Source organism: Photobacterium makurazakiensis (genome assembly GCF_050336715.1).
Taxonomy (GTDB): domain Bacteria; phylum Pseudomonadota; class Gammaproteobacteria; order Enterobacterales; family Vibrionaceae; genus Photobacterium; species Photobacterium makurazakiensis.
The window spans coordinates 1-57,671 of record NZ_JAKJSJ010000011.1 but is presented as its reverse complement, the minus strand read 5'-3'; the positions used below and the strand labels follow the sequence as shown (position 1 = coordinate 57,671).

The window sequence follows — 57,671 nt, the reverse complement described above, 5'->3', positions numbered from 1 at the left end:
AATACAACACCGTTATTGTCTGGTGCGAGACCTTTGGACAGTTTATTACATCGGCGCAATATCAGTAGAGTAAATTGGCTTATAAAACAATACCAACACAAGCTGATTGCTGCTTTTGTCGCCGGTAAAAGAATGCCATTCTTATTATCTGTGTTTCATATCACGTAAATGCACTTTGTGAAGTTGTTTATCTTGGGTTTGCGGTTGTTTTGTAGATAATAAAACCATGTTATTGCTAATTACATGGTGGATTAAACTGTTATGGAACTATTATTCTCAGCTTTATTTATGTCTACGCTTATCGGTTTCAGTTTATGGGGATGGGTACAAGCAATACGTGTTGTGTTCCGTTTTTGAGTAAATCAGGCACAACCTTATATAGATTAACGTTGTGTGACATTATCTTGAGTGAATAGGCAGCCTAATGTGCTGCCTTTTGCTATTTTGGGCGTATCAGCATTTGTGGCTACAGTTATTTGGCAATGGTGCTATTTTTCAAGAAAAAGGCGCTGGCTTGTGTCAAAATGCACCGTCTCAATCAATAAGTCTGTAAAGCAATGAACTATCAAGCTGCTATTTTCGATATGGATGGCTTGCTTCTCGATACTGAACGCGTATGTATGCGTATCTTCAAAGAAGCTTGCGAAGTGCAAAACCTCCCTTTTTATGAAGATGTTTACCTGTCTATCATAGGTCGTAACGCTGCGGGCATTGAAGCCATTTTCCGTAAAGCCTACGGGGATGATTTAGATCGCTTGCATAATGAATGGCGTACCGGTTACAACGCGGTAGTGCAGCATCAAGCTATCCCTGTGAAAGAGGGGGTGGTTGAGCTATTAGAGTGGTTGAAAGAGCAAGGCTTGCCTGTTGCTGTTGCAACATCGACAGCAAAAGAAGTCGCCAAGAAAAAGTTAGAGTTGGCAGGGCTGACTAAATACATTGATAACCTGACCACCGGTTGTGAAGTTAGCCAAGGCAAGCCAGATCCTGAAATTTACTTGCTGGCTGCCAGCCGTCTTAATGTTGATCCGAAGAAGTGTTTGGCATTTGAAGACTCTAATAATGGCGTTCGTTCATCGGTTGCTGCGAACATGATCTCTTTCCAGATCCCTGATTTGGTTGAGCCTTGTGAAGAAGTACGTCAGCTTGGCCATAAGATTGCCCCTTCGCTGCATCATGTGCTCGCTGAGTTGAAAGCCGTTTAATGGCGATGATGATGCCTCTCGTTGAGGCATCATTCGTTAGTAACTAGCCACAATTTTTATCCCGCCATTTCTACCAGACAAACTGGCGCACCAATATTGCACTGATGCTCGGTCGGAGTAATCTCACCTGTTTCCTTGTTTCTGCGAAAGCTAGTGATGTTGTCTGAATGTTGGTTAGCCACGATCAGCCACTGCCCGTCGGCAGACAAGGTAAAGTCTCTTGGAAAAGCACCACCGCAATCGTACGCGGCAAGCCTGACTGGTTGTGCACCTGATACGTCAAACATACTTATCTTGTTTTGTGCTCGGCAAGACACATATAAAAATGTCTCATCAGGGCAGAGGCGAATGGCTGATGCGGCTTCTCCCTTTTCAGAATCACTCAATAAATCACACTGGTGCGTCACATGCCATTTATCTTCACGTTTAGATAGAACAATTAAAGTTTCAGATAGCTCGCACACCACGTATGCAAGCGTTTCGCTTTGGTTGAAGACTAAGTGACGAGGACCAGAGCCTGCAGGCATGACGATGCTTTGTACTAAGTTGAAGCTATTTTCAGCTGTTTTGGAACCATGACTATAAAGATGAATTTGATCCGAACCGAGATCAACAATTGCCAATTGGTTAGAGTGCTTGAGAAAGGTGACTTGATGGGCGTGAGGGGCTTGCTGGCGATCTTTGTTCGGCCCATTTCCTTCTACGTATAACTCAGAGATAGCTTGTAAAGGCTTGCCCGCTTCATCGAGTTGATACACGCTAACGTTACCAGAGCCGTAATTGGCAATAGCAAGATAAGGCGCTTTGATAGCGATATGGCAAGGGTAATCTCCTGCTATCGGTAGCGCACAGCATTTATTGTATGAGATGAACTGAAGTGCTGCGCCTTCTTCTTTTGCGACTTCGCTAAAGGTGTATAGCCCTTGCTCTGTCGAAGTAAGGTAAGACGGATTGCGTAAAGTAACAGCATCGTCTAAGCGTTTTAGTTCACCTGTGTCTGGATTAAGAGAGACGAGTGCGACGCCCGAACTAGTACTCGGTGCATCAGTGTAGGTGCCAACATAAAAATGTGGGTGGCCATTAGCTGTCATGAATAACCTTGAAAGATGAGGAATATTTGCCATTACCATGCCGTTTGTCAATTCAGGCGGCAATCCTTATTAGTAATCAATTGGTTAAAGTGTGAAGCAGTTGCCGAAGTTAGAGGGTTGAAACTGGGCATCAGTTGGTCATTGCCCGTTCACTGTGTTGAAGAAGGCAATTTTGTACAAAATTTGCAAAGGCGGATAAGCTAGACTGGCATCACAAGGAATAGTGAGTAAGCAATGTCAGAACAAACTAAACAATTCAAAGAAGATGTGAGCTTTACGGTTGCCGATGAGCTAGGTGGGCTTGAGGTGTTGCAGGCTAAATATAAGCAGCAGAATTTCTCGCGCCATAGTCATGAGGGTTACACCATTGGTGTGATTGAAAAGGGTGCGCAGCGTTTTTATCGTACCGGAGGTAATCATGTTGCGCCTAAAGATCATATTATTTTGGTTAATGCCGATGAGGTACATACCGGTCATGCGGCAACGGAAGGTGGCTGGGAATATAAGGCAATGTACCCGTTACCAGAGCAGTTTGCGGCAATGACCGATGGGATAGGTGCACATTCTTCGATCCCATATTTCCCCGAGCCAGTCGTACATGACCCTGAAGTCGCACAGCAGCTACGATTGGTCTTTTCTACCTTGGAAAATTCAGATAATCGTTTGTTACGTGAAACATTGATCTACGGTGCACTTGTTAAGTTAATGGCAAAGCACAGCAGAAGCCGTAATGACTTTGAACCACACACAAGAAGCCAGAAGCAAGTATTGTTGGTGAAGACCTTCCTCGATGACTTTCCTCAGTCAGATGTTTCTCTTGAAGAGTTAGCCACCTTGGCAGGTTATAGCCCCTATTACTTGGTACGTGCGTTTCAAAAGGAATTCGGATGCCCACCTCATGCCTACCAAATCCAAAGCCGCTTGCGGTATGCCAAAAGGTTACTTCGTGCTGGGCACAATATTTCAGGTGCTGCGCAAGAAGCCGGTTTTCATGATCAGAGCCATTTTCATCGGCACTTTAAACGGGCAATGGGGATCACGCCAAGGCAATACACCCAATCGCTTGTCTAGTGCTTTATTGGGCAATTTTGTACAAGTATTTGTGAGGCCGTTATGGCGATATAACGTCATGATGACGCAAGAAGATAAATTATGGATACAACATTAGTGAATAACACCGAACTGGCTACTCCCGCGAGGTTATTTGGCCAAGGTGCCTTGGCAATGCTGCCGCTTAGTGTGGCTGTGATCCCGTGGGGGTTACTTGCTGGTTCTTTTGCCATAGATGCTGGGCTGAACCCTCTGGAGAGTCAGGCTATGTCAGCCATCTTATTTGCAGGTTCGGCACAGCTGGTGGCTACAGGCATGTTTAAAGCGGGAACCGGGCTTGTCTCTATGCTGCTAGCAACCTTTTTCATTACTTCTAGGCACTTGCTTTATAGTGTCTCAATGCGAGAGAAAATCAGCCCGATGCCATTGCGTTGGCGATTGGGGTTAGGTTTTTTGTTGACTGATGAGCTGTTTGCGATTTGTGGTCAGCAGTCAAAAAAGCAATTTAATCGTTGGTATGCGCTCGGTGCGGGGTTAAGTTTCTATCTTGCTTGGAATGCCGCGACCTTGCTCGGAATTGTAGCGGGCAGCTATATTCCTACGTTGAATGAACTGGGATTGGAGTTTGCTGTTGCGGCGACTTTCATTGCTCTGGTGATTCCACATGTTGTTAGTTTTCCTGTTGTTGCTGCTGTAATGGTTGCGATGGGGTTGTCTATTTCCCTGAATTTCTTCGATATTGACGGGTCATTGATGATAGCTAGTTTGGGCGGCATGTTGGCGGGTTATTTTTCTGAGAAATGGCAAGGAGAACAGGGATGATCATATTCTCTATATTGGCGATGACAGCATTGGTGTTTTTAAGCCGTTATCTATTCTTGGAGCCTCGTCTGCCATTGAAAGTTAACCCTGAATTACAGCGTTTATTGAAATACTCCAGTCCAGCGGTACTGACAGCTATCTGGGTGCCCATCGTGTTTATGCCTGAAGGGGGAGGCTTGTGGCTAGCACTGGATAATCCGTATTTATGGTCGGCAGGCTTAGCGGCATTACTGGCTTGGAAAACCAAGAATGTGCTGCTGACCACTGTCGTTAGCATGGTAGTATTTTTGATGTTGAATTTGGTGATATTTATTTAGCCCTACGCACGGCTTGTCCAATAGACACTTTATTTTAAGCAACCAAACTTTTCAGTTGAAAGGACGCGTTCATTGGCAATATCACTGCAACATAAGGAGGTTTATCCGTATTAACCTCTCGTTTAGCGATTGGAGGGTAAAGTTATAGATAGCCTCGATTAACGGGTTAGCAATTGATGGAGATGTAATGGATATTAAAGCAGTATTGTTCGATATGGACGGGCTGATTTTCGACACAGAAGGCTTATACAAACTGAGCTGGCAGTATGCCGCCAATGAGCAGGATTTGGTGTTAACCAATGCTGATTATCAGTCTTTCATTGGTGTTCAAGATGCCGAGTGTGAGCGCCGCATCGTCAGTAAATTTGGTGACGCACTTGATATCGAGCGGTTCATACAAGTACGTGACGCGATGTTTAAAGCAGAGCAAGAGAACGGCATCGCTTATAAAGCGGGCTTTGACATGCTATTCCTCCATTTGAAGCAACTACAGCTAAAGTGTGCGTTAGTAACATCGTCGGGTTTGGCTCAAGTTAAGCACCACTTTGCCGGATCAGACTATCTAGCTCAGTTTGATGTGGTGATCACGTCTGAAGATGTGAGTAACGGTAAACCAGCCCCAGATTGTTATCAAATGGCGAGTGAGCAACTTGGCATCGAGCCGGATAACTGCTTGGTGTTAGAAGACTCTAATAATGGTATGCGTGCAGGTTTAGATGCTGGTTGCCACGCAATTATGATTCCTGACTTATTATTGCCAGCTGATGATGTTGCCGAGCGTGCAACGGCTATATTGACTGGGTTATCTGATGTAAAAGCTTATCTCTAAATAACGCTTGTGCTATCAATCGTAGAGTAAAATAACAGCCCGCAAAGCGAGTATTGAACGATATAGTACTAGAGGGCTGTTGTTCTTGATGATATACGGACGTTACTTTGGTTCGTTAGGTAAAAAAGTTGTTTGCAGCTTTTCCCATGTTTGCTTATCTGGCGCTAAAAGCAGATTGCCATGGCTTAAGGTTGGCTTATATTCTTGCCCATCTAATAAAGCCGAATACCCGCCTGCTTCTTGGTGAACAAGCTGACCTGCGGCGTGATCCCACGGTTTAAGAGATGATGTGAGCACAAAGGAAAAGCCACTAGTCGCCAGTAAACGATACTCAAAACACGAACAGCCTAAGGCCATAATACGCTCGAAGTGAACGGTTTGGCTGGCAACGTGTTGTCGGTGGCTGTGCTCAAACATCGACAAAGATAAACACCCAGTCATTTTATCGAATTCTGTTTCTGCATTTATAGTGAGCCGTTGGCTGAAACCGTCTGGCCGTTGATAATAAGCTCCCTTACCACGCTCTGCTTGTACCCAGTCATCGGCTATTGGGTCGTAAAGCAGGCCGAACTGAGTTTCACCGTTAATCACTACCGCGAGAATGACCCCAAAGACCGGTAGGTGATTGGCGAAATTCCAGGTTCCGTCCACTGGGTCAATAATCACCGCCAGCTCGGCAGAGTTTAGTTTTTCAAGAAGCTGTGGATTTTCGGAAACCGCCTCTTCACCAATAATCAGTGCATCAGGAAGAAGTTCGCGCACTTTTTCTCTGATTCTTGCTTCAGCATTTTGATCGGCAATGGTAACTAAATCACTGTGAAAGTCTTTAGCTGCAATGGCATTCGTATCGAGGTTACGAAAGTGAGGGGTAATTTCTGCTTGTGCGACATCGTGAACAATCTGGATCAGTTCGTTAAGAATAGCGTTGTTAAGCATAGGCCTTCCTTGTTTACAAAAAAGAAAAGGAAGCAATGCTTCCTTTTCTTGAGTAATGGTTACAATTTCGAATTACTGCATTAATACGTTACGAGTGAATTGTTTTTTCAGCTCAGCTGCATAATCAGCATTGAAAGGTTCTGTCGCCAGAGCACGCATTTCCGTTGGGATAAGCGCATTGCTTGAATCAGCTTCTGGATGCTGGGGTGCAATACCAAATGTTTTATTCAATGCAGCCTGTGTATCGGCAGACGTTAACCAGTTTATAAATACCAGTGACGCTGCTTTTTTCTGGCCATTGCTTGGTACTGTTACGAAGTTACCGCCACCGGACATACCAAATTCAGGGATGTAGAACTTAATACGGTCAGTGATTGCACCTTGCTGCTGTAGTGCGGCTAAGTGGTCTTCCCATGCGGGTGCTATCGTAATTTCACCATCGTTGATGCGTGTCAGGCTGTCGGCGTTAGATGCGGTGATCAGCATGTCTTCTTTGTTGTTCTGGAACCAATCCCAAGCGGTGCTCCAACTCCTGATGATTTTACGGTCAACCTTTTCGCCTTGCTCTGCGTCGCCTGACACATGACGAATGGTAGATTCGATAAAGCGCAGACCTGCACCGCCGCCGTTAGGATCGTTTACCCCGAAGGCCATTGGGTTGTTACTGATAAAGGCTTCCATTTCCTCAAAGCTCTGAGGCAATGTTTTTTCGTCGATACGAGTAGGGTCATACGCTAAACCAGTTTGGTTTCCCCAGAAAGTAACCGCGTAGCCTTCAGATTCAACCCCTTCAGCACGGGTAGTCAATTGACTGAACTCTGGTAGCTTTTCTAGTGGAAGTAACGTTGTTTCTTTATTGATAACGTCAATACTTGTTGGCCCGATAGCCAAAACATCAATACTGCCCTTATCACGGCGACTTTCAGCCATTAGCTTATTACGGTTACCGTCGTGAGTACCTTCAGGGATACGTACTTTGATCCCTGTGTCTTGCTCGAAATCTTTAACAAATTCGCGCCACTGAGGCTGAAGGTACCAAACAGCAAAGGTGATGTTACCTTCTTTTTTAGCTTGTGCTTCTATTTCTCCCCAGCTCATATCATTGACGTCATACGCCAATGCTGAAAATGAGGCGGTTGCCAGTACAGTCAGTGTTGTCCCTAAAGCTGCTTTTTTAAATGACATCAGTATTTCCTCTACACTAGAAATTAAGCTTTACCTGTGGATTGAGACAGGTAGTTACCTTTTAACAACCGCTCGATGATCAACATCAGGATCACATTTGGGATCACGAGAATCAGTGAAACCACGGCAGCATCAGGTCGAATGAATGAGTATCCTAAGAACGAATACAAAATGGTTGGGATCGTAATGAAGTCAGGTGCACCCAGTACGTAAGCCATATTGAATTCTTCAATACTGATCACCAGACAGAAAATGAATGATGCGAGTAGGCTAGGTTTGAGCATGGGTAAAAAGGCATGCTTGAACAGGCCAATTTTACCGGTTCCCATATCGGCACAAGCATCAATTAAGTCTTGTGGGATGGCTTTAAAGCCTGCTGACAATATTCGAATTGCATAAGGTAGAGCCAGTACAGTATGAGCCAGTACAATGTTGAGGTACGGGTTAGTCATACCTAGTTCTAATAGCATCGAGCTGAAGAACACCGCAAGGATCATTGAAGGCATAACCATTGGCAGCAGCGACACCATCTCAGCAATTTTCTTACCACGGAAGGTTAAGCGACCAAAGGCATAGGCCGTTGGCATTGCCAGCGTTAGCGTCAGTAATGCAACTGCGGGCGCAACCATGTAGCTGTTGGCGAGCGCTTCAGGTAGTGAGGTGGTTTGCCACACCTGTACCCAGCGACCAAAGGAGAGTACCTGTGGGAACATGTCCGGGTAGCTCCAAGGGTGCTCTGGGTCAACCAGTGACCATAGAATCGCCATCCCGAAAGGCAATGCCAGCCAAAGAATATTGACGATGAAGAAAAAGCTAATTGAAATAATGGCAATTTTTTTACCATTAGCTGTTATCGGGGTCATGCGACGGCCTCCTGCAACAGTGGTTTTTTCTTAGTAGCAAATGGCTGAGTCAGCAATGTAATAGCCACGGCACTCAATGCTGCAAGTATCATGATGATGATGGCAATAACAGCTGCGTTTTCCCATTCGTAGTACTGAGTTGCTGTAATGTTCATCAGCATTGAAAGTGAGTAACTGCTACGCGAACCTGCTACAGATGCAAAAGAGAAATCCCCCAAAGCACCAATGAAAATCAGGATGGATGATGCCTGCATTGCAGGAATGGTCAGCGGGAAGATCACCTGACAGAAGCGTTTCCAGCGTGACGCGCCTAGATCTTGCGAGGCATGAAGAATATCGGTACGAATGCTCGCAATAGAGCCCGTTAACAGGATCAGGGCAAACGGTAAGTTTTTCCAAATCTGCAATATGATGATGCTCCAGCCGAACTTGTCATTTGCCATTCTAAGCGGCTCATCAATGATGCCTAGAGAGAGCAGTGCCTCATTGAAGATGCCATGGTAGGCAATCACATTCATCAGCAAGAATGCCGCAACCAGACCTGGAACGAACATCGGAGCACGCAAGGTGGCAACAATGGCACTTCTTGCAGGAAGCGTTTGTTGTAGCCAAATAGAAATGGGGTAGGCTAAGCATATTGCGCCTAATGTACCCAAGAATGAAGTGCGTACTGAGTACTCGACCGAACGCCATAAAATAGGATCGGTCAGCATGGTTCGCCAATACTCAAGTGTTGCTGATGTTTCGCCTGTAAAGCTATACATGCCAAAACTTTGTGCTACCACAACATAGAGGGCACTGCCCATCAATAGCACGATTGCACCTAGTCCGGGGATCAGAAGTAGGTAGGGCTTCATGCAGTTACCTCTTCCAAGAATCGGATAGCACTTCGTTTCAGGCATGCATGAATGCGGTCACCCACTTGAATCGGGTCGCGCCCACTTAGTTGTAGTCGAATTTCTTGGCCTGGGTTATTGCCAACCATACCAAACACTTCAAGGGTATTACCCTGAAAAGCCATTGACTTCACATCAACCGCAAAGCTGTTGTCAGTATCTGCGTCGCACAGCTCTGCATCTTCAGGGCGCCAGCTGACATAGATCTGATCACCTTGAGGTGCTTCAGCTGATTCAACGGTCATTTCACCCAAGCTACAGCTGACACGGTAGGTATTGGTTTCGTTACTCGGTTCAATATAGGCTTGATGGATATTTGCCGCACCGATGAAATCAGCGACAAAGCGATTACGTGGACGGTAGTAAATATCTTGCGGCGAACCGATTTGCTCAATGCTCCCGGCATTGAGAACGACGATTTTGTCACTCATGGCTAAGGCTTCTGCCTGATCATGGGTAACATATATCGATGTTAGGTTGTGTTGCTTTTGCAGTGCTTTTATTTCAAAGCGCACGGTCTCGCGCATTTTGGCATCAAGGTTAGAAAGAGGCTCATCAAATAAGATCAGATCTGGACGCGTTACCATGGCACGAGCTAATGCGACACGCTGCTGTTGTCCACCAGACAGTTGCCCTGGCATTTTATCTTTCTGATCCATTAGGCCGATTTGTGATAACGCATTATGCAAGCGGTTATCTTGTTCAGTTCGGCTAACCTTCTTTTGCACCATGCCAAAGCAGATATTATGCGACACACTTAAATGTGGAAAAAGCGCATAAGACTGAAAACACATTGCCGTATTGCGCTTTTCGGCAGGGACATTGTTAACTGTCTCTCCCCCAATCGCGATGTTTCCACCATCTGGTTGCTGGAAGCCACCGATCATTTTCAGCAAGGTGGTTTTACCGCAGCCACTAGGGCCTAGTAATGTCACGAATTCCCCAGTTTTCACTGAGAAAGAAATATCTTTAGATGCGTAGAAGTTACCGAATTTTTTCGTAACTCCTTGAAGTTCAAGCATTGTCATTAATAACCTTTCCTTGAAAGCTTAACTTTTATGGGAGGATAGTAATTGTTCGATGTTTCAGAAAAAAGTCAGTAACGTTAAAAACGTGACAGAGGTATGTGTTTTTAGATTAAGTTGTTGTTTTATAAGTGATGTGTGTTTTTTGCTGTAATTTTGTAATGTGTTTATCATGTGTCTTGACATTCTACTGATGAAGAGATTAATCTTTAATAAGCTTTTTGATAAAGATTAATAGGATTGTAATCATGCCATTTGATTTTGATGTTGGCAGTAAAGGTAAAGTTCTGATCAACAGCCATCGCGGCTCGTGCCTTCACTACCCAGAAAACACCATGCCAGCATTTAATGCTGCCTTAGACGCTGGAACAAGCTGCATCGAAATTGATGTAGCAATGACCAAAGATAATCACATTGTTGTTACTCATGATCCAAGCGTGGCAAGAACATCAGACGGTCAAGGCTATGTCGAGCAAATGACACTTGAAGAGCTACTTGCTCTGGATTTTGGTGGTTGGTTTTCGCCAGCGTTTAGTGGCACCAAAGTGCCTGTTTTCGTTGATGTATTAAATTGGGCCATTGAAAATAATGCTGGTTTAGTTGTTGAAGCAAAACAACGTCTTCGCCATCAGGAATTTGCGGTGCAAATGGTAGAAATTTTACGCTCGGTACCGAATGCTGTTGACCACATTCAATTACTGGGCTTTGACCATGTGCTGGTTAATCGAGTGAAAGACCTGATGCCAGAAGTTAACTTGCAGGTGGTAACATTAGCGCGTTATAACGATCAGCTAAAAGCAGTAACAGACTCTCGTGCTAGCTGTGTGTGTTGTGAATATCCACATGTGAGTGTTGATGACTTAAGGGCTTATAAGCAAGCGGGCTTAACCACACGCTTATATTTACCAACTAAGGATATCGATACGACATTGTGGTTTAACGAACACTATGGCTACGATGTTCATAGCGAAATTATCGGCTGGATGCAGGAAGGGCTAATCGATATGATTAGCCATGATGATATCGAGATGCTGAAGCGCTTGGTTGAAGAGGCAGGCTTAGAAGCAATCTAAGTTAAATTCTACTAGTGAATATTAGGTGGGGTATGGGATAATCCGCCTCGCCTAACTGCCTAATAAATGAGTTAAAAATATGCTTTCTCCGATTAAGCCTCTCCAGCTAGAGCTGTCTCCAGGGCAGAAAAAAGTTCTAAGCATTGTCCGTAATCATGCGCCAGTTTCCCGAGCTAAAATCACTGAATTATCGGGTTTACGCAGCGGGAGTGTCACCAGTATCTGTAAAGAATTACTGTCTATGCAGCTTATTAGTGAAGGCGAACGGATCAAAGTTGGCAGAGGGCAGCCTATTATACCTTTGCAGCTGAGCCCTTACGCGGCGTTCTCTTTTGGTGTTGCGTTTCATATAAATAAGATTGAAGTTGCACTGGCTAACTTTTGTGGCCACCTTGTTGATACCGTAAGCTTCGACTATCAAGAATCAGCACCTGTTGAAGATGTAATGGAAGCCATCCAATCGGCGATCTTAAAGTTGATTGATAAACACCGTATCCAACAGTCCCGTATTTTGGGGCTGGGTGTATCGATGCCTGGCCCACACTTAGGAAGCGGGGGATTCATTCACACCATTCCTTGGCTATCTCATTGGCGAGAAGTGGATGTAGCGCAATTATTTGGCAGCGTTTTTGAATGGCCAGTCTGGATCGATAATGACTGTAATGTTTCAGCTGTTGGCGAATACTTTTCTGGTTTATGGCCAGAGGTCGCGAATATGCTATTGATAGAAATTGGCCATGGCATTGGTGGCGGTGTCATCATTGATGGTAAGTTATTTCGTGGCCGGAACAAAAATGCAGGTGAGATAGGTACGTATTTCTCAGTACAAGAGCCTGACGTTCGCCGCCCTTCATTACGTGAACTTATGACGTTATTGGCCGATGATGGTCATCCTATTGATGATATCAATGACATACCCTCAATCGAGCATCCCGTTGTCTCAATGTGGCTAGATGATGCAGCAACGCAGCTACGACCGTTGGTTTTACTAACACTTGGTTGGTTTGATCCAGACTGTATCGTGTTTGGTGGCTCAGCGCCGGAACACATCAGTTTAGAGCTTATAAGACGAATAGGTTTAGATAGGCAATGGCCTCAATTTGGGATGGATTATGACATGGCAGCTATTGCACCATCTCGTGTTGGCTCACAACTTTCATCACTTGGTGCTTGTATGTATCCCGTTTTCCAGACGCTAGAAATCGCATAGCTACGTACATAGTTACGTGCATAGTTAGATGAATCGTTACATACATAGTTGAGCGAGTTCGAACATCACTGTAATACACCTTACTCCAGCTTGCAGCCAGAATGGGGTGTATAAATTCCGCGTCGATAACTAGCGGCTTTAAAATCTATTTAACCTAGCTGTAAGTATTATAAATTTTAATTAAATCAATATTACCTTTATTCTTGCTCGCGTTCAGAGAGTCGGGATGGTTAGAGATAAAATACTTCATAGTATGCTCATTACACGCTTGATGAGTGTATTCCCCCCTCTCGTTAACTTCTTCTGTTGAGATTTATAACATGGAAAAGAATGCTATCGAGAAGTATACAAGATTACCTCTTATCCCCTTGGCAATTGCTTCGATTATCGTTGGAGTATGGTATCTGTATCGGGTGATTGTGGTTGGTAATGTTAGCCTGCTTGGTGACGAGTTGGACCCAGATTCTTACTTTGGGGACACAGAGCAGTGGTTTTAATTCCTTTTATGCGTAGGCCTGCGAGAGGGATCAATTTTTTACGGAATAACCTCTGTAATGTGTGATCGCAAATACATGCCTTTACTTTTCGCTCTGGCACTATAGTTGAATATAAACAGTCAACTAGCGAGGCCGTGATGCGACAAATTGGTGATGATATTTGGGTACATGAAGACACCATGAAAATGGTTGGGACTAAGCTTGGATTAAGAATGACCATCGTCCGCTTGTCGGATGGCGGTGTTTGGATACACTCACCAACGGCGATTTCTGCCGATCTGCGAAAGATGATTGATGATATTGGCCCTGTTACCGCTATTGTGGCTGCGAACGATCATCACAGTAAGTGGCTACAAGAGTGGTGTGAGGCGTATCCTGAGGCTGATGCTTATGTTAGCGCGGGGATACCAAGAAAAGTACCGCTATCAATTTACCATATACTACAGCAAGGGCTAGAGAATGCTTGGCCCGAAGATTTTGTATGGAAAACCATGCCAGCTGTTCCTATGTTTAATGAAACTGTTTTTCTGCATAAAAAATCCAGCTCTTTGATTGTGACAGACTTTATTCAAAACTATCCTGAAGCTACGCCACAAGGCTTTGCCGGTTTGATAAAAAATTATGTATTTGAGCCAATCGGTTTTAAAGGGCAGTGCGTGGCACCACCATTTCGGTTAGGAATGACGAGGAAAAATAAACCTGCATTTAGTGAGTTTGTTCGAGATCTGCAAACATGGGACTTTTCGCAAATTGTTGTCACTCATGGCGACATTATTACAGAGAATGCACCGGCAGTTTTTAAAGACTTATCTGCACGCTTTTTAGATTAAAAGCCTTACTGTTAGACGTGTTGCTGTGATAGTGAGCACTTGTTTTTTATTTTTAATTTATGCCTTTACAGTTAACCGTTAACCCCGTATTATTCGCCGCACAACGGAGAGATGGCTGAGTGGCCGAAAGCACCTGACTTGAAATCAGGCGAGGGGCGACCCTCCTAGGGTTCAAATCCCTATCTCTCCGCCACATTCAGAAAGCCTCGACAGAAATGTCGAGGCTTTCGTCGTTTTAGTGGCAGCGAAAGGGATTTGAAAATCCTGCTATACCAAAACCGCTCCGCCACATTAGAAGAAGCCGTTGATTTATCAGCGGCTTTTTTGCATCTGTTATTTAGGGTTCAAATCCGTAATACCCTCGTAGCACTCCGCCACATTCAGAAAGCCCAGACTGCGCGTCCCGGCAGAAATGCTGGGCTTTCGTCGTTTTAGTGGCAGCGAAAGGGATTTGAAAATCCTGCCATACCAAAATCGCTCCGCCACATTCAAAAAAACCGCTACTCTGTTAGCGGTTTTTTACGTCTAGGGTATATAAAACCCAAGCTCCAGCCGAGCGAAGCGAGACAACGTTGCTAGCCGAAGGCGTTTTGAAGTAACGGCCCGTAGGGCGGAGTACATCCGTAATACCCTCGTAGCAGCTGTAGTTGAAAGCACTTAGGCAGGTTTTCTTACCGTGCTGGGTATGAACGTTAAGGAATGGGGGATACAGAAAAGCCGACACAGGTCGGCTTTTGGGGATATCCAGCATTTATCAAATTACAGTCGCATTTTGCTTTACGCTAGATACAAAAAAGGCCGCCTAGGCGACCTTTTATCGATTTAATTCTTAATTAAGAATTAAAGAGCAACAACGTTTGCTGCTTGAAGACCTTTTTGGCCTTGTTCTACTTCGAAAGACACTTTCTGGCCTTCAGCAAGAGTTTTGAAGCCTTCAGAAGCGATAGCACGGAAGTGAACGAATACGTCAGCGCCGCCGTTGTCTTGAGAAATGAAACCGAAACCTTTCTCTTCGTTAAACCACTTTACGATACCAGTGTTTGATGCAGACATGTTATGCCCCTTTTTAATTCATTTAAAAGATAGTGTTGCACTGAATGCTGAATTATTAAATTTTACGATAAAGCTAAGGGAAACACTGATTACATAAACTGTATATCTAAGGTTTTACTTATTACTTGATGCTTCATTAATAACTCTGTGTGTCAGAGCGAGGGAGATAGTACCCTAAAAAAATTATATGTAAAGGCTATTATTTAAAATTTATCAAAAAGACATGAAAAAATTTGAGCGTGCCACACTTATAGGCATAAGGTTCAGTATGGTGGTTTAACTGTGACAGTGAGGGTGTGATGAAAAGAAGGCGATTTTTGGAGGTGTTTTCATTAGCTTTTATGGTGCCGTCGTGGGCAGAAGCGCGTATGAGGTTAACGCCAAGTGATGCCGAAGGGCCTTTCTATCCGGTTGAGGATATTCCCCTTCGGCCTGACCTTGTCTTAGAACCTTCAAGAATAAACGGTGATCCTTTATTGCTTGAGGGAAGAGTTGTGAATCAGCAAGGACAGCCACAAGTCAATGTGAAAGTGGAAATTTGGCAATGTGATGGTGCAGGGCTATATCATCACCCCAGACAAGAAAATACGAATCAGCATGATCCTCATTTTGCTGGGAATGGTGCTATTTTGACTGATGAAAAGGGGTATTATCAGTTCTATACCCTTTACCCTGTCCCATACGGCGCTAGGCCTCCTCATATTCATGTCAAAGTTTGGCAAGGAAATGACGAACGGTTAACCACCCAACTTTATTTACAGGGCCAGACTGGTAATGAGTGGTGGGGTAAAAATCGTAAGTTACTGCAAATCGCGCCGAGTAAGGCTCAGAACGACGTATGGGCAGCCAATTTTGATTTTGTTGTTTAGGCAAGATCAATTTATTTAGGTAGAGCCTTAGAGCTCAGAATACATCGGCTTCAAAGCGTGCTACTCGTGCTTCCGTGATTGAGCAATTGGTTTGCTGCATAAGTTCAGCAAGTGTGATGCTTGGGTTTTGAATAACCAGTGTTTTGAGCTGTTCTTCGAGTGTTTCTCGTGGTTCTAGTTTGCTGTGATATATCGACAGCTGTTCTTCAATTTTACGGTTGAGATAGTACATGGATTCAGCATCGGCTGCTTTCAACTTCTCGATGAGTTTTATCAAAGTAACCGCATCGCCCACCACTTGCCAGTTTCTAGAACGACGAACCCTTTTCAGCTCGCAGCCACATTCCAAAGCAATGTCCTTTGCTTTTTTTACGCTTTCTCCACCAATGCGGTGAATTAACGATGGTAGGGCAATAGTTAAGGTATTTTCTATCATGCAATGAATTTTGCACGTTATCGATTGAAAATACCAATATTTCGCCTCAAAGCAAGCAGCTAGGTTTTTAGTTGTTTGATCACGCTTTCTTTCGAACCATCGGCAATAAGCCTGCCGTTATCCAACACGATAAGGCGATCGACGACATCCAGCATGCTGGATTTATGGCTGAATAGTACTACTGTATGGTGTTTATCGAGCGAGGCGAGATAGCGTTTGATATGTTGTTCTGATTGGTTATCCATGTTGCTGGTTGGCTCGTCGAGTATCAGTATCTTTGGTTGTTGAAGCAATGCACGCGCCATTGCAATGGCCTGTTTTTGTCCACCAGATAGTCGTTGCCCGCTTTCTCCGACCTGCCTTTCTATTCCTTCTGGTTCATGTTGAGTGAACAAGCTGATACCTGATAGTTTACAGGCTCGCTGGATCTCTTGAGCCGTTGCTTGTGAGCTCCCTAGCGTGATATTTTCACGAATTGTACCGAAAAACAGGGTGATATCTTGTGGCACGCAGCCAATCTGGCGACGAATATCTGCAGGGTTAAGCTGATGAATATCGTTATTGTCGAGCCTTATTGCTCCTTCCGTCGGTGAATAAAGCCCTGTGATCAGGCGCATTAAGGTCGATTTCCCTGAACCTATTTTTCCGATCACCGCGACTTTTTCACCAGCCTGAATAGAGAATGTAATGTTGTTGAGTGCCTTTCTTTCGCCGGCACCATTAGGCTCTGTGTTTGGGTAGCTGAAGCCTAGGTTTTCGGTGCTGATAACGCCAGACAAGGCAGATGTATTCAAGTAGTGCTTGTGATTGTCTATTTCATTGGGGGTAGACATGATTTGGTCAATAATTGTCATGGCTGATTTAGCTTGGTGGTATCGGGTTGAGAGCTGTGAGAGCTGAACCATAGGGGCAATCGCGCGGCTGGTAAGCATAGATGTTGCGATTAGCCCCCCAACAGATAGATCACCCGCGGCAATTAAATAGACACCAACGACGATCACCGCAACCGACACGCTTTGTTGGGTACTGTTTGCGATATTGTTCACTGAATCTGTTAAGCGGCGTGACTTGATCCCCCAGTTCGCAATATGAGCAACGGCTTGTTCCCACTTAAATTGGAACTGCCCTTGAGCGTTGAAGAGCTTGAGAGTCTCTAGGCCAGTTAGGCTTTCGATTAAATTGGCATGCTTTTGTGAAACCAATTTAGATCCTTCTTCAACGCTGGTTTGTAGCGGACGTTGAATTAACCAGCAGTAGAGGATCAAAATACAGACGGCGACAAGCGGTACGATAACCAAAGGGCCTGCTATCAACCAGATGATCAATAAGAAAAAGAAGGCAAAAGGTAGGTCTATGAGTGAGGCGATGGTTGTTGACGTGAAAAATTCCCGAATGGACTCAAATTCTTGTAAATGGCGGGCAAAAGCGCCTACCGATGGGGGGCGGGATGACATTTTCATACCTACTGCTTTGGCGTAAATAGCAGACGAAATCATCAGATCTGATTTTCTACCTGCAATATCGATGAAGTAGCTGCGGAGTATTTTAAGCAGTAAATCGAAGCCGACAATAATTGCCATACCGCTGACTAATACCCACAGTGAATCAAAAGCTTGATTAGGTACAATTTTGTCATAAACCAAGCGGGTAAAAAGTGGTAATGCAATGGCGAAGAGGTTGATTAAAACCGAAGCAATAAACACATCACGGTAGATAGACTTAGATTGCCAAATCGTGCTCCAAAACCAGTGTTTCTGGGATGACGATAAAAATTCAGGGCTGCGTTCATCGTATTTAAAGTGTTTTTTGAGCAAGAATACTTTATTGATAAATTGCTGTTCAAGATCGGAAAAAGAGAGCCACTGCGTAATGTATTTGTCTGTTTTACCGACCGTACTAGTAGCAGGAATACCAATTGCAATTTGTGCTTGCTGCTCCACAGGGTTGATGTCGAGTACGACGCAAGCTTGATTATTCTCAAGTAGGGCAACGGCTGGTAGCAATAAAGGAGAGAGCTGTGATATTGGGAGTTCTTCTTCGATAGCAGAAAGTCCCGCATTGTTTGCGGCACGAGAGAAAAAATGTGGCGTTAATTGACCATTTTTAAGGGGTAACCCCGCGATTAAGCTTTCTGCAGAGCAGGGCTGCTCATAATGCCGGCATACAAAGGTGAGGGCGGCGAGTAAGGAATTATTCATCGTTGCGCTCCCTAGGGGATTTTCTGTCTTGTCCTCCATGATTTTTTCGGTCTTCAACTGCAAACCCTTGGAAGCCCTGTACACCAAGCTGGTCTAGGCTTTCTAATTGCTGGCGTGTTTCGACCCGCGTTGCTATCGATATGATGTCGAGGTTGGCTGCCGCACGGGTAATGGCTTTGAGTGCATCTGTTTTAATATCTTCATCAAGTTGGCTGGTATAGGTGAAATCGAGTTTGATATAGCGAGGGCGGAAGTGTTGTAAATAACTAGAGTTGAAATGTGTACCACAACTATCAATACCGAAAGAAAAAGAATGGGTTGTAATAATGTTGCATAGCAATTTCACGTGCTCGGGGAAATGGATAAAAACGGCTTCGGGTAGTTCGAAGATCAGCTGTTGGCTTAGCGTTGGAGATTGTTGTAATTTCCGGTTAAGCCAGTGAACAAATCCCCCGTTAGTCACTGTGGTTGGGGCAAGGTTTACCGCGAGCACGTGGTGCTTGTTTTGGAGCGAGATCATTGCATGCTCTAGAATATATTTGTCGATTTCAACGGTATTGTCTAAGGCTTCAAGTGGGGGAAAGAACTGACTGGCTGAAAAGGTTTTACCTTGATATTGAATCGCGGTAAACAGTTCTCGATGCAGCTCATTTCCCTCTTTGTTAATAGCGCGCTGGTGGGTAAATATCAGCTGATTTTCTTTAAGCGCATGATGAATAAGCTCTAACCATTGCTGTTTTCCCCATGACGTAAGTGATGGCGCTGCTTGGTTATCGTCAATGATGGCAACTTTGTTTGTTTTCTGTTTTGCCATTGCTCGAACGTTGTCACACTGGGCAAGTAATTGTGAGAGGGAGATTTCATTTCCCGGCTTATCCTTATTTTTAAGAATAATGCCGATCTCTACCTCATGATCGGCTTGGAGTGCTCTTTGATTAGCAAACGTACTTTGTATGATCTCCATCAGCTCATGGCGAAGGCTATTGGCCATATTACTTAACGTGTTTTTCGATTGGTCATTGGTAATAAATAGAAATTCACTGTGGCTTAAACGCCCAATATGTCGACTTGGGGTGATAAATGACGCCAGTTTAGTACCAACGGCCTTGGCGAGTAACGTTGAGGCTGCATAGTTATTGGTCTGCCGTAACTGGCTAAAGGCTGGTATGGAGATAATCATTAACCCATGCTGGCTTTGGAGAGTATCGGTTGTTAGCCATTCTTCCAATTGCAGCTGTAACAAACGACGATTGCCTAGGCCAGAATCTGGATCTTGATAGGCACGTTTACGTAATAGATCGGCTTCATTGGCTTGTTGGCTGAAGTGTTGTTTGAGCTTCAGTGACATCTGATTAAATGCGATTACCATGTCTTTCAGCTCGCGAGTATTAGGCTCTGCAAGTGGTTCACCGAAGTCATTTTTGGCAATATCTTTTGCTTTTTGTTGTACCACTTCTAATGGTCGTTTAACTAAACGGTCGAGGATGAACTTCAGTAGTACCATGCCAAACAACATGCATGTACCAAATGTCCACATTAACTGTTTAGCGTTCTGCCATAACTTGCTGTAAGCAATCGAGGAATGGCTGGTGACGGTGATTTTGGCCAGTTGAAGCCAGCCACTAGTAATGGTATTGGTTTGGGTCGCGCTAGGAATTGTGACCCATTGTTGGAACCAATGCGGCACAGTGGTGGGGGCGACTGGGTATTGGCGCTCGATTCGGGTTTTGGGCTCGAAGACTTCAAGGGTGACTTTTTGATAAAAGCTGCCATCGAAAATGGCATTTATCACTGATTCGATAATTACTGGGTCGCTTGCTTTGAGGTAAGGGGAAAGTGCTAGCCCGACGGCATTCATGGCATTACGCATTTCAACGGATTGTTGCTCAACGAGGAAGCTACGGGTAGTCTTGATTTGGCTGTAGAAAATCCCCGTAAGTAGCAGACTAAAAAGTAACAACATCCAGACAAATAAGCGGTGATAGATAGTCATACGGGGTCATCCACATTATTCGTCGAAATTGACAATAGGTTGAGCCAGCTGCTGGCTGCTGAATCGACGACGAAGATCATTCCATTGTTTTATTTGGCCGGCATCGCCAGCCAGTTCACCTTTTCCTTGTAATTTGATCAGCCATAATTTACTTCCGTTAAAGCTAAAAATAGGGTGGAGATCTTGTCGTTGGCTAGCATCAACAATTTCTGGTGTAAGGTTGTCGAGCAGCAGAGGGATCGATGAAGGAGTAGGGTAATAAGCCAGTACCATGTGAAATTGATTTAATTCGATGGCTTTCACATAGATCAGGCGCAGTTTTTCATCATCCATCCCGAGCTCACGCAACGAGAAATATTTGGCGATACTGAATTCTTCGCAATCACCCGCACCAACGCCGAGAAACTCTAAGGGCGTTGCCCAGTAATCATCTTTGCCCCAGATATCGATATCATCTAAAAAGCGTAACTGGTTAAAAAAGTCATTCACCTGTTCCAGTAATAGCCGCTCATCACTGTGGCGAATATCAGCCAGTAGTTGACGCCATGCAGTGACACGTAATCCTGCACGTTCACCGTAGGATGCGCGAATAAGCGCAATACTATCTAGTTCGGATTGAGTCAGGGCATTTACCTTGGCTGATGTTGACAGCAGCGTGAGTAAGCATAGCATTACGGAAAATCCTCTCATCATTCAACCAGTACTAATCTGTGCGAAGTGAAAAGATAGTCCATTCTTCAAGCACATTTCCTCGCTCTCCCCTTACCCTCGCAGTGACTCTACGGCTGAGGGTGTTTGTTTGCTCTACCGTGCTGGCTGCCACAGGCTCGCTATCGCCAAAGCCGAGGGTTTTGATCCGAGCGGGATCAACGCCGAAACTGATCAGTTGCTGTCGTACTACTTTTGCCCGTCGTTGTGACAAGCCAATATTGTAAGCAGCAGCTCCCACTGGGCTGGCGTAACCTTTGAGTTCAATTCGAGCTTCAGGGTATTGAGCTAAAAATTGCGCCATCTTTTTTATTTGGGGCAGGAACGAGGCTGGGATCACCGTAGAGTCGTTTGCGAATAAGATATGTAAATCGTTAGATTCACTACGCTCAACATACGTAGGGCAGCCGTCATTATCGACAATTGCGGAAAGGGGAGTATTCGGGCATTTGTCTCGTGCGTTTATCACGCCATCGTTATCGTCATCGAGTAGATCCCACGATTGTTCGGCAACAGGGGGGGCATCAGCATCGGTTGTGCAGGCATTAAGCAGCGTTAGTAAGGCCGCAGTTAAAATGACTGCAATGTATTTGGGTGCGTGAATGTTCATTATTTGCCTCCTACCTTACCGATGAGGTCCATTGAGTCGGCACATCAACCCGCATCTCTTCTAATAGCAGGCCAGTGGCATTCAAGACGCGATACTTAGCCAATATGCCCGCGTAGTGAGCGTCGAGGTAGGCTTTTCTGGCTTCAAAGAGTTCATTTTCAGTGTTCAAAACATCCAGTAATGTGCGTTTTCCAATTTTGAATTGCTTTTCGTAAGCAATGACGGTTCTGGCAGACGCATCAACATGCTGCTGTAAAAACTGGGTTTGTTTGAGAGCTAATTCCATCCCACTCCATGCCAGACGAGTGCTTTCTTCTAACAGGCGATAAGCCCGATCCCTGACATCTTTTGACTGACTGACTTGATAGGCGGCCTGGCGGCTCTTGGCTAAATCTGAGCCACCGTTATACAGGTTATATTGCACTCTTATCCCTGCCTTGAACTCATCGGTATGGCCGGGTGTACCATCTAGATCTTCTCCCCATTCTTGCGATGCCTCAAGAGTAAAGGTTGGATAGAAATCACCTTTGGCTTGCTTGTATTGGTAGTGGGCTGCATCAATATCGTTGCTTGCAGTAAACAGTACTGGGTTGTTTTCTTTCGATTGGGTTAATGCATATTCCAGCGATCCCGGTATGTAGTTCTGATCGACTTCAGGCTTTATCAAATCCAAAGGCATACTTCCCACTTCGCGGTAAAACTCGGTGGTTTTATCCTGTAGGTTACTTTCAGCCGCGATAAGGTTAGAGCGTGAGCGGGCGAGGCGACCTTCAATTTGGGCAAGATCAGCGGTTGAGCCAATACCGGCATCGGTGCGTTTTTTGATGTCGGTGAAAATGCGTTGGTGAACCTGATAGTTATTCTGTGACAGTGACAATACTTCTTGGGCTTCTAGGGTATCGAGGTAAATTTCCGTTACTCGTAGTGCTTTATCTTGGGCATCGGTTAATAGTTGGTAGCGCTGTGCTTCTGATTCCGCTTTGTTGCGTTGGATATCGTGATAGGTGATAGAGCCATCCCAGATGAGTTGACGTAAACTTATTTTTGCGTCGAGAGGCTCATAGTCGCCGGTGTTATTCGTTGTGTTATCGTAGTCTTCATACCCAGCTCCGGCACTGACATCGACGGAAGGGAGGTAATCCCCCGTTGCAGCACGTGTTGCCTGATCTCTGCTCATGAACTCATTATATGCTCGCTTTATTTCTGGATTGGTAGCCAGCGTTTCTGATACCGCTTGTTCTAATGACTGGGCCAGAAGGTTCAAGCTGGTCAACCCTAAGCTTAAACAGGCGGACATTAGTATCCTCATTGGTTTTTTTGGCAGTTGTCTACAGCGCATATGACTACTCCCTCAGTGCCGTGTGGCGTGCTTTCAGCACGGGGTTAAGTAAATATTGAAGTACGGTTCGCTGCCCCGTAATGATGTCGGCAGCGGCAGTCATTCCGGGGATTATCGGTAATTGGCCGCCGTCGCGATCAAGTACATGGCTGCTATTGGTGCGGATCCGTATTTGGTAATAACTATCACCTTGCTCATCGGTCACGGTATCGGCGCTGATGTGTTCGAGAGTGCCATCTAGCCCGCCGTAAACAGTAAAATCATAAGCGGTAAACTTGAGCTTGGCTTTCAGGCCGGGACGGAGGAACCCAATGTCTTTCGGGGCAATTTTGGCTTCTACCAATAAGCTGTCTTCGGTGGGGACGATCTCCACTAAATCCATACCTGGCTGGATCACCCCGCCAACCGTATTAATATGGATTTTATGAACCGTRCCATTCACAGGAGAGGTAACTATCGTTCGTGCAACTTTATCTTTTAGACCGATATGTGATTGATTTAGTGTATCGAGTTTATCTGATGTTTGATTGAGCTCAGATTGCATATCAGTTCGAAATTTCAATGCGATATCGAGTCGCTTTAAGGTTGCTTCGCCTAACTCGGCTCTGATCACCGGTAAGCTCAATTCAGTAGAGGTGGCTTCTCTACGGGTGTCATTCACCTGCCGTTGTAATTTTAATAACTCGACTTTTGGGACAACCCCTTCATCAGCCAACGGTTTAGTAATACGATATTCTTGGCTGGCAAGGGATAGGCTACGTTTTTGGTTAGCTAGCCTTGCTTTCGCTTCATCCAATTCCCTGTTTTTCTGCTGTATTTGCTGGCTAATTACCGACAACTGATTGGATAGATTCGCGAGGGTATCTCGGTATTCACTGCGCTGGCGATGAACAAGTTCAGGGTGCTGCTCAGAAAAGAGGGCTGAAAATGTTAACCTGTCGGTCGCTATTGTGACGGCTTGCTTACCTGTTTTTACGCTATCGAGTAGGGCATTTAGACGAATAGCATCGGCTTCGAGGCCAGCTAAATCAATAGCCTTTTCATCAAAGTCAGAGCGAAAACGGGTATCATCAATCAAGATCAAAGGTTGTTGAGAGCTGACTTGCTCTCCCTCGGTGATCAAAATCTGTTTAACGATGCCACCTTCAAGGTTCTGCACGATTTGTAATTGCAGTGAAGGTATCACCCTTCCTTGTCCTCGGGTTACTTGTTCTAGCTGGGCGTTAGCAGCCCAAAAAAGAGCAATCGCAAGAAAAACGATGACTAGCCAAAGCAAGATGCTCGCACTTTTAGGGGCCTTCAGCAGCAAGGCTGAGCTACTATCATCGATATAGTCGATATGCTTTTGATTTATCTTGTTCTTTGCGTTCATCATGCCTCTTAATAAAAGACACGTCAGCCAAGTAAGTTCCGTATAGTTATGGTAACGCTAACGGTGATTAACCAGAAAATAGACCTTGAGCATAGGGCAAGAACGAAGCGGTTCACGTTGCGAGAGTGGGAATTCTAAAAGCTGAGATTAGTTCATGGTTTTTGAATACTGGCTCGATATTGAGACTACACTTCTCTCATCCCTAGAGTGTAGTAAGTGCTATGGTTGATTCGTCTCGCTTGTCTTCAGATTCACCTCAAACCACAACTCATATTCAGGTTGAAAATAGTGTGGTTTATGTTGCTCAACCTGATGGTGCGGTTCAGGCTGTCACCTCTAGCTATTCTGTTCCTAACTCATCGACCTCATCAAACTCGCCAACATTGATTTTTGCTGATTCATCGGCTCGTTACGTTGTGATGAAAAACGGTGAGCCAGTGCTGGTTGACTGGCCTTGTCCAACCTGTGTGTTAATTGCGCCAGAGCTGGGGGAGGGAGAGGACCTCTCCGACAACAGTATTTTTGTTAATCCGATAAATACATTACCAGTTAGTGCAACTGGCGGTGGGTTATCTGCTGAAGATTTTGAATCGCTACAAGCATTGATTCTAGCGGGAGGCGATCCAACAGAGTTACTTGATGCGCCTGCGGCAGGGAATGCTGGGTTTGCAAGTGATGATAGTGCCAATAGTGGGTTTGTCGTGGTCGATTATAACGGCGACAGTACGCTCGCAGACGCTGGTTTTGAGACCGAATTTACGCCCGACGAAGCTGCGATTGTTGATGATATTGCCCCTGTTTTTGCCGCTTCCGGTGGCGAAAACGGTGCAATGCAGCTTACCGAAGGGGATCTTTCCCCCAATACATACCCTTCTGTGTCATCAACAACGGTACTGGTTGCGGCAGGCTCGCTGCCGCTTGATGCTTCATCGTTTAGCTTTGACCTACAGACTCTTTCGGTATTACTGGCTGAACTAAGTCGTGAAGTCACCTCGAGCGGTCAAACGGTCGATTTTCGGTTTGATGCTGCAATTAAGACCATCATTGGCGAGATAGCAGCAGGACAAGCCAACAGCGGAGAGGCCGTTGTTAGTATTGAAATTGATGCAATTGAGCAGGGTAGGGATGTTTCCGTCACAGTGTCGACGACGTTATCACGTCCGGTTGATCACCTTCCGAACGGGGATACCTCGGGTTTGGTGACCAATAGCAATGATAATTTATCGGTACAGTTAGCAATTCAGGGGGCAGACTTAGCCGGAAATTCGCTGACGGTTCCGGTTCAAGTCAGCACCAGTATGCTCGACGGGGTTGACCCACAATTTGGAACTGATCCGGGCACTATTATCGACGAAGCCGATTCATTGGGTGTGGATGTCGATGGCGCTATCCCGCTTGATTTAGGCAGTGATGAGATTAGTACGATTACCATTGATCCCAATCAGCCGGATCTTGAGGGGATCACCAGTAATGGGTTTGAGACCCAAGTATTAGCCGCTGGCAATCAATTGTTGCTGGTGGATTCACGTGGTGAAACGGTACTGTCGTTGGTGGTTGAAACCGATGGTAGCTATGTCGCGAATTTAATGTTGCCGCTCGATCAGCTCACACGTGCGGAGTTGGCACTAACTATTGCTGTGACGGCCACTGATTTTGATGGTGATATTGCCCCTGGCAATGCGTTATTGATCACGATTGATGGTAACAGCCCGCCAGGAGGCGAAGAAGGTGCGATTACTTTTACCGAGCCTGATTTCATTCCAAATGAATACCCGATTAATGGTAGTGATGCGTTTGACTTACAACCGGGTGTCGATAGGCTCGACCCAGATAGCGTTCGTATTGATGAGCTGGAAATCGATACTTTAATTGCAGAGCTAAATGATGAAATCAGTTCAGGTAATCAACCGTTAGTGTTTAGCTATGACCCTGCAACAGGCGTGTTAAGTGGTGCATTGGTGGATGGGAATATCGCCTTACAGCTAACGATTTCTGCGGTACAAAGCGCTGATGGACTCGGGCTAACCCTGACTTCCACACTAGAGCAATTGCTGCCGCTCGATCATCTGCAATCAGGTAATAACAGTGGCCGAGTTACCGTCAACGGCGAGCAAATTGTCATTACTGTGCCAATTCAAGCCAATGATACCGATGGCGATTTTCTTGATGCGCCTGCGATACTCACGCTGACAATCAATGATGGTGAATTTCCTGCATTTGGCCTTGATGACGGCGCAACGGTAATAGATCCAGACCAAGGTGCAGAGTCCGTCGTTATCGAAAGCCAGATAGCCCTTGATGTTGGTAGTGACGACATTAATAGCTTAGTGATCATTAATAACGCCGACTTGGCGAATGTGATTAATGGTTTTAGCTCTAACGGAGAGCCTGTTACCTATCAAGTGAGCCAAAACCAGCTCAGTATTTTTGCCAGTGCGAGCTTTGACAGCACGAGCCAAGAAATTCTTTCCGTAACCATTGAGACTGATGGCAGTTATCAGGTCGTCATGAGTGACGCTTTTGATCAGCCAGTCGATAGTAATCAAATTTTATTACCGATTGACGTTCTGGTGACGGACGATGATGGTGACAGCGACCAAAGCCAAATCACAGTTTCCTTGTTAGATGGTACTGATCCAGCGGGTGGCGAAACCGCACAAACCAGCTTTACCGAGCCGGATTTAGAACCAAATGAATACCCAGCTTCGACCACGGCATCCATAACGTTAGCTGCAGGGGCAGACAGGCTAGTGGTTGATAGCGTTACTATAGATCCCGCTCAGTTAGAGGCAGTTATCGATGATTTTCAGTCACTGCTGACCTCGGCTAGGGAAGCGATAACCTTTAGCTTTGATGAAAATACAGGGGTGCTTGAAGGGCGTTTACCTGATGATACCTTGGCTGTGTCACTGGCTCTATCGGCAGTACAAGCTAGCGATGATCGTGGGATTGCAGGTGAGGTAACTGTTACCCAGTTTGTGCCGCTTGACCATCTTGAGGCGAGCCAAAGCTCACCTTATATTACGACTTCTGGTACTGAAATTACGCTTAGCTTGCCACTCATGGCGACGGATACCGATGGTGATGATCTCGTGACGCCAGCCATTGTCACGACCACGATAATCGACGGCGAGTTTCCGGCGCTAGAACAAGGTGCAGGACTTAGTGTTAATGAGACTGACGATAACAGCCAGCCAGTGACGAGCACGATTGGTATCGACAAAGGGAGCGATGATATTCGCAACTTGCTGTTTACCGATAGCCAGCCCGAGGTACCTTTCACCAGCGATGGCAGCACATTGGCTTGGGTGGTGGAGGGGGATCCGCTTGGCTCGCAAGTATCGCTGCAAGATGAATTGGGCAACACCATACTCGCCGTAAGCATAACGAACGATGGTGAGTTTACCGCGACCTTAACTGGCACCATCGATCATTTTGATGATGATACAGCCACCTTACCGCTCAATGTGGTGATAACCGATAACGATAATGACCAAACCAACGGTCAGATAAGCATAGATGTAACCGATGGCGATGATCCGGAAGGGGGCGGTGAGATCAATGTCAGTTTCACCGAGCCTGATCTTGTGCCCAATGAATACCCTGCCACCAGTACCTTGAGTATTACCGTACCTGCAGGATCTGATCGTCTAGTGCCAGAAACCGTTCAGATAGACCCAAGTGCCTTAGCTGCGATTTTGGCCGAGCTTGGTTCGGAGCTTTCCTCTGGCGGTGAGCCACTCACCTTTAGCTACGATGTTGTCACAGGTTTGCTCGAAGGCCGGCTAGATGATGGTAGTCCGGAAGGCTTGTTAGTGCTGAGTGTGGCGGTGAGTGCCCAACAAGTTGTAGGCAGTAATGATGCCCAAGTGACCCTAACGGTTACTCAGTTTGCTCCGCTGGATCATGATCTCAATGGCAATAGCGAAGGTTTCGTTTTTGTCGATGGCGATACAATTTCAATTGCGTTACCCATTCAGCTTGAAGATGTGGATGGCGATAGCTTGGTTTTCCCGATCACGGGTACTGCCATTATTGATGATGGGGATATTCCGTTATTGGGTGAAGACAGCGGTGTCGCGGTAAATGAAAGCGCCGACCTGAATACCCCAGCCACTGGCAATATCGAGGTTGATGTTGGCAGTGATGATGTAGCGTTTATCCATTTTACTGATGAGCAACCTAGTTTGGCGGGCTTATTCAGTGATGGTGAGCTAGTTAGTTTTGAAATCGTTGATGGTAATACGTTAAATGCGTTTATTGAGCAGGGCAACCAACAAGTGCCTGTCTTGTCTGTTGTTATTCAACCAGATGGCAGCTACCAAGTTTTGCTCAGCAACAACCTGGATCACCTCGACGGTGATGTGATTTCTCTGCCATTGGATATTGTGATCAGCGACGATGATGGTGATACCAGTATAGGGGTGATCACTGTTGCTGTTGAAGATGGGGATGATCCGTCATTTGGTGATGACAGTGGTATCGTCTTGGACGAAGGTGAAGATGGCATAGCTTCCGGAGACGGTAACATTGAGGTTATAACGGGTAGTGACGACATTATTAGCTTAGTTTTTGAGGCTAACCAACCCAGTTTAGCGGGCCTGACAAGTAATGGTTTTGCTACCACAACACAGGTTAATGGTAATCAGGTAACCGTCACATTAGCGAGCGATCCCGATAGTGTCGTATTAAATATCGAAATTGGACTTGACGGAAGTTACATTGTAACTCAATTGCAGCCACTAGACCAATTTGACCCGCCAGATAACAACAACCTTACCTTAGCTATCCGTGCCGAAGACCGTGATGGTGACATTAGTGAACAGGGCACTATTAATGTCACCATTCTAGATGGTGTTGATCCCGAAGGGGGAAATACTGCCGAATTAGGTTTTACCGAAGGTGATCTCACGCCAGATGATCCAGTGTTGGGTTATCCAGTATCAGATTCTGCTTCTGTTACTGTTGTTGCCGGTGTTGATCGGCTCGATCCTGCAACGGTCACTCTGGATCCAGCCCAGCTCGATTCTTTGATCAATGAGTTGCAAGCTGAGGTGACAGCCAGCGGAATTGCTGTGGTTGCCACTTGGTTTGCAGATACCAATACATTGACCCTGACCGCAGGTGGTGAAACGGTGCTTACCGCAGTCTTGGAGGCCGTGCAAAATACTGACGGTGAACAAGTCGATATTACCGTCACCGTGACCCAGTTTTTACCTTTAGATCATAACGGTACCGATGCCACCAGCTTGGTTCGTCAGCAAGACGATACCATTGAAATTGACTGGCCAATCCAGCTTCAAGATACCGATGGTGATAGCCTAACTACGCCTGTGTTGGTGACTTCCACCATTACCGACGGGGTTGATCCTGTAATTGATGACATTCCGGCGTTAACCGTATTGGAAAGTGATATCGATGAGGGTGGGGATTTTCACCCCGGTTCGAATCCCGACGGTGATGGTGAAACCGATGGTAGTGAAGTTGGTATCGATGTCGGATCCGATAGCATTGAAACCTTCTTGGTCGATGTCGATGCGTTTAACCAAGCCAATACAGGAATACTCACTACTGGCGGTGAACAGGTTGTATTGGTTAATACCGCTAATAATCGCTACGAAGGGCAGGTAAATGGTGTTGCGGTATTCGTTCTGACTTTTGTTCCGAATCAAAACTACTCCTTTGAGTTACTGGGCGCACTGGATCATCAGCAACCCGATAACGACGATGAGCTACAGCTGGAATTTATTGTTAGCGCCCAAGATTTTGATGGTGATGTCAGCAATCCGGAAAGCCTAGTGGTAACTGTGATTGATGATATTCCACAGACGTCCGATGCCGCGTTTTCTCCTGTTGAGGAAGGCAGTACAACCGAGACCCTTGATGTGCTCACTGTGCCCGAGGAAGGGGCGGATGATGCAGTCGTAACTGCAGTCATTATCAATGGGGAAAGATTGGAATTAACAGGTACCCCAAACCCTGATGGATTTTTCATTTTCCCTATAGAGCAAGATAGTCTGGCGTTGGGGGATTTGTTTATTTCGCCTGAAGGGCAGGTATTTTTTGTGTCTACTATTGTACCTAGTCCAGATCCAGAAATTACCACTGCCGTCGATTTTGAGGTGACTGATGGTGATGACGACATTAGTGTCAGTACCCTGACGATCACCATTACCGATGAAGCACCGACGTTGATCATCGATCAAGCCGAGGGTGTTGAAGATCAAGCGCGCAATCCTGATGAAACCTTGAATGATCCTGCTCTGGGGATCCCAGTATCGATGACCATTGATGTTGGTGATGAAGATAGGGGCGAGCAAATTGGTGAGGTTTTCATTCAACTGCCTGCTGAGCCGCACGGGGAATTTTATCTTGATGGGGTGTTGCTGATTCCTGATGGCAATCAGATACTCATTCCTGTAACGGCTTTTACTGATCCTGACGGCGACGGGGTATATCAATTACAGGGTGTCACCTTCGTTTCTGACATTGATTATTCAACCCTTGATGAGCCCAACGATCTGCTTGATTTCACAGTAACGGCGCAAGTGGTTACCGATGATGGTGCAAACCATCCATTGCAAACCGGCACTTTGTCGATTGATGTGTTGGGGGTTGCAGATGCGCCAAGTTTTGCCGATACCACTGTGACCTTCTACGGTGATGGCTTGGAAGATAGCGATAACATCAGCTTGACTGAATCATTCCAAGCAATGCTCGAAGATCTTGATGGCTCCGAGGTACTGACCTACTTCATCACGATAACCCAAGGTGAAGGGCAAATTATTGGCGATGGTATTACTGAAACTGAGCCGGGCTCAGGCATATTCGAAGTGCCAGTCGGTTCGATAGATTCTATCGAGCTCGATCCTGCACCTAACTTTAGCGGTGATATCAGGCTAAATTTGACCGCTCAAAGTCGAGAGAGAGGTAATTTTGTTCCTGAGTTTGAAACCGCAGAAACCACCGTCGAGCTATTGGTGAATGTGTTGCCAGTGGCTGATGATGCCCAGTTAAAAGTACGTCGGGTAGATTTATTGGAAGATGAAGCGATAGCACTTGCTCCTTTGATTGATTTAATCGAATTGGATGACACCGATGATGATTTCGGCGTCGAAACCTTGTATGTCCGGATTTCTGAATTACCTGTAGGGGCCGTGCTTGAACAAGACGGAGCAGTATTGCAGCCCGATGAAAATGGCGTGTACGAAATCTTGTTCGACGAGCTGGATCAAGTACAGCTAATTCCCGTGCCGGAGAGTAATGTCGATTTCAACATTAAGGTGGAAGGCGTGGTTAAGGACGTCGTTGATATCACCCTTGAAGACGGCACGGTTGAAACGGTCGAAGATGTGCTGGTTACTCCTGCTCAATTTATCGAAGTTGCATTAACGGGTGTGGTCGATGAGCCTGATTTTATTGTTGATGGTACTGATTGGACGCCATTACCCGATGGTCAGTCGGGGCTTGAAATCACCATTGATGAAGATACCGATGCCACCCTAGATTTCACATTGGTATCAGGCGAATTTGCTAATGCGCCGCTTGATGAGTCAGAAACCTTGACCTTTGTTATCTCGAATATTCCTGAAGGGGCACAGATTTTTGATGCTGCTGGCAATGAGCAAACCTTGGTGTTCGTCGGCTTTGACCCGGATACTGGTTTACCTCGTTACGAAGTAAAACTCGACGGTGAAGCTATCGGTGATCCGGAGCAGCCCGTTGCGATTACCATTCGCCCTGCAGAAAACAGTACGACTGATATCGTGCTCGATGCCAGCATTGTGGTGACAGAAAATGACGGCGATCAAGCTGTCTTCGAGGCCCAGTTAATCATTCATATTGAACCTGTAGTCGATGCGGGTGATTACACCTTACAAAGTAATGGTTTGGAAGATGAGTTTATTAACCTGAACTGGCGACCAGACTTAGTCGATGACAAAGAGCAAATCACTGGCTTGGTGATCCAAAACGTTGGTGCTGATTATCAGTTGCAAATTAACGATGGTGGCACGATCACCCCATTAGTGATAGACGGAACAGGTTCGGTTACCTTGAGCGAAGTTGAGCTGAATTTATTGCTTGATGGGGCGCAGCTACAATTATTAGCGCCGGAAGATTCCGATCTGAATTTAACGGATGATACTGCCATTACGACCTTAGTGACGGTAACCGAAGAAGATGTTGATTCTGATGCTACCGATACCAAAGACATCAACGGTACGCTCAATGTCATCATTCGTGCGGTGGTCGAGCCGGATGGTGTGCTGGAGGTACAAGTAGACGGTGAGGCTGTTGATAGTTTGGAGTCACAAGATGGTTCAGTCGACCTCTCCGGTGGTGATGGTGCTGATGGGCAAATTATCTTTACCGATCTTGATCCGAGTAGTATTGAGAACATTCAATCTATTGTGATCAGTTTCCCCGGTGAGCCGGAAACAGGCTTTGTCGTGATCGGCGGGATCAACAATGGTGATGGCAGTTGGACGATCCCGAGTGGGAGTTTTGATAATATTCAGATCTTAGCTCCAGCAGGCTTTACTGGCGAGGTGACCGTTCAGCTAGCTGCTGAGGTACAAGACCAAAGTGATGATGGCGATGTTAGTACCGTTGTTATTGTTAACGATGAAATCACGATTAACTTTTTGGCTGGCGTACTGAACGATCAGCTTGCTGGTGAGATCATCACAGATGACACCATTATTGTCACAGGTGAAGAAGATACGGCAGTTGATTTGGGTAATTTTCTTAGTCAGATCGTGAGTATTGATACGGCAGGTGATAACCAGCTGGAAGATGAATTTTCTTTGGTGATCAGCGCAGCGGATCTTCCGTCGGGAGCCAGTATTTCTGGCATGGACTTTAACTTTGTTACTGGTGAATACGTGATTAAGGTATCGGTTCAGGCCGATGGCTCGCTAGATTTATCTGGCATCACTCTTAATTTGCCTCAGGATTTTGCAGGGGACTTTATTCTACCGGTGAAATACGTGAATACCGATACCGCCAGCGGTGATACCAACGAAGTATTCGACACCATTCCTGTCCGTATAAGCCCGATTGTCGATGTACCAGAGCGTACCGGCGATAATGAACGTGTACCAGATATTGGTGTGGCCGTGGTTGAAACGCAAGGCTTAGATGCAGATCAGCAGCCGATTGAAGATGGTGAGCCAGAGGTGATATACCCAGGCATAGCTCTTGAAGATGGCACCATTATTTTGAATGTGACAGCAGCTGTTGCCGATATCAGTACCACCCAACAAGAAGGGTTAGAGACCATTGAATCGGTCGTGATCGATGTCAGTGGATCTGGTGGTTTTTTACTGAATCAAGACGGCGAGCAAGTCACCAGCTTGACCATTACTGATTTAACCCTGTTAGACAATATCCAATATATCCCAGTTGAAGATTTCAGTGGTGATGTCAGCTTAAACATTGCCGTTACCATTGATGATACTGCTACGTTTGATGAAACCCTTGGTGATGATACTGAAGTCGATACGGCGAGTTTCTCTGAAAATGTTAGTTTTGAAATTATTGCCGTTAATGACGAGGTTGAGTTTACGGGGGTAGATATACCCATTGTGGGTGATGAAGATTCCGGCGCAATCAGTTTTGTAGGTATTGGTGGCTCTGTCGTTGATATTGATGGGTCGGAGTCAATTCTCTCAATCAAAATTGTGGATGTGCCGGAAGGTTTTATCATTGATGGGGCTGCGAATAATGGTGGTGGTGAATGGAGTGTCTCTGTACCGCCGGGTAGTACCACCTTCGACTTGAGTAGCCTTGGTTTGATCCCGCCGAAAGATTTCAGCGGTACGGTTGAATTGGGCGTGGTGGTGTTCTCAAAAGAAGAGAGTCTAGAATTACCCGCTGAATTTAGTAGCAATTTTACCGTTGTGGTGAACCCAATAGCCGATAGGGTCGATACCGACATAACCCCAACAGCAGAAGGCACAGAAGATGGTGCGATTGACTTAATCCTCAATATTGAAGCCTTTGATGATAGTGATAGTTACACCGGAACTGGCACCAATGTGGTCGAGAATCCGCCGGAAACCCTGCAAATTATTATCAGTAACGTACCTGATTCCAGCCAGATAGCTTTGCCTGACGGCGTGACAGGGGCAGCAACCAATAATAATGATGGCAGCTGGTTGGTCACGGTGGATGCATCAGATCTTGATCGCTTGGTTTTCATTCCGGGCAATGCGAATAACAATAATTGGGATGGTGAACTCACGTTAGATATTCGTGCAGTCGATCAAACCGATGTTGCGACTGATGATATTGCCGTTTTTCAGACTATTACCCTTGATATTGAAGCGGTCAATGATGCGCCAGAGCTGCCTGATATCGAGGATCAAACCGTAGAAGAAGATACCCCGCTAGTGATTAGCGGTATTACTGTCACCGATGTCGATTTCAATGAAACGGGCACAACTGGCGTGATGGCAGTGTCGCTATCGGTAACTAACGGACAAATCACCGTTGTGGATGATGGCAGCCTGACCATTACGGGGAACGGCACTGATAGTCTGTTGATTGAGGGAAGCATTGATGCGATTAATACCTTGCTTGATGCTGGTGTTACTTATCAGGGGGATCCTGATTTCAAAGGTGACGATGTGGTTAGCATCAATGTGAATGATAACGGTAATGTTGGTACTGGTGGGCCACTGCAGGACGATATCACCATTAACATTACGGTGACACCAAAGCCCGAGCCCCCGTTGTTCTCACTCTCGATTCCTCAGCTAGCCAATACGCGCGCGGCTTTAGGTGCTTTAGTCCCTTTAATTGGGTTGGTTGTTACTGCAGTTGATGCAGATGAAACACTATTTGTTGAAGTCAGGAACCTGGGTGATGGACGTTTGGTTGATGCGATTGGTAGCGAGGTCGGTACTGATAACGGTGATGGTAGCTGGCGGGTACCAGTTGCACAGCTCGATGATTTGTTTATCGCAGACTTAGCTACCGGTGTGAACAGCTTAACGCTGGTGGCAATATCGCAAGAGGTTGATGGTAGTGAAGCTGAATCATCGGAGTTAGTCATTGGTGTACGGATAGATAACCTTGCCGATACAGGCAACCAAATTGGTGTTGGCGATTCAGATGCTGCAAATCTTGTTGTGGGCGGTGATGAAGATGAAACCTTATTGGGTGGGTTAGCGGATGATATTTTAATCGGCGGCAATGGCGAAGATGAGCTGTTTGGTGGTGAGGGGAACGACGAACTCTGGGGCGGTGAACGCAATGCTTCCGGCGATGGGGTTCGTGATGTGTTTGCATGGCAGCTCGATGATCTTGGTGATGGCTCTTCCACTTATACTGATACGGTAAAAGATTTTGAAATTACTATTGATCAGCTTGATATTGCCGATATTTTGCCGGATAACGGCGAAGACGATTTAGACCGTTTACTTGACAATATTACCGCTGAGATTGATGGCAATGAAACGGTCAATTTAGCGGTATCAGCCAGTGACACCTTACAGCAGAATATTGCACTGGAAAATATTGATGTTGCAGCGCTGGGGTTAGGCACAGGCTCTTCATCAGCCGATATCATCAATGAACTGTTTAATAACGGCGTGTTTATTGTTGATTAGTCGCTTTCTATAAGTTGCGTAATCATTTCATTACTGCGGTTAAAATGTCGGATTTTTTTACAATGAATGTCCGTTGAAATTTTAACATATTAAAAAGTAAGTCAAATATAAATGGAACGAATATTGCTTTCTCTTCTATGAATATGCATAAGGAGAGAAAGCAGTGATGAATGTCAAAAAAGCTATATTATTTGCGACAATTTTGGCTACCAGTAGCCTCGCTAATGCAACAGTTATAACGAACTTAGAAGATGTTACAAACGGTGGTGGTTTCTTTGGTCAGTTAACGTTTGATAATAATGGTGCGAATACGGTAACAGTAACCGCTGATATCTCATCACCTATTAATACCGGTATTACTCAAGGTGACATACTCGGACTTTGGTTTGATTTCTCTAATTTTGGTGCATTGACAGGTACGCCAACCTTTGGGGGGAGTACGACAGTCATCAGCTCTATATTCAATGAAAATTCGGTGGGTGTTTCACTTGGCAGTAATGTAAATATAAGCGGTAGTGGTGAGAATGATTGGGATCTTGCGGTTGAAGTCGGCGAAAACGGTGGAGCAGGTGGCTTTATCCAAACCCTGAGTTTTGACATTACCATTACTGGTCTTGATGAAACACAGTTTTTGGCTCAACGGGTTGGTATGCGAGTACAAAGCATCCAAGGGACAGCGTTTGGCTCAGGCTCATCAAAACTCATAGGTCCTTCTGGAGCCCCTAATAACACCCCCGTCCCAGAGCCAGCCAGTCTTTTACTTTTCCCTTTAGGTTTGATCGGAATGCGAGCGCTAAAACGTAAAGTACAGACTGCATAGCATTTATATTATTTAGAGAGCTCACTTTGAAGTGGGCTTTTTATCGTATTTTGATAGAAATGCGCCATTGTGTATAACCATGGTAATCCCTCACCATGACCGACAAAGCTACTAAGAGGCTCGAGTTAATAAATGCTGTTGGCGGTGAACAATTCGAGGCAAAAATAACAATAGAAGTGCCAAGGTCAATGCCACAACGCTTCCCGCGATAAAGGCCGATTGAGTATCAGACGTTGTGAATAAGCGGCCAGCAATCGGTGAGATAAACTGTCCTAGGAAAAAGGCGGTAACAAAGCCCCCCATTAATTGTGGGCGATTGGCGGGTTCGCTTCGAGCAGCGATGCCTTTGTTCAGAGCGGGAAGGATAATGCCAAACCCTACACCTACAACACACCCTCCAACCGCCATACCAACCCATGTACCTGCCAATGCAATAAAAAGGTGGCCAATAGCGAAAGCCAGTGCGGCGAAAGCCATCACTTGGTATTCACTGATTTTTCCTGCAATTTTGGGTAGCAACATAGAAGAAAAGGCCGCAACAATACTAAACAGTGCTAGTGATAAGCCAATTTGAGTCGGGCGAGCGTCCAGCAATTCGGTGACAACAAATGGGTACATGACAGGGATCATGTAAAACAGCACCATCATCATGAAGCCAACGATATAAAAAGGGAGTACTTCGAACCATTGTTGACGGGATACGGTGACTTTCTTTTGGCGAGCCTGTTTTTCTGTTGTTGGCACAGTAAAAACAGCAATGACTGTTAAGGCTATGGCTAATAAATATAAAGAGAATGGTAGCCGCCAGTGTAAATCAGCCAAGTACCCACCGAAGCCAACGAATACGACCCCTCCCATATTCATTGCAACAGATTGATAAGCTATCAGTTTTTCTCTTCCTTGCCCTGAGCTAAGGTTAGATACCAAGGTTGCGCTTAATGTCATAATAACGGCAATAGACATGCCTAACGCAAAACGACCTATTAGCAGTGCAGGCAAGCTGTCTAGCCAAAGTCCGGTACTTCCAGCAAGGCCATAGCCGAATAAGGAAAAAATAAATAATGGCTTAAGGCCTAATTTATGCGTGAGTTTTCCAACAAACGGTGCGGTTACAACAACGGCTAGCGCAGGTAGAGTTAGCAATAACGACACAAGTTGAACATTATCAAACTGTGAATTTAGAGCGGGTAATGAAGGTCCAACTAGCGTACCTGCCATTACTGTTAGCGCACTTGTGGCCAATAGAAGTAGAACAATCGATAGCTTTGGAAAAGTATTCGGGGTCATGGCAATTCACTCTGGCAGACATTGACAATGATCATAATCACGATCCAATATGTGAACAAGAAGCCATAATGAGACGAATCGTTCATGAAATGGAACGCTAACGATATGCCTATATTTGTCGCCGTGATTGATAGCGGTGGTTTTTCTGCGGCAGCTAAAAAACTTGAGATGCCCAAGTCGACCATTAGCCGCAGTATTAGCCGGCTAGAAGCGGATTTGGATATCCGTTTATTAGAGCGAAACTCGCGCAATTTACGTTTAACCAGTGAGGGCGAAAAATTTTACCATCACTGCCAATTGGTTATTGAACAACTTGATGCAACACGTGCAACAATATCAGGCTTCAAGCAAGTACCGAGCGGTAGGTTATCTGTTTCTTTGCCTACAGGGTTTAATTATGAGTTTATCCAAGATCAACTGAGTCAATTCTTGGCCTTGTACCCACAAATACAACTCGATTTAAAAATATCGCAAACGCATCTAGATCTCTACACTGGCGACATTGACGTTGCAGTACAAATAGGCCCATTGCCTGACTCTGAACTAATCGCCATTCACCTATTAGATTCGCCACAAATATGGGTGACGTCACCACAGTACTTTGACCAAAATGAAGATGCATTACAGCCGTCACAGTTATCGTTCGACGTTTTGCGACAACACTCAAAAATACAGCTGCTTCACCCTCGGAAATACCACTTTAAACTACGTCATGATGGCAATGAATATACGATGTTCGACCCACCGATGGCGCAATGTAACGATGCGTTAACGGTGAAGAAAGCGGTAATGACCGGTTGTGGCATTGCGGTATTACCCAAAGTACTTGTGCAAAGCGCAATCAATAAAAAAGAGTTGGTACAAATAGCTCATGCGTTTGAAATCATGCCTCAAACAGCTTTATATGCCGTTTATCCGAGTAATAAGTACTTATCAGAAAAGACTCGGCTCTTCATAACGTTTTTGAAGCAAGCTATTAAAGATAATACTCAATGGAATCATGTGCCCTAAAGCTACTGCAAGCTATTTAAAACCTGCATAACTTGTGGTTCTTCGCCATGTGTTTTCACCCACTCAATTAGGTAGTCTTTGGCTTGGTCATCTTGCTTCTTCTCTTGGAGTGCAAGTGCATAGGTATAAGCAAATACGGGGTGGGAGTAGTGTAAATTACTCGCTCTCTCTAAAGCCGTGAGCGCTAACTCGAGTTGATTTTTCCGGATATATAACAGGCCAATGGCGTAGTGGTGACTGGCATCGTTAGGCTCTTGTGTTATTGCCTTTTGCAATAAAGGCTCGGCGAGATGATCGCGTTGAGTTTGGCGGTAAAGCTCAGCAAGGTTTACCATTGCGGCTATAGAGTCATCATCTAAGAGCAAAGCGTGTAAATAGGCTTTTTCTGCTTTTTTGAATGCATTATTGTTGAGGTGAAAATTCCCCAACATAATTTGGCTTTCGGGGAAATCAGCATTGAATTGGCTGTATTGGAGAAAGTCATGGTTAAGCGAGCGAACTTGCTCGGCATGATGGACACTTAACGATACAAGCGGCAAGCCTGCGAGTTGGCGTGCCATTTCAATTCTTATTGCCTTTTTCTCTTTGGGAAGTTTTGGATCATCCAGATTTTTTGACAGTAGATTATAACGAATTTGTATTGGATAAACGGCAAGCGATCGGATTGCCGCGAGCCTAATAATGGGCGACGTATTTGTTATTTCTGAGGCAATTATATCGAGGTTATCTTGATCTGGAGTGAAACGAATTAAGGCACTGGCACGGACAATGTCAGGCTGCTGTGCAGAGCTGGCAATATCGATTAACCACTGTTTGGTTTCTGCTGTTTGGAAAGCATAATCATCAGCAGCCTGAAAAGCGATTGCAAAGTGCTGAGGGCGATCACTCGCTTCCCACTGGTTGATAAACTGCTGAGCTTGCTCTGGAGACCATTGTTGATGGCATTGATTACATGCATTGGGTGCATTCACTTGCGCTGACAATACAGGGCGTGGAATACGGAAACTGTGGTCTCGACGGGCATCTACACCCATATAGGTAGTTTCTGTCATGTGACAGTTTATGCATTGGCTACTCGCTGTATTTTCTTGGTGATGATGGTGAGAGGTTGTATTGAATATTTTGGGATTATGGCATTGAGTACATAAGGCATTGCCTTCCGTTTTGAGGGATAAGCTGTGGGGTTGATGGCAGTTACTGCACGTTACCCCCTCATGGTGCATTTTACTCTGGAGAAACGAACCCCAGACATAGACTTCCTCGCGAATTTGACCATCAGCATAATAGAGCGGTGATTCAATCAGGCTGAGTATGTAATTGTCGTTAAAGTCTAAATACGGATCGGGTGTGGTTATTTCGCTGCGGCGAGAGTGACAACTGGCACAGACTGTTTTTTGTTTATTCGCGGGCTCTCCTTCCCTCTTAAATGTACGGTACGTCGATGGGCTATTTTCCGTTTTCGTTGCTGACCAAGTGCCTTTATCTTTAATGCTGAATGCCCAACCTTTGCTGGTATCACGATTTTGTTTTCTTTCTGGTTTTGAACTCCAGCGCAGATGATTATTGCTATTGCCGTGGCAACTTTCACAACTTACATTTATTTCACGCCATTGGCTTTTGTAGCTGTTTGAATTGGGTGAGTAGTGCTTTTCAAGTTGCGTAGAATGACAAGCTGCACAACGGCTGTTCCAATTAAAATAGTTTTTTGTCCAATGCGGCTGGCTTTTATGCGTTACCTCAGCGGGCATGTTGTCGTCGCGATGGGGGGCGCTTCGATCTGCTGTGTTATGACCATGCGTCATACTGGGATGTTCAGGGTAAAGATGATACCAGCGTTGGCCGCCTTCTGAACTGGGTCGACTGTCCCACATAATGTTTAAAACTTGTTTTCGGCCATCGTCGAAGTCGATCAAGTACTGCTGTAATGGATACACCCCAAAGGTATAGCTAATTTTGAATGTTTCTCTCTTTCCTCTAGCGTTATCGGTAGTGACGAAAAACTGTTTACCTTTTTGGAAAAATCGAGATTTGATACCGTTATATTCAAACGTTGCATTGTTAAAATTGCCTAGAACCGTTTCAGGCGTGGCTTTCGCCATTGCTTTGAAATGATGGCTTTGTTGCCATTGTTGATACTGCTCGCTGTGGCAATTAACACATTGCTGGCTGGATGGGTTAGAGCTTTGAATCTGTGTCGCGCTGAGTTGAAAGCTAGGAAAAATTATGCCCCAAACAGTGATAAGAAAAATATGACAGTGTTTGAAACAATCCATTGCATCCACTCGTTATTATTATGCTTCTTATAGTGTAGATGTAACCTCTTTCATATTACGGTCATCAGTGAAGGTTATTTTAATTTGTTGCAGAAGTAAGATTCTACTAAGTTAGCTGCCCTTAAAATCAGCCCCTTAACTATGATCTACATCATAAGCTTTCACCCAATTGGTTGAGGGTTTGACGACACTAAATTTACTATAACGACGTTGGTATTTATGACTGCGATGATATGTCCGATAACGGCGCTTCCAGAAGATACTGTGAGTGATGCCCAATTGCGACAGGCAATAGAAGCAAAGTTGGTAAAACAACTTATGGATAAAGACGTTGCAGCCAGCACCGCTGAATTTTTAATGACGCATATTCTGACATGGCAAGGTGAGCGGCTACCTTTGCAACAAGCTGAGAGTATTCTGGCATTTGCATTTGGAAATCGAACGCTACCGAATGGCAATCAGCTTCCCGGGCCAATGAATGAGGCACTAGCGGATGCGGTTGTTGAAATATACCATCAAACACGTAAGCCAATTTATGCTCAATGGGAAATTGCACAAGCGATTGACAAGCGAGTTCCAGAGCATCATTTGTTTGCTATTTACCCCCGTTTAACCGCGAAAGGTACGATAGATTACTTATGTACTAAAGGGGTTGCTGAACGCGCAGTTGAGCTCGCTGGTGGCATTGATAATATGGGTAAAACGGTGGTTGTTGGATTTTATGAGCATAGTTTGCGTACCATTGATACAGCCAAAGAACTTGGGATTGATGCTTACGCGCCAGCAGGTATTGAGTTGCCGAATAACTATGATAAAAAATCAGGGCAGCAATGGACGCGGGATCACCTTACTTATGTGATGCACGAAATTAGAACGAGGGCGACGAATGAACGTGAAAGGTTGATTGGTCAGAAAAAAACACACCCTAGTCACAAGCGTTGAATAATTGTGGCGAACAGCATAAATTAACACCTACAGTCTAATGGGATAAGGTATATGTTGTGCTCAAAGGAAGTGAGCTTCCCTCAATAAAAGCGTTGAGAACATTTGTTGCAGTGGCTAACCATTTAAGTTTTTCAAAGGCTGCAAAAGAGCTTTTTGTTACTCAAGGTGCTGTTAGTAAACAAATCTCGGCGTTAGAGCAGCAGTTAGGGCTCCCTTTATTTGAAAGACACTTGAATGGCATTCGCCTGTCAAGCATCGGGCAGCAGTACCTTCCTCAAATTGTTGAAGCACTTGAAAGCGTCCAAAATGCGACAGCCAGCTTACGGCAATTAGATCAAATTGAAGAAGTATTAACAGTAAATGTCACCCCGTCTTTTGCTAGTTTATGGCTAATTGAAGCCATAGATAGTTTCACTCAAGCGTATCCGAATATTCAAGTGAGCCTCAAGACCGGTGATGGCCCTGTGAATGATGTAAGTGGTGAAAACGATATTATTATTCGCTGCTTACCCATTTCGAAACATTATGAGAATGCGACCTTAATGTACAAGGAGACACTGCTATTAGTGGGCTCTTCTGAGCTTTTAAGTAAGAAACCAATCACGAGTATGACTGACTTGAATAAGCATGTTCTTTTGCCGCAAGTTACGAGGCCTCACTTGTGGGAGCAGTTTAAAGCCACTTACCAACTAGACGGTAATATGGCGTATTATGGCGTGGGTTTCGAGCATTTTTATATGTCTTTAGAAGCGGTAAAAAACCACCGAGGGTTGTCATTATTACCCGATTTTATGGTGGAGCATTTGATTGAACAACAACAGTTAGTTAACCCTCTGCGTACCACACTGGTTAGCCACTATGGCTATTATATGATTACCCCTAAATATAAATTACATTCCAGAAAAGTGAGTGTGTTTAATCAATGGTTAAGTGAAACGCTATTACCGTGAAATACTTTGCCGTAACAAAGCAGGTAAACAAAACCCAATCAGAAGGTTGGGTTTTGAGTGTTAGGGGGTTTTTGTGTGTGGGTTACATTAAACCGATTTCTTTATAGTATTTCTTTGCGCCGTCATGCAGCGGAGCAGATAGCCCGTCTTTAACCATCTCTTCTTTTTTCAAGTTAGCGAAAGCGGGGTGGAGCTTTCTGAAGTCGTCAAAGTTCTCAAAAACAGATTTAACGATGTTGTATACCACTTCATCAGGTACGGAGGTTGATGATACAAAGGTTGCACCCACACCAAATGTTGTTACGTTTTCCGCGTTACCTTTGTACATACCGCCTGGGACTGTCGCGATACGGTAAAAGCTATTATCGGAAACCAGTTTTTCGACAGTTGGGCTAGCCACTGTTACGATTTTACTTTCACAAGATGTTGTTGCTTCTTTGATGGCACCGCTTGGGTGTCCAACAGTATAAATCATGGCATCGATTTTATTATCACACAGTGCTTTTGACTGTTCTGATGCCTTTAATTCAGAGGCAAGTTTGAAGTCTTCATTCGTCCAACCATAGCGTGTCATTAAGACTTCCATGGTGCCACGTTGGCCTGAACCGGGGTTGCCGATGTTAACGCGCTTGCCTTTTAGATCTTCGAAGGTTTTGATCCCAGCATCGCTTCTGGCAACAATGGTGAAAGGTTCTGGGTGAATAGAGAAAACAGCACGTAGATCTTTAAATGCACCGCTTTCCTCAAATTTACTCGAGCCGTTATACGCGTGGTATTGCCAATCTGATTGAGCAATACCCAAATCAAGCTCACCCGCACGTATGGTGTTAATGTTGTAGATAGAGCCCCCGGTACTTTCAACCGAGCAGCGTATGTTGTGTTCTTTTTTTCCCTTATTGACTAGGCGGCAAATGGCACCACCTGTCGGATAATAAACACCAGTTACACCACCTGTGCCTATCGTGACAAAGCGATCTGCAGCGTGAGAAAAAGAGGCGGTACCCATTAGAAGCGCAGCTGTTGTTATTGTTAATAGTTTTTTTGTGTGTCTCATGGAAATCCTTTTTAAATGAGTTTACGGCTGGTTGTGTATAGCTTGTTTATGGACTCTTGCTAGCGGTCAATATTCTTCGAAAACTGTGGGCATCAAGAGTATTGATATTGAGGTATTCAGCGGTTGTTCGTAAATGAGTGACTTGGGCTGCATTGTTCTGAGCCATAGTACCTTGATGATTAAGGTGATTATTTTCAAACCCAACTCTAATATCTGCCCCCATAAGCATAGCAGCGGTTAGGCAAAAGTGTTCATATTTACCAAAGGCACAAACTGCCCACCTTGTATTAATCTCTGGTAGATATGGTAAATAGGGCGATAGATCTTGTGGTGTGGCGACTTGTTGCTTGCTATATCGGCCTAATACAAAGAGTAGGTGGTGATTATATGTGGGCAATATGCCTTGTTTGATGAATGATATATACCGTTGCAGATCCTCGGCACTATATAAGATGTATTGTGCAATGATGTTTTCTTCTGCTACCCAGTGAAAAAATGCTGATCCATCGCTTAAATGACTGTCATTGGGTATCAATTCACTGAGGGCAAACGATGCAGCCTCAGGCTTGGTTTCTTTTACCAACGCTATTTGTTGATGGGGCAGATACTGGCCAATAGCTTCCGTTGTAAGCTGAACAATAATACTCTCACCCACTTTCTCTTTAAGTGATTGATATAGCTTAATGTTGTCTGAAATATCAAGTGAATGCTTTCCCTCATTATTGCGCGCATGCAGGTGTACCATTGCGGCCCCTGCATCACGGCATGCTATAACCTCGTTGATAATCTCTTCGTTGGTAATAGGAAGTGCGGGGTGGTCTGAATGGCTTTTTCTCGCACCATTGGGGGCAACAATGATTGCAGCTTCATTTAAGGTGGTTTGATTTTCGGTCATTGGGTTTGCAATGGTGTGATTTGTCATGGCTACATCCAGTGAATAGAGGCGTCTAGAATGGCGGTTTTAAGCTTGCTAACCAGTTCATCAAGTTGGTGTTCTTCAATGATGAATGGTGGTGCTAGTAATATATGGTGACCGCGTCTTCCATCAATTGTCCCTGCCATTGGATAGCACATTAAGCCGTTTTCCATCGCAACAGTTTTGATGGCACTATGTGCTTTAGAGTGGATGGGAAGCGGCTCTTTAGTTGTTTTGTCTGCGATTAACTCGATGCCAATAAATAGCCCTCGGCCTCGAATATCACCAATATAAGGTAATGACATCAAGGCTTGGTCTAGCTTGTATTGAAGTTGATCTCCAAGTCTTTTAACACTGTTCAGGAGTTGGTCGTCAAGAATGGTATCGACAGTGGCAAGTGCGGCAGCACAAGCTATCGGGTGACCCATAAAGGTGTGGCCATGTTGAAAGAAACCGCTGCCACTGGCGATAGCATCATAAATTTTATCATTGACGATAGCCGCCCCAATGGGCTGGTAGCCTGCCCCTAAGCCTTTGGCGACAGTTACAATATCAGGTACGATCTCATCTTGCTCAAACGCGTAAAATGTCCCTGTACGGCCAATACCGCACATCACTTCATCAAGGATCAGTAATACGTCATAACGGTCGCAAATTTCTCGTATTCGTTTGAAGTAACCGCTTGTAGCAGGGAGAGCGCCAGCTGTTGCGCCAACCACGGGCTCTGCAATAAAGGCCATGACATGATCTGCACCAATTTCTAGGATTTTCTGTTCGAGTTCATTGGCGGTGCGCTCGCTGTATTGCTGCTCAGACTCCATTTCAAGCTGATCACGATAAGCATAGCAAGGCGCGATATGATGAGTGGTTGTTAAGATGGGTTTAAATGGGTCACGGCGCCATTCGTTTCCCCCCACAGAGAGCGCACCTAATGTATTACCGTGATAACTCTGGCGGCGTGCAATGAATTGACTCTTGCTCGGCTTGCCAGTTTCAACAAAATACTGGCGTGCCATTTTCAATGCCGACTCAACCGCTTCTGAGCCACCACTAACAAAGTAGACATGATTTAACGTTGATGGTGCAAGATCCGCTAAGCGTTTGGCGAGCTGTTCAGCGCTGGTATTAGTGAAAAAGCCGGTGTGTGCGTAAGGAATAGCATCAAGTTGCTGTTTAATTGCCGTTTTTATTCGAGAGTTATTATGTCCTAAGTTAGAAACTGCTGCGCCTCCACAGCCGTCTAAGTAATATTTCCCTTTATTGTCAATTAAATACACTCCATCTCCACCTGCAACAACAGGGAGTTTTACGTGGCAGTGACGATGGAAAACGTTTGTCATGATGAGTTCCTGTATGGACTAATAATGCTATTAGATTTGGGTATACAGGTATGTTTTACAAACGAAATAAAATCGAGGGGTATGAGAAAAAGGAATAGAGTAGAAAAGGCGAAGACTTTAACTTCGCCTTTCGTCAGCAAGTAGCAGCTATTTATTTAAAATAAACTGCTCAATTACTTTGGCCACACCGTCATCATCGTTGCTAGCGGTAATGTGGTTGGCTAGGGCTTTGGTATCTTCGGTGGCGTTTTCCATTGCAACACCTAGGCCTGCGTATTCAATCATGTGGTGATCGTTACCCGCATCGCCCATACAAATCACTTCATCAGCGGTGAGATTTAAGTACTCTGCTAGCATAGCAACGCCAGTTCCTTTGTTGCTGTTCTTGTTCATAAACTCCAAGAAGAACGGGGCACTTTGAACAATGGTGTATTGTTCGTATAGCTCAGCAGGCAATTGCTCGATTGCAGCGGTAAGAATGCTTGGTTCTGCAACCATCATTACCTTGATGATTTCTTCATCGTTAGTTAACTCAGTGAAATCTACCACTGTAGTCTCCACACCGTTAATCTCTGATTCGTGCTGGGTGTAAGTGTTGTCTTCTGGGGTTATTAGACCGCGTTCAGGTGAGAAAGCATGCACGAAAGTACTAAAATCGTTAGCGAGGCTCGCAATATTTTTAGCGTCGCTACCTTTCATAATTTGCTTACGGATAGCTGTTTTGCTTTCAACTTGTTGAACCAGTGATGCGTTATAGCTCAAGACATAGTCATTGTTTGTTAGCATCTCTAGCTCAGTCAGGTATTTCTCCATTCCTTCTAGTGGGCGACCAGAAGCTAAAACGACATGAACACCTTGTTCGCGTGCGGCTTGAATTGCTTGTTTGGTACGCGTTGAAATTTCTTTCTTTGAGTTAAGCAGCGTGCCATCCATATCCAGGGCAACCAATTTATACATGTGAACATCCATTCGTGAAAAATTTTAGAGCCGCTATTTTAATCACTTTTTGTGATCAACACGACACAATTTAATGATCTTGAGGTGACATGATTGTTCTACCTGACCTAAATCAATAACAGGTGGGAGTGATCTTATTTTGCGTAGATATTTGATGGAATGGAATGCCTTAAATTTTGGGATAAAGGTATGATTTTTTGATATTTCTAACGATTATTGTGCAGATCTTAGTGATTTTATAACATCATTTAACCTATTGTTTGTATTATCTATTGATGCTTTTTCCTTTGTTTTTTGTTTGAAACTATCAAACATCTTCAATCCTTATGTGTCTTTCCTCACTGTTTAATTTGTTCTGCAAATTTAAAATTAACGTGATTTTATAAATATCCTCCTCGCTTAAGGAATGGTCATGAAGAAAAAAATCTTGTCTGCACTTGTTATGGGCGCAATATTATCGCCAGCGGTATTGGCTGGTGCGCCAAATACCGATTTAAACCTAATGCCATACCCGCATTCTGTTGAATTGAGTGAAGGCCGGGTGAACATCGACCATAACTTCAATATTTATCTTAAAGGCTTTTCCTCTGAGCGAGTAGATTTTACCGCGAAGCGCTTGTTAAAGCGGCTAGAGCGTCAGACGGGTGTGCCGATGCTCTCGCCAACGGCAGAAAGTGAAGCTGATGCGGTATTGGTTATCGACATTAAGCAACCGGCTAAGACTGAAGTTCAATCAATTGATGCTGACGAGTCTTACACGCTAACAGCAAAGGGTGGCAAGATAGTTCTGACTTCTGAGCGTCCGTATGGTGCGATTCGTGGTATTGAAACCTTACTCCAACTTGTTGCGACTGACAGCAAAGGAAACTTTGTGCCAGAAGTTAGCATTGAAGATGAACCTCGCTTCCCTTGGCGTGGTGTATCTTACGATACCTCTCGTCATTTTATTGAAGTGGATGTGATCAAGCGTCAGCTTGATGCGATGGCTTCAGCCAAACTGAATATTTTCCATTGGCATATTTGGGATGATCAGGCTATCCGTATCCAGCTAGATAGCTACCCTAAGTTGTGGCAGAAAACAGCCGATGGCGACTATTACAGCAAAGACGAAATTCGTGATGTTGTTGAATATGCTCGCAACCTAGGTATTCGCGTTATTCCTGAGATTTCTCTGCCTGGTCATGCTTCGGCAGTGGCTCATGCTTACCCAGAATTAATGTCGGGTGGCGAAGGACAAGCTTACCCGCATCAGCGTGAGTGGGGCGTATTTGTTCCATTAATGGACCCAACCAACCCAGAGCTGTATACCTTTTTAGGCAAGGTGTTTGACGAAGTGGTTGCGCTTTTCCCTGATGAGTACTTCCATATCGGTGGTGATGAGCCAAATTATGCGCAGTGGACTGATAGTGAAGAAATCCAACAATTTATTGCGGATAAAAAGTTAGACGGTAACCGTGGCTTACAGTCTTATCTGAACACCCAAGTTGAAAAAATGTTGGACGAACGCGGCAAGAAAGTCATGGGCTGGGATGAGATTTGGCATAAAGATCTACCAAAGTCGGTGGTTATTCAGAGCTGGCGTGGCCATGACAGTATCGGTCGAGCAGCCAAAGAAGGCTACCAAGGTATTCTATCGACAGGCTACTACTTAGATCAGCCTCAGCCAACCAGTTATCATTACCGTAATGATCCGATGCCAACCGGGATCACGGTTGATGACAAGCTACACGCAGGCGAGAAGTTCGCGACTTATGAATGGTCGAAACCACGTACCAAGGGTGGCCCGCGTTCTGGCTTGATCACCATCATTGAAGGTACTGATGGCGAGTTCCGCGCATTTACTGATTACAACGGTAAATCACGTGAAGAGGTATATATCCTCGAATACGTACCAGGGAAAGTGTTCCGTGGCCACTTTGATAACTTTATGTCTTACACCGAGTTCAACTTGGCATTTGAAGGTGGTGAATTAGCGCAAGAAAGCTATCAGCTGATTGGTAACGTACGTTGGCCGACGACAGGTAAATTGATTGCGGGTACAGAGCTTGAAGGTTCAGAAATTCCTGCACCTGATGGCGGTTACCCTGCTGAGCTAACCAAAGATGAGCAGTCATTGATCTTGGGTGGTGAAATCACGGTTTGGGCTGAAAACCTCGATTCAATGACGGTTGAAAATAGAATCTGGCCACGTAGCTATGCCATTGCTGAGCGTTTCTGGTCGAGTGAATCACTGACCGATGAAGACAGCATGTATAAGCGTATGAAAGCGGTTGATACTTGGTCTGAGATTTCTATGGGACTTCAGCATCACTTCAATGCTGACATTATGTATAAGCGCATTGCCAATGGTAAAGATGCCCAGCCACTCGTCACGCTATCTCTCTATACCGAGCCTGCACAATATTATGCACGTAACTGGGAAAAATGGATTCAGACACCTAATCACGGTGATCTTTATAACCAGCATGAGCGCCTAAATCGCTTTGTTGATGCTTTGCCAGTTGAAAGCTATGCCGTGTACGACATGGAGGCTAACGTAAAGCAGGTTGCGAATGGTGATAAGCAAGCATTGGCGAAATTGAAAGCGCATTATGAAACTGTTCTGGCAGCAGCCAAAGCATCGGCGCCGATTTTTGCAGATAACATTGCTTCAGTAGATACTGTCATTGTTGCTGATAAGACAGTGGAGGTGGCTAAAGTTGGACTGCAGCTTATTGGTTTGCATGAAGTTAATCGTCAGCCGACGGAGAAGGAGTATAACGCGTTTAGCCAACAGCTAAGTGATGCCGCGAAGATTTACGATGAAGCGATTGTTGCTATCGTTAAACCGACAGAGATGCTACTTAATCTTGGCCGGTAAATAGCCGTTAACACGTCCGAGAGGGCGACAGTTAAAATAGCCGAAGCGCACCTTAACAGGTGCGCTTTTTGTTTGGTTAGCAGTAGTTAGCATTAAAGCGAGATCTATGATTAAGAGGTCGCCGCTAAACTTGCTAAATAACGGCTAGCTTCTTGTTCATCGGCAAACCATGGGAATAGGTCTTGTGGGTCATCAAACGCATTGGCGATACGATCAGCGAGTACTTGATGATGGCTTGCTGCGCCCAGTAGGTTGAGAACAAACTCGGGAGGTGGGGTTAGCATCATGTTAGTCCAGCGGGTGGCCCATTGAGCATGTTGCCAGCTCTGCTCGAAAGTATCAGTCATCCACTGCGTATCAAACGGTTTATCTCCACGTTCAAGGATCCGTGATAGGTATACTTGAGCGGCTTTAGCTGCATTATTAGAGCCTTGCCCTGTGATGGGATCATTAAGGCAAACAGCATCTGCCAATCCCAATACAGTACTTCCAGAGGGGAGTGTTGCTGTTGGGTGGCGAACCGTTGGTGTCAGCTGACCATGGATAACTGCTTTTGCATCTGTAAGGGTCGCAGTATTTACACGTTCGGCCTCCCAGGGCAGGTAGTGCTGTAAAAGCTGCTTGGCGGTAGTCAATCGCTGCTCCGGTGAATCGTCTGGCTTGAAGCAGTCCATCGGGCTGCCGGGGATAGCCTCAAAAAGCATGGCTTCACATGGCCCTGAACGGGAGAGTACTGGCATGACAAAATATTCCCCTACGCCGGGAATGACATTAAAGCTCACTTTACTGAGTTGGCTGTCTTGGTCGGGGTGGGAAACATACAATAATGAGAGGGAACGCTGTGGTTGGGTGAAATTCGTACGACTGTCATCAGTCTTAAAGAGTTGTCCGATTTCACCTTTACCTGATGCAACAATGACTAAATCGCTCTCTGCTGCATAGTCGTCGAGTTCATGTTCGGTGATCTGCTTGAACTCAAGTAACCCGCCTTGCTGTGTGAACTGTGTCATCCAAGCTGGGAATTTGATCCGTTGATCGACAGATTGGGCTATATGTTCTAACTCTCCTTGCCATTCGATAGCCTTACTGCCTGGTGCGTCAGGTGCCGTGATACAAAGATTGATCGAACGAATTTCCGGACAAGTGTCCTGCCAGTTATCGAGTTTTAACTGGCGTTCGGCATTGAGGGCTGAATGAAACATGCATTGGGTCGACATAACATAGCCGTGCTCAATCTCTTCTGGCTGTTTATCAGTAACCAATTTGACGTGGTAGCCATGTTGTAGCAGCCCTATTCCGAGCTGAAGGCCAGCCTGACCGGCTCCGATAATCGTAATTTTTCTCATTGCTTTCCCTTGAACCATTATTATTTTTTAGCTGATGCTGTATCAGCATTGAAGGCTTACGTCAGTATGTAGTACGAGTGATTTATATGCAATTAGGTTCTTTTGGTGTATACAAGGGCTGTGATGTATCACTCAAGCTGATAGATATTAAATCTGCATTATTAGTTAAAATATATTTGATAATTGACATTGTATGCGAATTTAGCGATATTTTATGCTTAATCTTTAGCAGTAGATGAACAATTATAATGAGCACTACAACATCGGACGTTGTCCAAAATAAAACCTGGAAAATGCCAGACACACTGGTATTAATTTTCTTTATTGCCTTACTGGCAACCGCGATGACTTACGTTATCCCGGCTGGCATGTTTGAAACCCAAGATATTACTTATGTGGCCGACGGGGCTGAAAAGACCCGCACCGTACTCGATCCTGCGTCATTTACTCACGCGACAGATGAACAGGGGAACCTTGTTTATAACACTGTTGGTTTATTTGCCAGCGGTGGCGGCATTGGCTTAATGAACTTTGTGTTTGAGGGCCTTGTTTCTGGCTCGAAGTGGGGCTCTGCGGTCGGGGTTATCATGTTCATGCTGGTGATTGGTGGTGCATTTGGCATTGTCATGCGAACCGGTACGATCGATAACGGTATCTTGCGTCTGATAGACCGTACCAAAGGCAGTGAGTCTTTGTTTATTCCGGTACTTTTCTCGCTCTTCTCGCTGGGTGGGGCGGTATTTGGAATGGGAGAAGAAGCAGTAGCCTTTGCCATTATTATTGCGCCATTGATGGTGCGGATTGGTTATGACGGTATCACGACTGTCATGGTTACCTATGTAGCCACCCAAATTGGCTTTGCGTCATCTTGGATGAACCCATTCTCGGTTGCTGTTGCTCAAGGAATCGCTGGTGTACCAGTACTTTCGGGTGCATCTGTACGTATCGCGCTATGGATTTTCTTCACTATTCTCGGCATTGCATTCACGATGTGGTATGCCAATACCGTAAAAAAAGACCCTTCTAAATCTTATAGCCAAAAGGGTGATGCGCATTTCAAAGGGCAAACAGATAATCTAACAGACTCTCGTTGGATCTTGGGCGATACCTTAGTGTTGCTGACTGTTGTTGCTTCAATGGTTTGGGTGATTTGGGGCGTTGTTGTCCATGCATGGTATATTCCTGAAATTGCTTCTCAGTTTTTCACCATGGGCTTTGTTGCTGGTTTGATTGGTGTTATTTTCCGTTTGAATGGCATGACGGTTAATGACATGGCGAACTCTTTTAAAGAGGGCGCAAGTATTATGCTGGCTCCCGCTTTGCTGGTGGGTAGTGCAAAAGGTATTTTGTTGATCCTCGGCGGCGGTGGTGACGCAACAGAAGCCAGTGTACTGAACTCAATTTTAAGCAGTGCGGGGGATGTTATTGGATCATTGCCAGAAGCGATTGCTGCATGGTTAATGTTTACCTTCCAAGCTATCTTTAATTTCTTTGTGACATCCGGTTCGGGTCAGGCTGCACTAACCATGCCGTTGATGGCACCATTAGCAGATTTAGCGGGTGTAACACGCCAAGTTGCTGTTCTTGCCTTCCAGCTTGGTGATGGCTTTACCAACATTATTGTTCCAACCTCGGCGTCGTTAATGGCAACCCTTGGTGTATGTCGTATCGACTGGGGTGATTGGGCGAGGTTCTGTTGGCGCTTTATTGTGGTGTTATTCGTATTGTCGAGCGTGGTTGTTGTTGCAGCGCACTTGATGGGCTTTGCATAAACAGGCTAAGCCAGTTGATAAGTTAATTAGTATAAATGGGCAGTTCTGACTGCCCTTTTTTTATTGATATTTGAGTTAACATGGTGGTTGAATAAGCAATCCGCCAATTAAATTTGCTAGCAGTGATGCTTTAGTACAACAGTATCAAGGGAGGTTAATGTGAAAACGACAGTCTATACCGATGATATCTTGCAGGGACACCAAGTTATTTCTCAACTAAATGTGGATGAATTGCCGACAGGCTGCCATCGCTTTTGGTTCCGCCCACAGGCGAATGGCATTGGTCAAAGTTGGCATCTGCCGGTAGTGGTTTACCGGGGCGAGCAAGGAGATGGTGCGCGTAAAGTTATGATCACTGCTGGCGTACATGGTGATGAATTGAACGGCGTGATCACGGCTCAAAAAATAATTCAAGTTCTTGCTGAGAAGACCGTTAACGGAACAGTCGTGATTGTACCTACCGTCAATGTTTCTGGTATGTTGATGCACACTCGTGATTTTATTCTTTCTGATCCCGACGCCTCCCCCACGAACCTTAATCGTATCTTTCCGGGTAAGCCTGACGGTGATGCTGCCCAACGTTATATTGCCGCGATTTGGCATGATCTGTTAGGCCATAATGCCGATCTTGCTATTGATCTTCATACCCAAACACGGGGTGCGGAATATCCCTTGTACGTATTTGCTGATTATCGTATTCCTCAAGCTGTGAAAATGGCGCGTTTAATGAACCCTGACTGTATTTTTGATGATCCAGGTGATGACGGGGTACTTGAAACCGTTTGGAACCGCAGTGGTGTGCCGTCAATTACAGTGGAAGTTGGTGCGGGTAAGGTACTTCAGCCTGACATGATTGAACGCTCTTTAAATGGCGTTATGAATATTTTAAGTGCTGAAGGCTTGATTGATGCCGATATTCAATTACCAGAGTTTGAATGCTTTGAGGGGAAGGAAGTCTTTACTATTCGTGCAACTCTTGGGGGGTTTGCGTTACCACAGGTGTCGATTGGGAAGGTTGTTGAAATTGGCCAGCTGGTTGCGATTCAATATGATAGTTTTGGTGATGAAATTCAGCGCTATCATGCGCCTACGAATGGTTATGTATTGAGTGTGAACCAAGATCCAATGCGTGAGCCGGGCACCTTATTAGTACGGTTGCTCAAATAAATTAGACCCCGCTATAACACTGTCGCTAATAAACACAAAAGGCTCTGCTATGCAGAGCCTTTTGGTCCGAAGGAAACGTCTCCGTCACACTGAGACTAGTTAACAATGACAGAGGTTGGTTGTCGTAAGAGTTGCTCTGGAATGACAGACAGCCAACCATTACAACGAGCATAATCAATTAATGAAGCTCGATTTATCACACCGTATGGTGTAAAGCGAATGATAAGGTTAGCAATTTGCTTTTCAACGGCTTTAGGCGTGCGATGGATCAACTGAGCAATTTGCTTAGTTTGGCGCCCCCGCAAGAGCCAAAACAGTACAATTTCTTGAGACGGTGTAAGCTGCATCTCTTTTCGCTGCATGGTTGAAAATGAGTCTGCCCCTTTGTTGAAAGTCATGATCTCTGTAAAAGAGGTGAGGCTAACTAATTCTCTTAGGTTGGCGGCATTAAACATGATCCCCCAAGGAGAGCCATTGATAACAATAGGTCGTTTTTGAAAGGTAAACGCATCATAACCATGAGAATACCTATGAATATCAATGGTAGTTACTGTCTTGTTATCTTTAATTGCATGCCTATCTTGCTGGGCAAAGACAGATGCAAATTGGGCGGTGTCACATGGTAGATCACAATCATATAGCCCCTCGATATCCTGTGGTGCATTCACCAATTGTCTGTAAGCCTTATTGGCAAAAAGGAATTGTCCATTTTTAGCCTTTAGCCCAGCAGGGTTCGGGTTAGTGTCTAGCATGTGAATAAGCACGGATAAGTATGTAGATTCGTCTAAATTCACCGCGCTATTCTATCAAGTTGTTAGTAAAAAAAAAGTAGTAGAATTCCCCACTTTTTTTGTCTGCAGCAGCTTTGGCCCAATAGCTATGGGCCAGAATTCATAACGATTGGTATCAAGACCTCTAGCCGATAGGCTCCCATCAAATCATTCCGTTTAGGTACTTTATCGTGATGGCTAAATCTTCAATGCTGGTGTGTGCTTTAAGATTTACTAAGTACTTCCCTTTAACAACAAATGAGGGAATAGAGTAGACATTTGCCTCTTGTGTAAATCTTTCGGCTTGGAGTAGCTGGATATCGACATCTATTTTTTGTACCTCTGTTAGGTCTTTATAAGTATTTAACTTGGCGTTTTTTAAAATGGTGCCTTTGCTCTCGTCATCGACTGGAGAAGCCTCGCTGAGTATTTCTGAATGGTAGAGAGCGAACGCGGCCTCCATGAACTTTTCAGACGGTTGGTTACCCGTCTGACTGACTGCTGTGTAGTAGAATTTTGCATCATTTTTCGTGTTTTCATTAAATACAGCATGGATCTTATAGATTTTGATTCCTGCTAACGTTTCTATATCACCTGTAAGCCTATTTATTTTCGCGCAGGCAGGGCAGGAAAGCGCAAAAACTTTCGCGATATCGGGAGCGTTTGGCACTTGATGTTTCAGGTTGAAGTACTTAACACCTTCTTCAGGTGTGGGGCGCCCAGCCTGACTGAGGTTGGGTAAGAAAATAGCGATAGTGAGTAAAGCGGTTAATATGGTGATCATTTTTTTCATTCAACTTCCGAAGTGCTTTGGTTATGGTTAAGCCAGTCAAAGGAGCAAGAGTAGGGTTAACATCCGTTAAAAGAGGGACCAATGAATAGGGAAGTTGCTAGAGCAGATAATACGCCGAGTAGAACGATGGCAATGACGACTTCGATAAGAGTGAATCCGTTTCGGTTTTTCACGTCTCGTACCTATAGATATTCTGGTTGTTAACGGAGTTAGGCGCCAATATGTCTAATTCGCCTTTAGTAAAAAGCCCAACCATAGGCTGGGCTTTGACAGAGTTGGAGTTTAGAAAGCGTATGCAACACCTAGCTTGAACACGTTATCTTGGGTTATTTTTGCGTTATCTAGCTTAACGTCTGACTTAACTGTGTACTGGATGTATGGTTTCACATCGCCAGCTGTAAGCAGTACGGCTTTCATTTCGAACTCGTCTTGCCTCGCTTTCGTCTTACCAATTTTATTGGATCCTTTTTCTACGACTTTCCCTTTGCTGTTTTTCTCAGAGAAAGAGCCCTTAAAGCTATCTTCTGCTTCTTTGTGAATCCAGTTAACCGAAAGGTCAACAACATCCATGGTATAGCCAAAGGTCAAGTCTGTTCTGTGAACAGAGTTTGCCCCATCAATATCAATATTCATGGTGTTTTTGGCTGAATCAAGCCCATTTAAGCTTAAGTTGTCATCGCGCATGTCGTAACGATAACGTCCTGCTACATATACACCGTTATCAAAGTCGTAGCCTGCTTTTAAGCCAACTTTCAGCGTATTGCCTTTTTCACCTGAAACAGAATACTTGTCGAGGGAAATTTCCTCGCTAGGTGATGGACGAAAATCATCACTAATTTTGAAGCTGGTGTTACTTGGAATGGTATAAGCGATTTGTGGCTGTACCCATGCATTATCCGTGATAGCAACTTTCCATGCAGCCCCGAGGGTTGTTTCTTTGTAGCCTGCACCTTTTTTAGTGCCAAGAATGTCAGTAACGCCATTGTTGCTGTATACGCCTTCGATACCGAAAGAAATACCGTTATCTAGCGCGTGACCAAGCTTCAGTGACGTTTCGTTGTCAGTTGCTTGAGAGATTTCCGCAATAGTTCCCGCGAAAGTTGCTGATGAGAAAACGGTTGCAGTAATAGCAAAAAGCAGTGTCTTTTTCATTGTTAGTACGACCTAATAAAAACATAATGGTTTGATTTCGAACCTTTGGTTCGGTGTCGAACTATAGTGATTTGATTACAGGGTTTCAATAACTATTTTTACAGATGATACTTAATATTTAACGTTGGGTGAGGTTAATTTGATCTTAATGCAGCTAGTCATTCTAATAAAACACCAGTCCAAACAGTCATTTATAAAACATTGTATTTTTTATTCTTATGAAATTTATCTGGGAT

42 protein-coding genes, 1 tRNA gene and 1 pseudogene (1 of these 44 running past the window's edge) are annotated in these 57,671 nt (G+C 44.9%); 19 read left to right on the top strand and 25 right to left on the bottom strand.

Translation table 11 applies throughout. The features are described from left to right. Both L4D09_RS03890 and L4D09_RS03885 read left to right on the top strand, forming a co-directional pair. On the top strand, nucleotides 1–68 hold the 3' portion of the coding sequence (locus L4D09_RS03890; protein WP_428456185.1) for a DM13 domain-containing protein. Its footprint begins 403 nt before the window's first position; 68 of the gene's 471 nt are visible here — the last part of the coding sequence; its start codon lies beyond the left edge, outside the window; it ends in the stop codon at nucleotides 66–68. Between the two features lie 489 nt (nucleotides 69–557). Then, nucleotides 558–1,205, top strand: coding sequence for an HAD family hydrolase (locus tag L4D09_RS03885; RefSeq protein WP_428456184.1), 648 nt, complete (start codon nucleotides 558–560; stop codon nucleotides 1,203–1,205). A gap of 56 nt (nucleotides 1,206–1,261) precedes the next feature. Here the strand turns inward: L4D09_RS03885 and L4D09_RS03880 are convergent, their stop codons facing one another. After that, nucleotides 1,262–2,296 carry a lactonase family protein gene (locus tag L4D09_RS03880; RefSeq protein WP_428456183.1) on the bottom strand — a complete coding sequence of 345 codons (1,035 nt, stop codon included), beginning with the start codon at nucleotides 2,294–2,296 and terminating at the stop codon, nucleotides 1,262–1,264. Between the two features lie 234 nt (nucleotides 2,297–2,530). Between L4D09_RS03880 and L4D09_RS03875 the strand changes: the two genes are divergently transcribed. The 4 genes from L4D09_RS03875 (at nucleotide 2,531) to L4D09_RS03860 (ending at nucleotide 5,314) form a co-directional block, all read left to right on the top strand. Continuing rightward, entirely contained in the window at nucleotides 2,531–3,367 is an 837-nt protein-coding gene (locus L4D09_RS03875; RefSeq protein ID WP_428456182.1) for an AraC family transcriptional regulator, read from the top strand. 81 nt (nucleotides 3,368–3,448) lie between these two features. Beyond that, entirely contained in the window at nucleotides 3,449–4,168 is a 720-nt protein-coding gene (locus L4D09_RS03870; RefSeq protein ID WP_428456181.1) for an AzlC family ABC transporter permease, read from the top strand. Then, nucleotides 4,165–4,485, top strand: a complete 321-nt coding sequence (locus tag L4D09_RS03865; protein ID WP_428456180.1) for an AzlD domain-containing protein — start codon at nucleotides 4,165–4,167, stop codon at nucleotides 4,483–4,485. Before L4D09_RS03870 ends, L4D09_RS03865 begins: the two co-directional genes overlap by 4 nt. 187 nt (nucleotides 4,486–4,672) lie before the next feature. Continuing rightward, nucleotides 4,673–5,314, top strand: a complete 642-nt coding sequence (locus L4D09_RS03860; protein ID WP_428456179.1) for an HAD family hydrolase — start codon at nucleotides 4,673–4,675, stop codon at nucleotides 5,312–5,314. Nucleotides 5,315–5,416: 102 nt separating this feature from the next. On the opposite strand, the gene L4D09_RS03855 is transcribed toward L4D09_RS03860, so the two are convergent. The 5 genes from L4D09_RS03855 to L4D09_RS03835 form a co-directional block, all read right to left on the bottom strand. Next, on the bottom strand, nucleotides 5,417–6,250 hold the full coding sequence (locus L4D09_RS03855) for an inositol monophosphatase family protein (RefSeq protein ID WP_428456178.1): 834 nt from the start codon (nucleotides 6,248–6,250) through the stop codon (nucleotides 5,417–5,419). A gap of 72 nt (nucleotides 6,251–6,322) precedes the next feature. Beyond that, nucleotides 6,323–7,435 carry an extracellular solute-binding protein gene (locus L4D09_RS03850; protein WP_428456177.1) on the bottom strand — a complete coding sequence of 371 codons (1,113 nt, stop codon included), beginning with the start codon at nucleotides 7,433–7,435 and terminating at the stop codon, nucleotides 6,323–6,325. Between the two features lie 23 nt (nucleotides 7,436–7,458). Next, nucleotides 7,459–8,298 carry an ABC transporter permease gene (locus L4D09_RS03845; protein WP_428456176.1) on the bottom strand — a complete coding sequence of 280 codons (840 nt, stop codon included), beginning with the start codon at nucleotides 8,296–8,298 and terminating at the stop codon, nucleotides 7,459–7,461. Continuing rightward, nucleotides 8,295–9,155 carry an ABC transporter permease gene (locus L4D09_RS03840; protein WP_428456175.1) on the bottom strand — a complete coding sequence of 287 codons (861 nt, stop codon included), beginning with the start codon at nucleotides 9,153–9,155 and terminating at the stop codon, nucleotides 8,295–8,297. Before L4D09_RS03840 ends, L4D09_RS03845 begins: the two co-directional genes overlap by 4 nt. After that, complete coding sequence (locus tag L4D09_RS03835; RefSeq protein WP_428456174.1) at nucleotides 9,152–10,222, bottom strand: ABC transporter ATP-binding protein; 1,071 nt, start codon at nucleotides 10,220–10,222, stop codon at nucleotides 9,152–9,154. Before L4D09_RS03835 ends, L4D09_RS03840 begins: the two co-directional genes overlap by 4 nt. 245 nt (nucleotides 10,223–10,467) lie before the next feature. Here L4D09_RS03835 and L4D09_RS03830 point away from each other — a divergent pair, with 245 nt between their 5' ends. The 4 genes from L4D09_RS03830 (at nucleotide 10,468) to L4D09_RS03815 (ending at nucleotide 14,022) form a co-directional block, all read left to right on the top strand. Beyond that, nucleotides 10,468–11,292 (top strand): glycerophosphodiester phosphodiesterase, encoded by an 825-nt coding sequence (locus L4D09_RS03830; RefSeq protein WP_428456173.1) that lies wholly within the window; start codon nucleotides 10,468–10,470, stop codon nucleotides 11,290–11,292. 79 nt (nucleotides 11,293–11,371) lie between these two features. Further along, nucleotides 11,372–12,502, top strand: a complete 1,131-nt coding sequence (locus L4D09_RS03825) for an ROK family protein (RefSeq protein ID WP_428456172.1) — start codon at nucleotides 11,372–11,374, stop codon at nucleotides 12,500–12,502. A gap of 634 nt (nucleotides 12,503–13,136) precedes the next feature. Continuing rightward, entirely contained in the window at nucleotides 13,137–13,829 is a 693-nt protein-coding gene (locus L4D09_RS03820; RefSeq protein ID WP_428456171.1) for a DUF4336 domain-containing protein, read from the top strand. A gap of 105 nt (nucleotides 13,830–13,934) precedes the next feature. After that, a tRNA-Ser gene (locus L4D09_RS03815) sits at nucleotides 13,935–14,022 on the top strand. Between the two features lie 647 nt (nucleotides 14,023–14,669). Here the strand turns inward: L4D09_RS03815 and cspE are convergent. Next, nucleotides 14,670–14,882 carry a transcription antiterminator/RNA stability regulator CspE gene (gene cspE, locus L4D09_RS03810; protein WP_428456170.1) on the bottom strand — a complete coding sequence of 71 codons (213 nt, stop codon included), beginning with the start codon at nucleotides 14,880–14,882 and terminating at the stop codon, nucleotides 14,670–14,672. 299 nt (nucleotides 14,883–15,181) lie between these two features. Here cspE and L4D09_RS03805 point away from each other — a divergent pair, with 299 nt between their 5' ends. Beyond that, complete coding sequence (locus L4D09_RS03805; protein ID WP_428456169.1) at nucleotides 15,182–15,751, top strand: dioxygenase family protein; 570 nt, start codon at nucleotides 15,182–15,184, stop codon at nucleotides 15,749–15,751. A gap of 34 nt (nucleotides 15,752–15,785) precedes the next feature. On the opposite strand, the gene L4D09_RS03800 is transcribed toward L4D09_RS03805, so the two are convergent. From L4D09_RS03800 to L4D09_RS03770, 7 genes are read right to left on the bottom strand one after another with little or no spacing between them, the layout of a single operon-like run. Next, nucleotides 15,786–16,187, bottom strand: a complete 402-nt coding sequence (locus L4D09_RS03800) for a ribosome recycling factor family protein (RefSeq protein ID WP_428456168.1) — start codon at nucleotides 16,185–16,187, stop codon at nucleotides 15,786–15,788. A gap of 59 nt (nucleotides 16,188–16,246) precedes the next feature. Beyond that, nucleotides 16,247–18,385, bottom strand: a complete 2,139-nt coding sequence (locus tag L4D09_RS03795; RefSeq protein ID WP_428456167.1) for a type I secretion system permease/ATPase — start codon at nucleotides 18,383–18,385, stop codon at nucleotides 16,247–16,249. Next, nucleotides 18,378–20,378, bottom strand: a complete 2,001-nt coding sequence (locus L4D09_RS03790; RefSeq protein ID WP_428456166.1) for a bifunctional diguanylate cyclase/phosphodiesterase — start codon at nucleotides 20,376–20,378, stop codon at nucleotides 18,378–18,380. Before L4D09_RS03790 ends, L4D09_RS03795 begins: the two co-directional genes overlap by 8 nt. 15 nt (nucleotides 20,379–20,393) lie before the next feature. Beyond that, nucleotides 20,394–21,050 (bottom strand): transglutaminase-like cysteine peptidase, encoded by a 657-nt coding sequence (locus tag L4D09_RS03785; RefSeq protein WP_428456165.1) that lies wholly within the window; start codon nucleotides 21,048–21,050, stop codon nucleotides 20,394–20,396. A gap of 31 nt (nucleotides 21,051–21,081) precedes the next feature. Next, nucleotides 21,082–21,696, bottom strand: coding sequence for an OmpA family protein (locus L4D09_RS03780; protein WP_428456164.1), 615 nt, complete (start codon nucleotides 21,694–21,696; stop codon nucleotides 21,082–21,084). A gap of 10 nt (nucleotides 21,697–21,706) precedes the next feature. Continuing rightward, the gene (locus tag L4D09_RS03775) at nucleotides 21,707–22,993 is read right to left on the bottom strand and encodes a TolC family outer membrane protein (protein WP_428456163.1); all 1,287 of its coding nucleotides are present in this window, start codon (nucleotides 22,991–22,993) and stop codon (nucleotides 21,707–21,709) included. A 46-nt stretch (nucleotides 22,994–23,039) separates the two neighbouring features. After that, entirely contained in the window at nucleotides 23,040–24,410 is a 1,371-nt protein-coding gene (locus L4D09_RS03770) for an HlyD family type I secretion periplasmic adaptor subunit (RefSeq protein WP_428456162.1), read from the bottom strand. A gap of 218 nt (nucleotides 24,411–24,628) precedes the next feature. Here L4D09_RS03770 and L4D09_RS03765 point away from each other — a divergent pair, with 218 nt between their 5' ends. Both L4D09_RS03765 and L4D09_RS03760 read left to right on the top strand, forming a co-directional pair. Then, entirely contained in the window at nucleotides 24,629–36,022 is an 11,394-nt protein-coding gene (locus tag L4D09_RS03765) for a retention module-containing protein (RefSeq protein WP_428456161.1), read from the top strand. A gap of 166 nt (nucleotides 36,023–36,188) precedes the next feature. Then, entirely contained in the window at nucleotides 36,189–36,842 is a 654-nt protein-coding gene (locus L4D09_RS03760) for a PEP-CTERM sorting domain-containing protein (RefSeq protein WP_428456328.1), read from the top strand. Nucleotides 36,843–36,953: 111 nt separating this feature from the next. On the opposite strand, the gene L4D09_RS03755 is transcribed toward L4D09_RS03760, so the two are convergent. Beyond that, nucleotides 36,954–38,129 carry an MFS transporter gene (locus L4D09_RS03755; RefSeq protein ID WP_428456160.1) on the bottom strand — a complete coding sequence of 392 codons (1,176 nt, stop codon included), beginning with the start codon at nucleotides 38,127–38,129 and terminating at the stop codon, nucleotides 36,954–36,956. A gap of 84 nt (nucleotides 38,130–38,213) precedes the next feature. Here L4D09_RS03755 and L4D09_RS03750 point away from each other — a divergent pair, with 84 nt between their 5' ends. After that, complete coding sequence (locus L4D09_RS03750; RefSeq protein ID WP_428456159.1) at nucleotides 38,214–39,140, top strand: LysR family transcriptional regulator; 927 nt, start codon at nucleotides 38,214–38,216, stop codon at nucleotides 39,138–39,140. Between the two features lie 2 nt (nucleotides 39,141–39,142). Here the strand turns inward: L4D09_RS03750 and L4D09_RS03745 are convergent, their stop codons facing one another. Then, a complete protein-coding gene (locus L4D09_RS03745) occupies nucleotides 39,143–41,413 on the bottom strand; it encodes a cytochrome c3 family protein (RefSeq protein ID WP_428456158.1) in 2,271 nt (756 codons plus the stop codon). Between the two features lie 219 nt (nucleotides 41,414–41,632). Between L4D09_RS03745 and L4D09_RS03740 the strand changes: the two genes are divergently transcribed. Both L4D09_RS03740 and L4D09_RS03735 read left to right on the top strand, forming a co-directional pair. Continuing rightward, entirely contained in the window at nucleotides 41,633–42,355 is a 723-nt protein-coding gene (locus L4D09_RS03740) for a hypothetical protein (RefSeq protein WP_428456157.1), read from the top strand. Nucleotides 42,356–42,414: 59 nt separating this feature from the next. After that, nucleotides 42,415–43,308 (top strand): LysR substrate-binding domain-containing protein, encoded by an 894-nt coding sequence (locus tag L4D09_RS03735; RefSeq protein WP_428456156.1) that lies wholly within the window; start codon nucleotides 42,415–42,417, stop codon nucleotides 43,306–43,308. An 82-nt stretch (nucleotides 43,309–43,390) separates the two neighbouring features. Here the strand turns inward: L4D09_RS03735 and L4D09_RS03730 are convergent, their stop codons facing one another. From L4D09_RS03730 to yidA, 4 genes are all read right to left on the bottom strand, one after another. After that, nucleotides 43,391–44,362 carry a TAXI family TRAP transporter solute-binding subunit gene (locus L4D09_RS03730; protein ID WP_428456155.1) on the bottom strand — a complete coding sequence of 324 codons (972 nt, stop codon included), beginning with the start codon at nucleotides 44,360–44,362 and terminating at the stop codon, nucleotides 43,391–43,393. Nucleotides 44,363–44,408: 46 nt separating this feature from the next. Beyond that, the gene (locus L4D09_RS03725) at nucleotides 44,409–45,284 is read right to left on the bottom strand and encodes a beta-keto acid cleavage family enzyme (protein ID WP_428456154.1); all 876 of its coding nucleotides are present in this window, start codon (nucleotides 45,282–45,284) and stop codon (nucleotides 44,409–44,411) included. Nucleotides 45,285–45,286: 2 nt separating this feature from the next. Next, nucleotides 45,287–46,618 carry an aspartate aminotransferase family protein gene (locus L4D09_RS03720; RefSeq protein WP_428456153.1) on the bottom strand — a complete coding sequence of 444 codons (1,332 nt, stop codon included), beginning with the start codon at nucleotides 46,616–46,618 and terminating at the stop codon, nucleotides 45,287–45,289. A 147-nt stretch (nucleotides 46,619–46,765) separates the two neighbouring features. Further along, entirely contained in the window at nucleotides 46,766–47,575 is an 810-nt protein-coding gene (gene yidA, locus L4D09_RS03715; RefSeq protein ID WP_428456152.1) for a sugar-phosphatase, read from the bottom strand. A gap of 412 nt (nucleotides 47,576–47,987) precedes the next feature. Here yidA and L4D09_RS03710 point away from each other — a divergent pair, with 412 nt between their 5' ends. Beyond that, on the top strand, nucleotides 47,988–50,435 hold the full coding sequence (locus tag L4D09_RS03710) for a family 20 glycosylhydrolase (RefSeq protein WP_428456151.1): 2,448 nt from the start codon (nucleotides 47,988–47,990) through the stop codon (nucleotides 50,433–50,435). A 110-nt stretch (nucleotides 50,436–50,545) separates the two neighbouring features. On the opposite strand, the gene L4D09_RS03705 is transcribed toward L4D09_RS03710, so the two are convergent. Further along, the gene (locus tag L4D09_RS03705) at nucleotides 50,546–51,781 is read right to left on the bottom strand and encodes a styrene monooxygenase/indole monooxygenase family protein (protein WP_428456150.1); all 1,236 of its coding nucleotides are present in this window, start codon (nucleotides 51,779–51,781) and stop codon (nucleotides 50,546–50,548) included. Nucleotides 51,782–52,074: 293 nt separating this feature from the next. On the opposite strand from L4D09_RS03705, the gene yfcC reads away from it, so the two are divergent. Together yfcC and L4D09_RS03695 are read left to right on the top strand one after the other, a co-directional pair. Beyond that, nucleotides 52,075–53,553, top strand: coding sequence for a putative basic amino acid antiporter YfcC (gene yfcC / locus L4D09_RS03700; protein ID WP_428456327.1), 1,479 nt, complete (start codon nucleotides 52,075–52,077; stop codon nucleotides 53,551–53,553). Between the two features lie 159 nt (nucleotides 53,554–53,712). After that, nucleotides 53,713–54,720, top strand: a complete 1,008-nt coding sequence (locus L4D09_RS03695; protein WP_428456149.1) for a succinylglutamate desuccinylase/aspartoacylase family protein — start codon at nucleotides 53,713–53,715, stop codon at nucleotides 54,718–54,720. Nucleotides 54,721–54,815: 95 nt separating this feature from the next. On the opposite strand, the gene L4D09_RS03690 is transcribed toward L4D09_RS03695, so the two are convergent. The 4 genes and pseudogenes from L4D09_RS03690 to L4D09_RS03675 all read right to left on the bottom strand — a co-directional run bounded on the left by L4D09_RS03690 (nucleotide 54,816) and on the right by L4D09_RS03675 (nucleotide 57,435). Beyond that, a complete protein-coding gene (locus L4D09_RS03690; RefSeq protein WP_428456148.1) occupies nucleotides 54,816–55,514 on the bottom strand; it encodes a LuxR family transcriptional regulator in 699 nt (232 codons plus the stop codon). A 139-nt stretch (nucleotides 55,515–55,653) separates the two neighbouring features. Then, the gene (locus tag L4D09_RS03685; RefSeq protein ID WP_428456147.1) at nucleotides 55,654–56,283 is read right to left on the bottom strand and encodes a thioredoxin domain-containing protein; all 630 of its coding nucleotides are present in this window, start codon (nucleotides 56,281–56,283) and stop codon (nucleotides 55,654–55,656) included. A 71-nt stretch (nucleotides 56,284–56,354) separates the two neighbouring features. Further along, nucleotides 56,355–56,456, bottom strand: a pseudogene (locus tag L4D09_RS03680) (type II secretion system protein); the annotation flags it as partial. 109 nt (nucleotides 56,457–56,565) lie between these two features. Next, nucleotides 56,566–57,435: an oligogalacturonate-specific porin KdgM family protein gene (locus L4D09_RS03675; protein ID WP_428456146.1), complete on the bottom strand. Its 870-nt coding sequence runs from the start codon at nucleotides 57,433–57,435 to the stop codon at nucleotides 56,566–56,568. Nucleotides 57,436–57,671: the final 236 nt, after the last annotated feature.

Bases quoted from the DNA above. Each gene is read 5' to 3' on its own strand.
- L4D09_RS03760 (WP_428456328.1), top strand. From the start codon at position 36,189: ATGAATGTCAAAAAAGCTATATTATTTGCGACAATTTTGGCTACCAGT.
- L4D09_RS03850 (WP_428456177.1), bottom strand. From the start codon at position 7,435: ATGTCATTTAAAAAAGCAGCTTTAGGGACAACACTGACTGTACTGGCA.
- yidA (WP_428456152.1), bottom strand. From the start codon at position 47,575: ATGTATAAATTGGTTGCCCTGGATATGGATGGCACGCTGCTTAACTCA.
- L4D09_RS03710 (WP_428456151.1), top strand. From the start codon at position 47,988: ATGAAGAAAAAAATCTTGTCTGCACTTGTTATGGGCGCAATATTATCG.
- L4D09_RS03705 (WP_428456150.1), bottom strand. From the start codon at position 51,781: ATGAGAAAAATTACGATTATCGGAGCCGGTCAGGCTGGCCTTCAGCTC.
- L4D09_RS03795 (WP_428456167.1), bottom strand. From the start codon at position 18,385: ATGAATAATTCCTTACTCGCCGCCCTCACCTTTGTATGCCGGCATTAT.
- L4D09_RS03800 (WP_428456168.1), bottom strand. From the start codon at position 16,187: ATGATAGAAAATACCTTAACTATTGCCCTACCATCGTTAATTCACCGC.
- L4D09_RS03820 (WP_428456171.1), top strand. From the start codon at position 13,137: ATGCGACAAATTGGTGATGATATTTGGGTACATGAAGACACCATGAAA.
- L4D09_RS03870 (WP_428456181.1), top strand. From the start codon at position 3,449: ATGGATACAACATTAGTGAATAACACCGAACTGGCTACTCCCGCGAGG.
- cspE (WP_428456170.1), bottom strand. From the start codon at position 14,882: ATGTCTGCATCAAACACTGGTATCGTAAAGTGGTTTAACGAAGAGAAA.
- L4D09_RS03865 (WP_428456180.1), top strand. From the start codon at position 4,165: ATGATCATATTCTCTATATTGGCGATGACAGCATTGGTGTTTTTAAGC.
- L4D09_RS03830 (WP_428456173.1), top strand. From the start codon at position 10,468: ATGCCATTTGATTTTGATGTTGGCAGTAAAGGTAAAGTTCTGATCAAC.
- L4D09_RS03725 (WP_428456154.1), bottom strand. From the start codon at position 45,284: ATGACAAATCACACCATTGCAAACCCAATGACCGAAAATCAAACCACC.
- L4D09_RS03875 (WP_428456182.1), top strand. From the start codon at position 2,531: ATGTCAGAACAAACTAAACAATTCAAAGAAGATGTGAGCTTTACGGTT.
- L4D09_RS03845 (WP_428456176.1), bottom strand. From the start codon at position 8,298: ATGACCCCGATAACAGCTAATGGTAAAAAAATTGCCATTATTTCAATT.
- L4D09_RS03785 (WP_428456165.1), bottom strand. From the start codon at position 21,050: ATGCTATGCTTACTCACGCTGCTGTCAACATCAGCCAAGGTAAATGCC.
- L4D09_RS03775 (WP_428456163.1), bottom strand. From the start codon at position 22,993: ATGTCCGCCTGTTTAAGCTTAGGGTTGACCAGCTTGAACCTTCTGGCC.
- L4D09_RS03840 (WP_428456175.1), bottom strand. From the start codon at position 9,155: ATGAAGCCCTACCTACTTCTGATCCCCGGACTAGGTGCAATCGTGCTA.
- L4D09_RS03745 (WP_428456158.1), bottom strand. From the start codon at position 41,413: ATGGATTGTTTCAAACACTGTCATATTTTTCTTATCACTGTTTGGGGC.
- L4D09_RS03720 (WP_428456153.1), bottom strand. From the start codon at position 46,618: ATGACAAACGTTTTCCATCGTCACTGCCACGTAAAACTCCCTGTTGTT.
- L4D09_RS03730 (WP_428456155.1), bottom strand. From the start codon at position 44,362: ATGAGACACACAAAAAAACTATTAACAATAACAACAGCTGCGCTTCTA.
- L4D09_RS03880 (WP_428456183.1), bottom strand. From the start codon at position 2,296: ATGACAGCTAATGGCCACCCACATTTTTATGTTGGCACCTACACTGAT.
- L4D09_RS03780 (WP_428456164.1), bottom strand. From the start codon at position 21,696: ATGAACATTCACGCACCCAAATACATTGCAGTCATTTTAACTGCGGCC.
- L4D09_RS03750 (WP_428456159.1), top strand. From the start codon at position 38,214: ATGAAATGGAACGCTAACGATATGCCTATATTTGTCGCCGTGATTGAT.
- L4D09_RS03790 (WP_428456166.1), bottom strand. From the start codon at position 20,378: ATGACTATCTATCACCGCTTATTTGTCTGGATGTTGTTACTTTTTAGT.
- L4D09_RS03835 (WP_428456174.1), bottom strand. From the start codon at position 10,222: ATGACAATGCTTGAACTTCAAGGAGTTACGAAAAAATTCGGTAACTTC.
- L4D09_RS03740 (WP_428456157.1), top strand. From the start codon at position 41,633: ATGACTGCGATGATATGTCCGATAACGGCGCTTCCAGAAGATACTGTG.
- L4D09_RS03885 (WP_428456184.1), top strand. From the start codon at position 558: ATGAACTATCAAGCTGCTATTTTCGATATGGATGGCTTGCTTCTCGAT.
- L4D09_RS03765 (WP_428456161.1), top strand. From the start codon at position 24,629: ATGGTTGATTCGTCTCGCTTGTCTTCAGATTCACCTCAAACCACAACT.
- L4D09_RS03675 (WP_428456146.1), bottom strand. From the start codon at position 57,435: ATGAAAAAGACACTGCTTTTTGCTATTACTGCAACCGTTTTCTCATCA.
- yfcC (WP_428456327.1), top strand. From the start codon at position 52,075: ATGCCAGACACACTGGTATTAATTTTCTTTATTGCCTTACTGGCAACC.
- L4D09_RS03805 (WP_428456169.1), top strand. From the start codon at position 15,182: ATGAAAAGAAGGCGATTTTTGGAGGTGTTTTCATTAGCTTTTATGGTG.
- L4D09_RS03685 (WP_428456147.1), bottom strand. From the start codon at position 56,283: ATGAAAAAAATGATCACCATATTAACCGCTTTACTCACTATCGCTATT.
- L4D09_RS03860 (WP_428456179.1), top strand. From the start codon at position 4,673: ATGGATATTAAAGCAGTATTGTTCGATATGGACGGGCTGATTTTCGAC.
- L4D09_RS03825 (WP_428456172.1), top strand. From the start codon at position 11,372: ATGCTTTCTCCGATTAAGCCTCTCCAGCTAGAGCTGTCTCCAGGGCAG.
- L4D09_RS03855 (WP_428456178.1), bottom strand. From the start codon at position 6,250: ATGCTTAACAACGCTATTCTTAACGAACTGATCCAGATTGTTCACGAT.
- L4D09_RS03755 (WP_428456160.1), bottom strand. From the start codon at position 38,129: ATGACCCCGAATACTTTTCCAAAGCTATCGATTGTTCTACTTCTATTG.